The following is a 57050-nucleotide window of genomic DNA, read 5'->3' as shown; positions in this document are numbered from 1 at the left end:
TTGGACTCCCCCGAGTTTCGGGACGGCGTATTGGCGCGGATCCCGGCTGGCCGGATCGGCACCATAGACGATGTGGCCGGCGCCGTTATCTATTTGGCATCGCCGGCATCCGACCTCGTTACGGGCACCTTGCTGCTTGTGGATGGCGGCTGGACGGCACAATAGGGATGACGGAATAAGCCGGAGTGAGCAGAATCCGGCGGCCCGACAATTCTTTGATCGTTTGCCCTACAGCCAACCAGCGCCGCTTGGCGCTGTCGATTGAAGGCGCCAAGACGATGGAGGCGCGTCAGCGGCGATTCGATAAGACGATCACGATGCTGAACGAGGGACGTGCGCAGAAAGACGGGTGAATTCCTTCCGGTAAGCCGCCTTATAATGGTGGGATCAAGCAGTAATCGAGAAGCGCGCAGCATGATAACCGCCGTTGCCTGCTTAATCAGCGGGCTTTTTGAAGAAAAAATCAAAGAACCCGGTTCTGCCTTGGCAATACCGGGTTCTTTTTATGGCGGGTTATTTTAACGGAACCTGCTTGGACAATGCTTCGAATTGCTGCAGATGCGGAGCAATCTTGGCTTGAATGCTCTTGAAATATCGGAGCGCGGCTTCGTTCTGACGCTGCTCGGCCGCCGAATTGGCCGGGAAGATCGAGTAATGGTGGTTAACGGAACCATTCTTGTATTGAGCGCTGAACATCGTTCCGCTGGCCCAGTTTTTCTTCATGTTCTGATTGGTGCCCATAATCACGAGCAGTTCCTTGCCCTTCTTGTAGGTAAAGCTGTAGTCGGGATCGGCCACGGCATGAATGACATCGTATCCGCTTTGGAAGACGCCTGCCTTGAATGTCCCTTTCTGGATCTGATTCCATCGGACGGACCCGTCCGGCAATGTCACCTTATGGGTCAGGATGCCCTCGCCATCCATCTTGTCATGGTTCCAGCGGCCGCTGTACACCACCTTATGCGCTTCGCCGTCCAATTGGTATTCGTTAATGTATTTACCGCTCCCGGCACGCTTCCCGTCAATGAAATCGCCGGAATATTGTTTGCCGTTGCCCCACTTGATGGTGCCGCGTCCGTTAGGCTGGCCGTCAGCCGCTTCGCCGTAATAGGACGTCCGTTCGGAAATTTGTATCCATTCCTTGGCGGAGGCCGCGTCGGCAGAGGCCGGCTGCAGGGCTAGCGAAGAGACTGTAAGCGAAGCGGTGAGCGTTAAGGTTACTGATAATGCCGTTCGTTTTTCATGAACATGTAGGCTCCTTTGTTGATATGGTACTATTATACACTTATCTGGAAACTTCTTCATTCCCCAATATGTCCTATATAATGAAGTGAAGGAGGATGATGGGCTATTGTCCTAAAGCCTCCTTGTTTATATTATCGGCAATTGTTGAATGCGCCGCCTAATGGAAGGGGATATGATTAAACGGACGCGGATAGGGTGAAGTTTAGGATGGAAACGATAATGGGAGGGAACAGGATATGACATATGAAGATAACGCACCCGGCTGGGACGCGATTGACGATGCACTGCTGAAGCTATATGGAGAGCAGGAGCCGAAGCATTACGGAGCGCTGATTCCGTATGCGCTTGGAGGACCCGATCCGCTGAATGGAATCAGCGCTTATGCCTCTGATACGCCAATGCCGCATTGGCATATGGTTACCTATGGTTTTAGCGAGCTGTATGATAAAGAATCGGATCATCTGGAGGAGAGCGGTTACGGCTTCGAATTGACGTTCAGGCTGGCTAAGCCGAAGGATGAGGAAGAGCCGCCGGCGTGGGCGCTAAATCTGCTTCAGAATATGGGGAGATACGTGTTTAACAGCGGGAATATTTTTCGCTCGGGCGATTATTTGGATGCCAATGGACCGATCTGCCTGGGTGCCGATACGCAGCTGACCGCACTCGCCTTTATCGAGGATCCCGAGCTGCCGGCCATGGATACACCGAATGGGCGGGTCGAATTCCTGCAGATGATCGGCATTACCCGGGAAGAGCTTGAGGCGATGCAGACCTGGAATACGCTTGGCGTGCTGCAAGCCTGTGCAGAATATATGCCGCTTTACATAACGGATTTGAATCGGGATTCGTTTCTTAAGATACCTTCGATCTCGGAAACCGTGGATAGAGGAATGAAGGAGGAAGGCTCGAACACCGGATTTCTCTATGTGAGCCAGCTGGCTTTTGAACCGGGAAAAAAGGGCTGGTTAAGCAAAACCCCGGCTGCGCTCCAAATCGGCGCCAAGCAGGCGGGCATCATCGGCAAGCTGCTGCAGGGGCGAATTCTGAAGGAGAAGAGCTTGAGCCTTGTAGGTTCGGAGGTTCGGGTCATATTTGAGCCGGGGAACGAGAGCCGCTGGACCGCGGAGGATGGAGATGTAACGTTGATCCTGGACGATCGGACGGCGCGTGAATTCTCAAGCCATTTGGTTCCGCAGGTCAGCACCTTCGAGCTTTCCGGTTTACCTGGAATCCGAATTGAAATCGTGAAGACGGAAATCAAGGATCAGGAAGGAAACGTTGTTCAAGTTATCGGGTAGCAGGTGAAAATATGAATGATGCAGCTAGAAACAATTTCCTCTTCATATAAAATAGTTTACAATTAGTGTGATGTCTATATACTTATACTTTAAAGCAGTACATAAACATCATGTCAAAGCAAATGGACTGACAAAGGGAGGATAACATTGAACGCAACTATTAAAGTAGGGATCGTAGGTTATGGAAACTTGGGCAAGGGCGTGCAGAAAGCCATCGGGCAAAATCCGGATTTGGAGCTGGTAGCCATCTTCACGCGCAGAGACCCGCAGCAAATGCCGGCCAATTCCGGTGCACGTTTCGAGCATATTTCAGTGGCAGAGCAATATATCGGGAAGATTGACGTGATGATTCTGTGCGGCGGTTCGGCTACCGATTTGCCGGAACAAACGCCACAGCTTGCCAGCATGTTCAATACGGTAGACAGCTTTGACACGCACGCAAAAATTCCTGAGTTTTTCCAGGAGGTTAACAAAGCGGCGATGGGCGGCGGCCATATCAGCGTCATCTCGACAGGCTGGGATCCGGGCTTGTTCTCCATGAACCGTCTGCTTGCCGAAGCGATTTTGCCGGAAGGCAAAGATTATACGTTCTGGGGCAAAGGCGTGAGCCAAGGCCACTCCGATGCGATCCGTCGCGTACCCGGAGTGAAAGCAGGCGTTCAATACACGGTTCCTGTAGAAGAGGTTATTAACCAGATCCGTTCCGGCGAGACACCGGAGCTTGCCACTCGCGAGAAGCACCGGAGAGATTGTTTCGTCGTTGCGGAAGAAGGCGCGGACCAAGAGCAAATCCGTCAGACGATTGTGTCGATGCCGAACTATTTCTCCGATTACGATACAACCGTTACCTTCATTACGCAAGAAGAGCTTGAGGCTGAGCATGCCGGGATGCCTCACGGCGGATTTGTCATCCGCAGCGGGGTTACCGGAAACGGAAGCAAGCAAATTGTTGAATTTGGCCTGAAGCTGGACAGCAACCCTGAATTTACGGCAAGCGTGCTCGTGTCTTATGCAAGAGCTGCGCATCGCTTGAGCAGAGAGGGACAGCAGGGCGCCAAGACGGTGTTTGACATTCCGCTCGGGTACCTGTCGCCAAAAACGCCCGAACAGCTCCGCAGCGAGCTCCTATAAGCTGCAAAAAGCCCTGCCGCATATGCGACAGGGCTTTTTTTTTTGTGTGATTTATACGATTCCTTGCGCGATCATGGCATCGGCCACTTTGATAAAGCCTGCGATGTTGGCACCGGCCACAAGATTGCCGGCTACGCCATACTCTTCTGCAGCATCTACCGCACTGGTGTAAATGTTCTTCATGATTTGATGGAGCTTCGCATCCACCTCTTCAAACGTCCATGACATTCTCATGCTGTTTTGGCTCATCTCGAGAGCCGATACGGCAACTCCGCCTGCATTGGCGGCTTTAGCCGGCCCAAACAATACGCCCTTGCTGATGAACAGCTCAATCGCCTCCAACGTGGAAGGCATGTTCGCGCCTTCGCCGATGGCCTTCACTCCATTCGAGATGAGGGTTTTCGCAGCGTCGGCGTCGAGCTCATTCTGCGTGGCGCAAGGGAGTGCGATATCGCATGGAAGCGTCCAGATTCCCGTGCAGCCTTCGGTGTATACGGCATGCGGATGAATCTTCACGTATTCGCTGATCCGCAGACGATCCCGCTCCTTGAGCAGCTTGACGGTTTCAAGGTTAATTCCTTCCGGATCATACAGATATCCGTTAGAGTCGCTGCAAGCGATGACGTGCGCACCGAGCTGCTGTGCCTTTTCGATGGCGTAGATGGAGACGTTGCCCGAACCGGACACCACGACGCGGCTGTCCTGGAAGCTAAGGCCCTTCGCAGCCAGCATCTCCTGTACGAAGTAGACGCAGCCGTAACCGGTTGCTTCCGTACGTGCCAGGCTTCCGCCATAAATGACGCCTTTGCCTGTCAGCACGCCGGCCTCATGTCCTCCGCGGATGCGTTTGTATTGACCGAACATATAACCGATCTCGCGAGCGCCCACGCCGATATCGCCGGCAGGCACATCGGAATCAGGTCCGATATGACGGTACAGCTCGGTCATGAAGCTCTGGGTAAAACGCATGACTTCCTGATCGGATTTGCCCTTCGGATCGAAGTCCGAACCGCCTTTGCCGCCGCCGATGGGCTGGCCGGTGAGCGAGTTTTTGAAGATTTGCTCAAAACCGAGGAATTTGACGATGCCGGCATAAACCGACGGATGGAACCGGATGCCGCCTTTGTACGGACCAAGTGCGCTGTTAAACTGAACGCGGAATCCGCGGTTGACTTGCGTTTTGCCTTGATCATCCACCCAAGGTACGCGGAAGGTGACCATGCGCTCCGGCTCGACAAGGCGTTCCAGAATGCCGTGTTCCCGATATTTCGGGTGCTGGGCTAACACAGGGACGAGGGAATCCACAAATTCCCGGACGGCTTGGTGAAACTCGGACTCATGCGGATCGCGGGCTACAACTTGGTTATAGATGGATTCCACATATTCTTGCGCGGCAGTAAGGGGTGAAGTTACAGAAATATTCGTAGTCACTTTTGCGATGCACTCCTTCAAATCGTTAAAGTAGAATTGCGAGAAAAATCGTTGGTGTTTCAGAAAAGGGACGCCCGTCTTGAACCATTTGTACAAAACCATTAAAAGTTTGCACTCAGCATTTTTAAGTTAAAAAGAATTTTATAGAATCTTGCCTCGTATTACCAATAAAATGTTTTTTGCAAACTCATTAAATATTTCTATGAACCTGTCATTAGGTGTAAGTTAATCAGCCATTATCCCGTGTTTTATGTAGCGAAAATGCAAAAAATCATCCGATTTTGTCATGGAAAAATACAAATAAAAGGAACTTTGGCATCAACTTTTCCGGCCGTTTTTTCGTCTGAGGTTATGGAAGAGTTGGAATCTTATTACAGGAGCTGAAGGCATGAAAAAGATATGGGCAGCGCTGTTCATGACGGCCCTATGTACCTTGACCGCATGCGCGGATGCGGAGAACGGGAAGGTCGAACCCCCATCCGTTTCGAGTGTGGAGCCGGCCCCTGACGTAAAGGAGGACCCACCCTTGGTGATCCGGGATGTGGCTGCCTTACAGGAAGGGACCTTTGCATTTTCCGACGAAACGGGGCATAGGCTGCTCGTTAATCCGGATGCCGCGATTCAGGATGAAGAAGCCTCGCTGATTGCCATCGGCCAGGGCGGCGAGCCGCTTCCGGTCCAATATGCGGGTGAGCAGCAAGCGACGGAAGAAGATAACGGCAGGCAAACTTCGCAGAATTTCAGCCATCAGGCCGGGCAGCTGTACGAGGTGACGGAGGGGACGGCCGCCCCGAATGCAACGTACTTCATCATACCAAAGCGCCATATTCCGGAAGAGGCGCTGTTGACCATCCAGCCGGCCAAGCCGGAGCAGGCCGATGGACAAGTGCTGCAGGAGATCAAGAACAGCAAGGGGAGAGCGGTAGAGCAGGCATGGCCGCTTATTCAGCTTCCGGACGGAGAGTCCCTCTATCTGGTGCAGTTCGTCAGAGAAGGTGACGATATGCTGGCCAGCTTGGCGCTGAAACGCGAGAGCGGCTGGCTGTATTACGATTATCCGGCGAAGTACGATCCGAGCTCGACGTGGAGAGTGGATGACCAAGGAGAGGTGCGTCCGGCCATGTTCTCCTTTCTGTTTGCGGCAGAATCGGAGCTTGGTCTTGTGCTTGGCGTGCAGTGGATGGGCACGGAAGGTGAGAATGTTTCGCTTCTGTCCGTATCGGACGATGCGATTACGGATCTCGGGCTGGAATATGGAAGATATATGTCCACCTGATCCTTCGATGGAGCCGAGTTATTACGAAAAAAGATCGAAGCCCGCCTTTAGCGATGGTTTCGATCTTTTTTTATCTAACGATAAGTTCGGCTTTACTTGGAAATATCAATAAATCCTTCCCCGAACACGTCACGTACGTCGTGGATGGTAACAAAGGCGTTTTTATCCTCGGCACGGACGATTTTTTTGAGCATGGAAACTTCCTGTTTGCTGATGACGATGTAGAGTACGTCTTTGGTCTGACCGGTGTAATATCCGTACCCCCGGAGCACGGTTACCCCACGGTCCATAATCTCCGTCACCCGAATGGCAATGCGGTCATGATGTGTCGAGATGATGGTAACGGCTTTTTTGGGATTCAAGCCCTCAATGATGAATTCCATTGCCTTGGTGCCGATGTAGAGGATGACCACGGTGAACATCACCTTCTCGATCCCGATTACGAAGACGGACAGTCCGGCCACGATCAGGTCAAAGAACAGCAGGGCATAACTGATATTCCAATCCCAATATTTATTGGCCAGACGAGCCAGTATCACCGTGCCTGCCGTCGTTCCGCCCACCCGGACGATGAGTCCGATCCCGACGCCGGCAAACAGTCCGGCGAAAATGGCGTTGATCACCGGCTCATCCGACGCGATGCGCCAGTTCTCCGTCAAGTGTAGGAACAGGGAATGAAAGGCAACGGCGATGATGGTGTAAACCGTCGTTTTTTTATCCAGCAGCTTGTAGCCGATCATCAGCAATATCCCGTTAATCACAATGCCGACCAGCGCCGGCGACCATTTCAGCACATAAAACAGGATGATCGATATCCCGGTTACGCCGCCTTCGCCAAAATCGTTCGGAATGACGAATAAATTGACCGCCAGCGCAAAAATAAATGCCCCGATGAGCAGCATGATCATATCAAACGCTCTTTTTTTCATACGATATACCTCCATGACTTTCAACAAGCTCACAAAAAAAGCGATTAAAGGAAAAACTCATCCTTTAATCGCTTTATGCAAACATAGGTTGCGCAGCTCTTTTGATATACTCATTATAATAATCTTCACATGGAATGTAAATGATTTTTAATTTTCATAAGCTTGCAGGTCGCCGCTAATGCCCTGCACCCAGCCCCCCTATCCAGGAGGGGCTTTTTTATCATGTTTGAAATCGAGCGGAGGACGGGAATAGGAGCGCAACATTTCAAAATGGGGGCTGTGATAAAACTGAAAGGGAAAGAAGAAGAGGAGATGATGAGAACATGAAAACATGGAATGGAACAACGGCTTTGGTTACGGGCTCCAGCCGGGGCATCGGACGTGCCATCGCGAACCGATTGGCGAAGGAAGGAGCCGTGGTCGCCGTTCACTACGGCAAGAACCGGGCGGCTGCGGAAGAGGTCGTCCGCGAGATTGCGGAGGCCGGAGGGGAGGCTTTTGCGGTTGGGGCGGACCTCCGCTCCCTGGAGGGGGTAAATGCCCTGTTCGAGTCGCTGGATGAGGCGTTGAACGACCGGACGGGCAGCACGCAAATGGACATCCTGGTTAACAACGCAGGGATCGGCTTGGTGGAGACCATCGAGGAAACCACGGAGCAGAGCTTTGACGAAGTGATGCATATTAACGTGAAAACGCCGTTCTTTCTGATACAGCAAGCTCTTCCCCGCCTTCGGGACAATGGGCGCATCATCAATTTATCGTCTGCGGTCACCCGGATTTCCCTGCCCAATATTCCGGCGTACACGATGACGAAGGGGGCCATTAATGCGCTGACGCTCTCCTTGTCGAGCCAGCTGGCATCCCGCGGAATCACGATCAATGCTATACTGCCCGGATTCGTAGCTACCGACATGAATGCCGGAATGCTGCAGGATCCTGACTCGTATCGGTTCGGGGCCGGCTATTCGATGTTCGGAAGGTGGGGGGAGCCGGGGGATATCGCGGATATCGCGGCGTTTCTGGCTTCGCCGGACAGCCGCTGGATCACCGGTCAATGCATCGATGCCAGCGGAGGAACCCATCTGTGACCGCCGCCGTTGCCGCAAATCCATGAACATAGATAGCACCTGATTCCCGCGGCATGATTTCATTTTCCAGTATTTCCTTTATAATGTTTGAAGAAGTTGCGAGGAAGGAAGTATTGGGACGGAGGCAGGCGAAGATGTGGAATATCGATTTTGAGCACGCGTACGACATACGCGCGGGTGCCACCGAAGAACAAATTGCCCGTTTTGTTATGGAATGGAATACAGGGCTTTCCGTGCAGGAGATGGATGAAATCAAGGGGAGGCAAGTGAATCCTTTTCACAAAAGCTCCCCCTTCTACGATCAATATGTTCCGCTGGATCCTGCAGGCTGGAAGCTGCCTCGGCGAAACTTTCCCGCCAGCTATTTGGATTTATTGAAGTATTCCAACGGCGGGGAATTTCAACAGGGAGCACGTCTTTTCCAGTTCTTTGACACGGATGACCTGAGGGAGATGAACCTGGCCTACGAGCTGCCGGAGTATATGCCTGGTGCGGTGTCGTTTGCGATGGATGGAAGCGGAAACCATTATATGTTCGATATGAGGGAAGCGCCGACAAAGGGCGAATATGCAATTTTGTTCGCGCATTCCGGCAACCTGGGGTATGAAGACTGCGAGCGTGTTGCGGATTCTTTGCCTGCGTTATGCACGGAGACTTGGGAGCTGTATTGAGCGTACCATGAGAGCTGGCAGGGGATCGTATAGCCTTGGAGCAAGAGCCCACGCGTGACGCGTGGGCTCTTGCATTTTTCCCTGGGAGGTGAGAGTCAGGAGCCCATTTGCCTGCGATTCTGTTATAATGCTCGTTAGATAGATTACTACCCCCTTATTTTCAAACAAAAGGTGAACTTTCAATGCTTTCTTTTACTAGACTAACCAAATGCAAACCCCCGATCCCGTAATTCCTTTGCCGGCAAACTAGAGATTTTCTGAAACGATAAGGGGGAGTTTGGCTGTGCAAAGAAAAATCTCAAAACCGTCACTGCTGTTGTTTATTGTTCTTGTGGGTTTCCCGCAAATAAGCGAAACGATATATACGCCTTCATTACCGGATATCGCCTATCATTTAGGGGCGGGCAATAATGCGATCAAGCTTACGCTCAGCATTTACTTTTTGGGCTTTGCCTTTGGCGTGTATTGCTGGGGGAGGCTGTCCGATTCCATCGGACGGCGCCCCGCCATGCTGTGGGGCATCCTGGTTTATGGGTTGGGCAGCCTGGGCTGCTATCTGTCCGGTTCGGCCGAATGGTTATTGGTCAGCCGGTTCATACAGGCTTTTGGTGCCAGCACGGGCTCTGTCGTCACGCAAACGATTTTGCGCGAGACCGTAGACGGAGCCAAACGCCATGCGGTGTTTGCCCAGATTTCGGCGGTGCTGGCGTTTACTCCTGCGATAGGCCCGCTGATTGGCGGATGGGTAGATCAATCGCTCGGCTTCCGAGCGGTTTTCTTCACGCTGGTAATATTGAGCGCAGCCGTATTGACCTACACCTGGATCTCCCTGCCCGAGACCAGAGTGCAGGCCGCCTCGAGGATTAACACGTTCTCGGTGGTCAAGCGTCTGCTCTTTGATCGCAGAGTATGGGGATTCGGTTTTCTTATTGGAGCGACCAACGGCATTTTGTTCAGTTATTATGCGGAGGCGCCCTTTATTTTTATTGAATTTTTTCAGATGAAACCTGCTTCGTTCGGCTTCTTCGGAATCTTTGTGGCGATGTCCTCGATTTTAGGCGCGATGCTGTCGAAAAGGCTTCTGACCCGGCTTCAGGCGGAGCGCATTATCTTGCTCAGCACGTTCATTACGTCGGTGGGAGCCCTTTGCTTCACGGGTTTTGCCCTTAGCGGGATCAAAGCCACCGTGACGGATTTGGTGTTGATGGTATCCTGTATTTTTATTATTCTGCTCGGCATCGGAATGGCCATTCCCAACTGCCTCAGCCTGGCGCTGATCCATTACGGAGACGTGCTCGGGACGGCAGGGGCCATCTTCGGATTGGGTTATTACGTTGTCGTCAGCCTGATAACGAGCGGCATGAGCTTTCTTCACGACGGTTCGTTAGTCGCCATGCCTTTGTATTTTCTTGGGCTGGCCGCGGTCATGGTCTTCGTGAGCGGAATGCTCGCCCGTCAAGCACGAAGCAGTTCATAGAAAAGCATTAACTAAACAAGTCGCAGAGTGCCGGCGGTTATGCCGGTACCCTGCGACTGTTTGACGTTGTCCGATCGGGAAGTTTTAGTTCATTGCGCTGCCTCGTCGGCAGATGGACCGTAGATGCCCGGCACCGGAATATCGAGAAGCCGCAGATATACCCCTAACTGAGCCCGATGATGAACCATGTGGCTGAAGCCGAAGGTGCGGAGCGCAATCGCCCGCGGCGCGCGGAGGATGATATGGTCGCCGTGGCGCAGCGTCCATTCCTCGCCGAGCGTTTTCTCGTCGCATTCGGCGAGCAGCTGCTCCAACTTGCCGGTGTTCGCGTCGAATTCCTCCAGAACGTCGGTGCGTTTGTTCAAAGCCTCCCGTCGCAGCGGCACACTCGAAAGATCGAACTCCGGGTACTGAAAAATCGCGATTTGCCAGTTCAGCAGGTTAATCAGGTGCGTGGCCAGCCCGCCCAGTGACATCGATTTCTCGTGCGGCTTCCACGACATATGCTCCTCGGGCAAGCGTTCCAGAACGCGGCGCGTATGAGCCAGTTCCTGCGCTGCATCGCCGATGATCAGTTGTTTTACCATAATAATCCTCTCCCCTCATATGGCTTAGCATACTATATTTTCCGGTTGGGAGGAAAGCTCTCTTTGACGCTTACTTTCTAGTAGAGTTTTTAGAATTGCATTGAAGCTGTCCTCTTCGTCAACACGAAGAAGGACGGCTTCTTCTCTTCGGTTGAAGTGGAAGATTTGCCCATATTTTGGTACTATGTTAACTAGCTTTAAGGCGGAGTGGAGGCATGCATAGTGCCGTTAAACAGCTGAGAAACCGTGCAACCATCGGTTTTGTTGTCGGGGCAGACGATGCGGAAGATCTGCTGAAGCTGGACGAGCAGGTGTTTTCCAAGCGTCCGGACCTGATACTGCATATTTATCATGCAGAAGCGAACGGAAGATATACCGATGAATTTCTGAAGACGCTCGCGGGATTGAAGTTTGTTGCTGCTTTACATTTGGATCTGAAACAGCGGCAGGATTTAACTAGGCTGGGCGCGATGGATCGAATGGAGTTTCTTAAGTTACGCTCGCCCAAAACGCAAGGCATCGATTTTATCCGGAGCTACAAGTTTCTAAAATACCTGGAGCTCAGCGGTAAATTCGATGATCTAGCGCCGATTGCCGACTGCATTCGCCTGGATACGCTGGTCCTGAACTGCTCCATCGATCAAATGGATTTTGTCGTGGATTTGCCCTTGATGAAGTATCTGGCCTTATACAGCTGTACATTGAACGGTTCGCTTAACGTGTTGGCCGATTCGAATGTAAGCATGCTGAGGCTGTCCTCCGTCCGCAACCTTGTGCATATTGATGACCTGGCGGCATTGGATCATCTGGCCTTTCTGCACTTGTCGCTGCCGAAAGTCGAGCGCTTGTGCGATTTCTCGCATATGCGAAATCTTCGGCAGCTTGAACTGGATTATATGAAATCCTTGCAGGAGATCGGGAATCTGTGGACCGCGGACCGGTTGGAGGTTCTAATGCTGAAGGAGATCTCTACAAGGATCAAAGCGGAGGCCTTGGACGGCTTAACAAATATGGAGTGCCTGCGCCAGATCGACTTCCGGTTTATCGATTCCGGCAAAGGCCGAATTGCTGCACTCCGCAAGCGAATGGCGGAAGCGGGCAAAGAGTCTCTTCTCTACGAGAATATCCCTGAGGAGAACCGGATACGCTCAATGGCTCTTGAGCATTTCTCAGGAATTCTAATGTAGGAAAGAATGCAGATGATCAATAAAATAATGAAAAGCCCGCTACCATAGCGGGCTTTTCCCGATTTCAACCTAGTGATTCCTTCCCGGTCGCCACCGGGTTCTCCTCATAGCTGATCCAATCGCTCCAGCTTGCGATCATGGCAGAAAGTGCCTACACAACAGGCCATGCGAGTTACGTAGGGGCATTGGTCCCAGAGCCGGTCTTGGACCCAATCAGCCACATTGCTACGAGTGGTCTCCCTTTTGTAACCTCGCCAGAATACACCGCAAAGGGAGAGGACCTTCATGCAGCGTCAGTCACATCAGCTATCCAAACAAGATTATGTCGGGGAATACACCGTATAAGCTATACCTGACCCGACAGACGTATCGCGACAACAGCATCAACCTCTTGATATACACAGCATCACATCCACAATGTCCACATCTGCCCATGTACCTCCTGGCACTCTTCAGTTCCTCGCCAGCAAGCACCTCAGAAGACCATAAATATAAGAAAAGTAGATTTACGGTATAAAAAAAGATGTACATCTGTAAAGGCATAAGCAGATTTGGGTTCATCCCCTCGTCGGTAAGGACTTCGTGTCTGCCCAGAGGCTTTTGGAAAATAGGATAAAAGCGAGATCAGCACTGCCATGGGTATGACACGGGTACACAGTACCACGCCACATCTAGCAGTGTATGTAGGTGAGCGCGCGTGATTAACGTCTAGACAAAACGTGTGTAGGTGAAACTGATGTATCCACTATCGTTACCTCTTGTTTATACGGTGAGCGCAGGAATCTATGCCTCAAGGTTAGTTTCATTGGGACATGCTGTCCACTTGAACCCACTGTACCGGTAATTGCTTCGGTAATTCGATCTTCCACTTTGTCTAAGAAGTTTGGCGCTATGCGATCCGTGCACGCCTTACCATCATAAAGCAGCTTATTTTGAATTTAATGTTTATCATTAAATAGTTATTGTTTTTCATAAATGAATCATTTAGTATATATTGTAAGTTCACATGAAAAGGAGATTGCGCATGAACGGAATTGAATTCAAAGCCAAACCTGGCTTCAAAAGAATGCACACTGCGCTTAAGATCGGATACTGGGGAGGAATCGGGCTGCTCATTGCATACGTCTGTTTCAATCTATGGCTCGGATTGAAGCCCCAGGAGATGTTCTACGCAGAGAAGGGAATCGCGCACTGGTTCTTTTCAGTACCGTTATCGGATACGGTGACGAAGAGCGTCATGGTGCCTTTCACTTATTTTCAACCGATCAATCCCGACATGTTCGATGCCAAGAACGCTTATCTGGTCGTCAGCTTGACCAATGCCACACTTGTCTTCTGTGCCTACATCTACTCGATCGGCCAGATTCGCTATATAATAGGAAGCATACTTAGCGGAAACAGCCCGTTTAGTCTGGCGAATGCCGCCCGTCTGAAAAGGCTGGGAATCATCGTTATCCTGTATTCTTTGCTGGCGAAGCTCGTTCTCAATATTCTGATCTGCCTGTTCGTTACTCGCATCTTCTCAATCAATCTGGGCGGTATCGCTTTAATCGGAATTATCATCGGCATACTAGTGCTGTTCGTCTCCGAGATTTTCAAGTACGGTGCTCTTCTGCAGGAAGAGCATGATTCGACTTTATGAGAATGGAGACTGATGATAGTGCCGATTATTATACGTCTGGACCGAGTTCTGGCCGACAAAAAAATGAAATTGAATGATCTGGCCGACAAGGTAGGGATCTCGAACGTCAATCTGTCCAATCTGAAAACGGGGAAAGTGAAGGCGATTCGGTTCTCTACCTTGGAAGCGATCTGCGAAATTCTAGACTGTCAGCCGGGAGACATTCTGGAATTTGTTCCGGCCGATAGCGACAGCTGTGAAATTGATTGAAGGTGCCTATTCTCCCTTCAATTGTTTTTTTGGCAAGCTTATCATGGGACTTATTGTTGATCGAAAGTTGATTACTTTTATCTGTTGTTGACTCAGTGGGAGCCTTCGAGCTCTCTCTCTGCTATGTAAAGCATGCCAAGGCGACTACTTCATGGGAGGTATGCTCAAGACAAAGTACACATGGATCAACCCTTCTTGTTGACTCCTCGTTGACTCGGAATATCTCAGAGCACTGTGTACCGATACACCACCCTAGCCCCAACAAAAAGAACCCGCGCAGAGCGCGGGTTCTTGCAGGTTATTCTTCCCCCGTCGCCACGGGGTTCTCCTCATAGCTGATCCAATCGCTCCAGCTGCCCGCGTACAGCTTTACGTTGCCGTACCCGGCTTCCTCCAGGGCTAGCACGTTCGGACAAGCGGTGACGCCGGAGCCGCAGTATACAATGATCTCGGCATCTTGCGGGATGTCCGAGAAATGCTCGCGGATCGCTTCCGCATCCTTCCAATGTCCGGAATCATCCAGGACGCCTTTCCAGAAATAGTTCACAGCACCCGGAATATGCCCGGCTTTGGTGTCCATAGGCTCCTCCAATCCGGCATATCTGCGCGGCTCTCGGGAATCGATGAGCGTTTTGCTTCCCTGCTGCGAAGCCGTGCGTACTTCATCGACGCGGACCCGTTTATCGGGTTTAAGATTGATGTTATATGTAACCGGAATGACGACCGGCTGTTCGTCCGTTACCGGATACGAAGCGTTCTTCCAAGCCGTAAACCCTTCATCCAATACATAAGCCTGCTCGTGGCCGGTATATTTCAGCAGCCACCATAGTCGGCTCGCCATGGCTCCGCCCTGGTCATCGTAGATCACGACGCGGCTGCTGCCCTGAATGCCGGACTGGCCTAGACGTTGTGCAAGGCGATCCAGGTCCGGCAGGGGATGGCGACCGCCGTGCTCGGTAATGGGGGAGGAGAGGTCCTTCTCCAGGTCGAGGTAAACCGCCCGCGGAATATGCGATTCCTCGTATGTGGCTCGGCCGCTTTCCGGTTTGCCGAGGGCAAAACGGCAATCGACGATGACCAGATCCGGTTCATAGAGTCTTGCCAGCAGCCATTTCATTGTCACGATATTGTTCATATGCCAGGACACCGCCTTCTATTAATAAATGATGAGATTAAGTAACCGAATTATATCATATTGCTGCTAGCGAATACGTATATAACTAAAAAGTCGACCTGTCTCATCAAATGATGAGATCAGGTCGACGATATAAGAATGAATGATGGCAAGAATCAGGACAAACCGTTTATTTCTTGATGGCTTGAAGCAGCATGGACGTATAAGCCTCGGCGCCTTCCGGCTCCAGATGGACGCCGTCGGACCGGAAGTATTCCGGATGGTCCTTACTGGCTGAATACCAATCCACCAGCGTAACTTTCGGGTTCCGTTCGGCTGCTTTGGCGAGCATGCCGTTAACGTTCTGTTCCCAATCGCGCGGAACGCGCGTATTGATAAGCAGAATCTGTTTGGCCGAATCCAGAGGGCCCAGCAGGGAATCGAGATCCTTTTGCGAGAAGGCCCCGTTGGTTCCGAGCCCGATGATGACAATGCCGCCGTCAATCCGATTTTGGGATTTCAGGGCCGGAATCAGCTCATCGGCCTGACGCATTTGGCGGCCAATCACCGCATCGACGTGAATGCCGGGCAGCGATTTTTCCAGATAAGGAGAGACCCCGAGCATCACCGAATCCCCGATGGCCGTGATGGCGGACTTGGTTACCGGTGGCTGCTCCGGCTTCGTCGTCGGTTTGGCAGGATCGCTCTTGCCGTCGGAAGTTCCGCTTGCCGGGTCCTTGGATGGATCCGGCTTATCGACCTGATCTGCATTCGGCTTATCAGTCTTCCCCTTTTCCGTTTGATCCGGAATCGGTTTCCCGGAGTCAGCCTTATCCATAGGATCGCTTTCTCCGCCGGTTTGCTTGTCTTGGACGTCTTGGTTGTTCTCTGCCGCTGGGTCCGGCATCTCGTTCTCACCAGCACCAGCGTCGTTATCTCCAGAGTCCGCCGCTCCGTCCGAAAGCGGAGCCTTAGCCCCTTCATCCCTAGAATTCGGCTCCTTCACCGTATCCGGTTGATTCGTTGGCTCTACGGCAGGAGGCGCTGCGTTGTCTCCGTTCGTGTCGACCGGTTGCGGCGGTTCGACCGTAGCAGGTCCGGTGCTTGGAGTCTGCGCCGCTTCCTCTGGAGCAGGGTCATCGATGTTCAGCATGGCAGCGATATCGCCCACCGTTCTTGCAGAGGACACGCTGCTCATCATCCCCGAACAGAATATGGCGATCAGCATAAGAGAGCTCAGGGACACGATCCAGCCTCTTAACGAAATCGAAGCCGGGCGGCGGCGAAGCGAACGGGCTTTAAGCCATAATTTTTTAAGCCCGCCATGCCGTATCGGTTCTTCGACATACTTCCAGGATAGCGCGGCCAGCAGAACGCTTGCGGTGATTTGCAGCGCAGTCTGGAGCAAACTGAGATCGCTAGCGCCGGAATCAGGCGAGGTCAGGATCATGACCGGGTAATGCCATAAGTAGATGCCATAGGAACGAACGCCGATCCACAGCAGCGGCTTCCAGCTTAACAAGCGGCTGATGGAAGCCGCAGGGTGGGCCAGCACCGCTACGAGCACGGCAGCGGCCAAGGAAAAGAGGAACATGCCTCCTTGATACAGGAATGCATCGTAACGGTCCACCTGCCACATCATGTAGAGAATGATAAGCATTGCCGAGGCGCCCGTCATGTTGAGTTTATAGCGGATGCCTCTTGAGGCGCGGGAGGACAGCTTCCAGCTGGGCCATACAATGGCCAGCCCCGCTCCGATGAGCAGGCCGAACGCCCGGGTATCCGTACCGTAGTAGACCCGGCTTGGATCGTCGCCCGGCTGATAGATCACGGCCATGAGCAGCGCGGAAATCGCGGCACCGGCGGCAATGAACCCAAAAAGCTGCCCTCGGCGGGGAAACAGCTTGAGCGCCGCCAGCATGATAACCGGCCACAGCAGGTAGAATTGTTCTTCCACCGCTAGCGACCAGAAATGCCCCAGCGGAGAAGGCGGACCAAATGATTCAAAATAGGATTGCTGCTGAAAAATAAACTGCCAGTTGCTTATGTACGTAACCGCTCCGAGCACTTCACTTCGAAGCGTAGCCAATCTTGACCGGTCGAACAGCGTTACCCATACCACAAGGATGAACAGCATGAGCAGCATCGCCGGCAGGAGACGCCGGAATCTCCGTATCCAAAAATCTTTGAGATCAATCCGCCTATGATGATGCCATTGCGAAGCCAAAATATCCGTAATGAGGTAACCGGACAATACGAAGAATAAACTTACCCCGAGAAACCCGCCGCCTGCAAAGCCAAAATTCCAGTGGTAGCCCATCACTCCGATTAATGCGAGGGCCCGCAGTCCGTCAAGACCGGGCATGTAGCGTGAATGGGGTTTATCGGATATCGGCACGGAAGATCACTCCTCTCGAAGGATCTGCGCTCATGCCGCCCTGTAACAGCCGCTGCGATAATATGTAGGACATATTCTCAAACGTCTGGGTGCTGGATAGTCGATGTGTCATTTGGAACATGGTAAACCTTCCCTTTCCTTTATAGGAGGATATTTCATATGCAGGAGACGTTTATCGAATCCTGTAATATCCTGCAACAAGATGTCATAGCTAATACTACCATCCTTGGAAAAACAGAAGGTGACAAAAAAATGAACCTACGGCTACATTGTGATGTCAATAATAAGACAGATTTTTCATTTGAAATGACAAACCGTTATGCTTGACATATCCATTATTCGGCAACGGGCTGTTAGCCGTATCGCAGGAGGCCATAAGAAAGAGGAGGTCCCTGCCTCCTCCAGTGTCCAGGTCAACCGATATTTATTTTTTTCTTTCACTTATCGACTTTAGAATCAGGTAGCGGCTCCTTGCCGTTTCCGAAAAAAGGTCTTGAGCGCCTCGTACACTTCCCCTTTGTCCTTTATGACATGGTACATGAATTGGTCCAGCTTGATATTTTTATATGCCGACATCAGCGTGCTGCTGCGATTGTATTGATTGACCTCGCCGTAACCGAACATGTTGCTCACCTTCAGCAGCTCCCCGATGAGTTTGACGCAGCGTTCATTATCGGATGTGAGATTATCGCCGTCCGAGAAGTGGAAGGGATAGATGTTGTATTTGGAAGGAGGGTACCGGTGGTGAATGATATCCAGCGCCTTCTGATACGCGGATGAACATATCGTACCGCCGCTTTCGCCGCGCGTGAAGAACTCCTCTTCGGTCACTTCCTTCGCTTCGGTATGGTGGGCGATAAACACGATTTCCACCTTCTCGTACTGCTTGCGGAGGAAACGGGTCATCCAGAAGAAAAAGCTGCGAGCGCAGTATTTCTCGAAGGAACCCATGGAACCGGAAGTGTCCATCATGGCGATGATGACCGCATTGGATTCCGGTATGACGGTGTCGTCCCAGGTTTTGTAGCGCAGGTCGTCCGGACTGATGCCGTGAATGCCGGGCTTGCCGTCCCTCGCATTGCGGCGCAGATTCTCCAGGATGGTGCGTTTCTTATCGATGTTGGACATGATGCCTTTTTTGCGGATGTCGTTGAACACGATGGACTCCGTCTCGATCTGCTCTTTATCCTTGGGCTGCAGAAGCGGGAGCTCCAGCTCCTCAAACAGCATATTCTCCAGCTCTTCCAGGCTGACCTCGGTTTCCACAATATCCTGTCCCGCCTGGTCACCGGCCGATTCTCCTTTTCCGGGCTGGGCCGCTGAAGGGTCGCGTCCAAGGACGTCCCCAACCTGACTGTCACCGTCGCCTTGACCGACATGCTTTTGCTTCTGGTAATTGTAGATGAAACGGTATTCGTCAAGGCTTCGGATCGGAACTTTAATGATCTGCTTTCCGTCGGACAAAATAATGTTTTCCTCAGTAATAAGGTCGGGCAGGTTGCGTTTGATCACTTCGCGGATTTTATGCTGGTGACGTACCTGATCCTGATAGCCTTTGCGGTGCAGCGACCAGTCTTCACGGGATACGACAAACGACAGAGCGTCTTCATTTTGCACGGACAGTCACCTCCCAAGTGTAGCCTTGACACGGTTGCCGTCTTTTCGGCTGTAGTATCTCATTATATTCGGGAGAAAGAGCGATATGTGAGTGTGAATCCGTGTTTGCCATGAAAAAGACACTTAACCTGAAATGGATCAGGCAAGTGTCCCGGTACGTAATCCTTATGCGCTTAATACGAATAGGAAAAGGGCGCCGATGGTGACGATGACTACGCCGTTCACGATGGTGGCAATGACGGCGACGGCACGCTTGCGTGTCTTAGAGAAGCAGCCGACAATGCCAAGCGCCAGGCCGACGATATTGATGATCATCACGAGAATGAAAACGGCCGCCAGCGTGGTCATCGCTTCAAGCGTTTCCTGCGTCGGCTCCAGGATCGGCCCGTTTTCCGTCATGTAAGGTTCAATCATCGTGGTGCCGAGTGCGCCGAGCAGAATATAACCAAGCAGCGTCACGATCGACAGAATGAATGATGCGATGCCGAAGCGGGAGTTCTTTCTGTCCTCGGGAGGAATGAAGGTGGTTATAGGTCGCTTGGGCGAATCTTGCCCCTCGGATGGAGAGGAAGGTGATTGTTGATCCATGTACATAATCGCTCCTAACTTGAGATTCATTCTTAATGGGTCCATGCAGGGTTTCCAAATAAAAGACATCCTTATTAATCTTTCACAAAATGGCCCTGAAATCAAGTCCAAAGCGCTTACACGCCGGTGGAAAAGCGTACGCGAATCCGTTAAACTTAACATGATTACATATGGACACGGGTGTCCGCTGACAAAAAGGGGTTGAAAAAACATGAGTCGTGCTTTCATCGCATGGGGCTCGATCCTGATGGCATTGTCCGTCGCCATTGGAGCATTCGGCGCCCATATGCTGGAGGATATCATTACGCCGGACGAGCTTGCCACCTATGAGACGGGCGTCCACTATCATATGATTCACGGACTGGCGGTCCTGATTACGGGGATTGTGGCCAAGGTGCTGGGCGAATCCCGGAAGCTGTTTTGGGCGGGGGCTTTATTCATCGCGGGAACCGTTATTTTTTCCGGCAGTCTCTACGTGTTAAGTATATCCGGCATCAAATGGCTAGGGGCGATTACGCCGATCGGCGGCGTTTCCTTTATCGCAGGCTGGCTGATCCTGATGTCCTCGGCGCTGTCCCGTAAAAACTAGTACTCAAAAAAAAGAACGGCTTCACCGATCCCTGATAAAGGGCGGCGATGCCGTTTTTACATACCTATGGTATGCTGCCGACTCAGCTCACGCTGAACTCGTCGATTTCATTGAGTTTGAAGGTATATACCTGCTTCTCATCGACATGATAGACGTTGACCAGGAAATTGCTTTCGTCATAATTGAGTATTCGGCAGGGTAGGCTTGTCTGCTTACCGTGGCGGTTGGTTGTCAGGCGAACAAGGCGATTGTCCTTACTGTATACTTTAATCCATTCAAAGGGATCATTTCCGGCGAGTGGAGTTTGGACAGGAGGTGCGCTTGCAGCGATCTTTTTTTCCGGCGAGGATATCGCAGGCGGAGCAGGTTTCTCGTGCTGAGTCATGGAAGAAGCCATCTTCCGGGAGGCATTGCTAATAACGGAATCTTTCTTGGCTTGGACCAAGGTGTTGATAATTTCTCCAAGTTCCATTCCGGACTTAATCCGGAAATCGACGACTTCGGCCTTGTCGTTCAGCATTTCCAGCAAATATTGCAAAGCCAGTGCGTTGGAGTGACTCTTGACCAGAATATCAACGTTGAATAAAAAGCCGTTATCATCGGTGACAGGAATTGTGTTCATAGCTTTTATCATTCACCAGCTTTCACAGGTTTTCTTCTGAATCAAATATACCATAATTTTCGAATTTTCATAGTCCTAATGTCACGGATATTTCATTTTTATTCTAATAAATCGAGAGACGTTCGCACCATAAACATAAGGCGCCCTTGCGCAATGTCAGAGACATTCGCACCATGTCGGTTCAAAGAGAATAAATATAATTCTAAGCCGATGTGAGGGGAGGATTGTTTATATTGGTGACTTTACTGCCGATCGAGATTGAAGGACATACCGTTATGGGCGTCGAGGTCAAACTTCCGAAAACTACGCTGCTGGCTGTATACACTTCCCGTGGTTATATTATGTGCGGTGCCCTCGATGTGGGCCTTCTGAACGAACAGCTTGCAGACCGCAAGATTATTGCCGGGAGAGCCGTTGGGGTTCGCACATTGGAGCAGCTGCTGGAGGCACCGCTGGAATCGGTAACCTTGGAGGCGGAGAAGTGGGGCATTCATCCCGGCCTCGCCGGCAAGGATGCGATCCTGCGGATGATTTGAGCCCAGCAGGCTTAAGCGGTACAAGAGTGATTCCGGTGCGGATCGCTCTTTTTTTAATGAGATAAGCGATGCTTTTGTCAGCTTCACAGGGAAAAAAATGCGCCGAAACGCCATCAAAGAGAACAAACGGACAATCGGCGGGGGCCTTTTGTCCGTTTGTTCGTTGATGGTGAAAAATATTGGGGAATCCTGCAGCGGCTTATTCGAACAAGCTTTTCAAGCTCTCTTCGTAAGGTGCTTGCACGACGCCTTTTTCCGTAATGATCGCTGTCACGTATTCGTTCGGCGTAATGTCGAAGGCAGGATTGTACACTTTAACGCCTTGCGGAGCGGTGCGCTTGCCGAAACCTTCCGTGATCTCTTCCGCCGGCCGCTCCTCAATCGGAATATCGGCACCCGTCTTCGTATTCAGGTCGACCGTGGACAACGGGCACGCCACATAAAAAGGTATGCCATGGGCTTTCGCCAGAACCGCGACCCCATACGTACCGATTTTGTTGGCGACATCGCCGTTTGCGGCTACGCGATCCGTACCGACGATAACCGCTTGTATCCAACCTTTGGACATGACCATGGCGGCCATGTTGTCTGCCAGCAGCGTAACGTCGATGCCGGCCTGCTGGAGTTCAAAGGCGGTTAGGCGGGCACCTTGCAGAACGGGTCTCGTCTCATCCGCGAACACCTTGATGTTCAGGCCCTGCTCATGGGCCAGATACATTGGCGCCAGGGCGGTCCCGTATTTGGCGGTCGCCAATCCCCCCGCATTGCAGTGGGTGAGCACGCCCATCCCGTCCCGGAAGAACGGCAGGGCGTGCTCGCCGATGCGGCGGCATACATCCTCGTCCTCGGCCCGGATGGCCTCGGCTTCGGCGAGCAGCGCCGCGTTCAGACCAGCCGTGTCGAGATCCGAACCCGCCAGCTTCTCGGCTGCAAGCTTGATGCGGTCCAGCGCCCAGAACAGATTGACGGCCGTCGGTCTGGACGTTGCGAGATAAGCGCAGGTTTTTGCGATTTGCTGAAGCCACTCCTCGCGACGGTCGGCTTCCACCTGCATTCCGCCGAGTACGGCGCCGAATGCTGCCGCGATGCCGATCGCCGGTGCGCCGCGGACTTTCATGGAGTGAATCCCTTCCCAGACTTCCTCTGGCGTATAGAGCTTAAGATAGACGATCTCTTCCGGGAGCAAGCGCTGATCCAGAAGGACCAGATGGTCTCCTCCCCAGTAAACCGAGCTTAGCGGTTCATAGGTGCTGGTATTGCCGGTAGTCATACCGCTCATATCGATACCTCATTTCCTTTGGATGCTTGCTTGATCAAGGTCAGCATGTCCTCGAAGGACTTGATGCTGCGGTGATGGCGCACGAGATTTTTGCCGATGGCGAGCGCTTTGCGCTGTGCAGTCTCTCTGGCCTTATCATCTGCGATGGTATCGATGTCCGCAACATGGGACAATCCGACGATGCGCCGAATCATTTTGCAGCCCGCGAATCCTGCGGCATCCTTCAAAACCTGCGACACATAATGGTCCTGATAGCCTGGCGTGCGGGACATCTCGTCCAAGAGATCATCGTTCCACAGCGAGCGGAAGTTGTTCTCGAAGTGGGTCCAAACGCCGCTCGCCATCTCGAGGAGTCGGGCTTCCCTGGCGGCCAGCGTCTGCTCGTCCCCGCTCCAGCCCGGCTGTGCCGCGTAGTTCAGCAGGAGGTTGCCGATCACCGCGCCGATATCGAATCCCATCGGGCCGAAATAAGCGAATTCCGGATCGATCACCTTGGTGGATTCCGGCGTGACGAAGATGCTGCCCGTATGCAGATCCCCGTGGAGCAGAGCTTGCGCATGGGTCAGAAACTTATGGCGCAGCAGCGCGACTTCGAAGTGAAGCGGCAGGTCGGCGCGAAGGGCTTCCGCTTCATCGGCAATGCTCTGTTCATAGTTGTTGTTGGCGGATTCACGGTATGGATCCTCAAAGATTAAGTCCTCGGTAATTTTGCATAGATCCGGATTAACGAAACGGCCGGCAAGTTCCTTCTTCTTCTGCTGGTTCATGCCCAGATCCGACGTATAGAACAGGGTTCTGGCCAAAAACCGGCCGATATGCTCCGCGAACTTCGGATAGGCGATGCCTTCGATAAGGCCTTTGCGCATGATGGTGTACTCGCTCAAGTCTTCCATCACGGTGTAGGCGAGCTCATCCGAATAGCCGTATACTTTCGGAACGAGGTCAGGGCACAGGGAGTACTCCGTCTCCAGGGCGAGACGTTCGATGCGCGCGCGGTCGAGAGACAGCGGCCAGGATTCGCCTACGACTTTTGCATAAGGAACAGCTTGCTTGATAATGATACTATCAGCCGTATTTTTGGCGGTGACATGAAACACCAGATTGAGATTGCCGTCGCCGATTTCGCGGCATTCGAGTTCGGCATGCTCCGGGAACCGGCCGGGTATACTTTTAGCTAATTGTATCGCTTCGTCCGCGTTCAGCGGATGATATGCAGACATGGATGGTCACCCCCAAATATAATAGAAGAAAAACAAAGCCAACTTTTTTGCTTGGTATTACCTAGTATAACGTTTTTTCGCGAATTTTGTATAATTTTTTGGCAAGTCTCAAGGTTAGCTGAACCTGATTCGCTTCGCAGTCCTAAGGGTAAACTACAAATAGACGCCCAAGCACAGGATGTACTCATATATTAATGAAGGAATAGCATTAGCAGATGGTTCCAGTTACAATGGGGATACACCGATCTGCCGAATGCTCCTTTGACGCAGTACAGGGTGCATTTCATATAGAAAAGGAAGGGATAAACCATGGCAAAAACTACATCTGGCAAAGCTGCAGGAAAAACGAAAAACGCAAGTCTGGAGCAATTGCTCAATCAGCAGGTTGCGAACTTCAACGTGCTCTACGTCAAACTTCACAATTATCACTGGTATGTAACCGGAGAGCAGTTCTACTCCCTTCATGTTAAATTCGAAGAGCTGTATGACGAAATCACGCTTAAAATGGATGAGGTTGCGGAGCGCCTGCTTTCGATCAAAGGCAAGCCGGCTGCAACGATGAAAGAATATCTGGAGCTTGCGACCGTTCAGGAGGCATCCGGCAACGAGGATACCCGCGGCATGGTACAAGCCTTGGTCGAGGACTTCGCTACCGTATCCGAGGAATTGGCGGAAGGCATCGAAATGGCGGAGGAAGCCGGAGATGCGCCGACAGCCGACATGTTCACCGGGTTCAAGGCCGATCTCGAGAAGCATATGTGGATGCTGCGCTCATACCTTGGATAAAGCGTGATTCCAATAGAATGATATCCTAATTCATTCCGTATATTTGCTGCAGCTTGAGACTCGTTAACGAGTCCTTATAGCTCTTGGTGCCCCGACACCGTCTGACGACGCGCGGTTGACGCCGTTGCCTAGATGCCGTGGCGACATGGGGTGCCTCAGCATATACGGCGGATGAAAAGGGAAGAATGAAACAGGCTTGGCCGGTTAATCGGCCAAGCCTGTTTTTAATGGTTACAGTTGTCCGAATGTTGTCTCCAAAAGGCTTGTCCGGTTGAAATACGTCACTTTTTATTATAAAATGGCTTGAGAATCATTGATAATCAGTTTAGAATGATTATAAATAAAGAATTACTTTTTGTTTTATGAAATCAGGGCGTACAATCCTGTTATCATATGGGACAACAAATACACTACCTATTCAACGGAGGGAATCTAATATGTCAACCAAGTTTGTCATTGAAGGATTGAAAGCAACGATCGAAGGCAAGGAGATCCTGAAGGGGATCAACCTTGAGATGAAGGGCGGAGAAGTTCATGCCATCATGGGACCAAACGGAACGGGTAAAAGTACGTTGGCTTCCGCGTTGATGGGTCATCCTAAATATGAAGTTACGGAAGGCAAAGTATTGCTTAACGATGAAGACGTGCTGGAGATGGAAGTTGATGAGCGTGCTCGGGCAGGTATGTTCCTGGCCATGCAATATCCAAGTGAAATCGCTGGTGTAACAAATTCCGACTTCCTGCGCAGCTCCATCAATGCACGCCGCGGTGAAGGCAATGAGATTTCCCTGATCAAGTTCATTCGTCAAATGGAAGGCAAAATGAAAGAGCTCGAGATGAATCCCGAGTTCGCTCATCGTTATCTGAACGAAGGCTTCTCCGGTGGTGAGAAGAAGCGTAACGAAATCCTGCAGATGATGCTGCTGGATCCGAAACTCGTCATTCTTGACGAAGTAGACTCCGGTCTTGATATCGATGCATTAAGAATTGTAGCAAACGGTGTGAATAGCATGAAATCCGAAGAACGTGGTTTCTTGATTATTACCCACTACCAACGTTTGCTTAACTATATTACTCCAGATTTTGTGCATGTTATGATGCAAGGACGTATCGTGAAATCCGGCGGACCGGAACTGGCTGAGCGTTTGGAAGCAGAAGGCTATGACTGGATTAAGGAAGAGCTGGGCATTACGGATGAAACTGTAGGTCAAGACGCGTAAATTGACGGGAGGAGGAAACGATATGACTACACAAACCATACTTCCGGTCAACGCTGAGGCTTTGAAGGCTTTGTCCGAGAGTAGACAGGAACCAACTTGGCTGACAGACAGCCGTTTGGCTTCTTTGGAACTTGCCGGCCAATTGGAATTGCCTAAGCTGGAGAAACAACGCATTGAGCGTTGGAACATCCACAGCTACGGTGAATATAAAGAAAGCAAAAAACTCGCTTCCCTCGATGAACTGCCAGAGCGGGCAGCACAGCTTGTCGAAGGTTCAAGGGAAGGCGGACTGGTTATTCAACGCAACTCCGGAACGGTATATACAAGTCTGGCTTCGGAACTTGCTGCCAAAGGCGTGATTTTTACGGATTTGGAAACAGCCGTGAGAAAGCATGAGGATCTGGTTAAACCTTACCTGCATCAAGCGCTTAAGAATGACGAGCACGCACTGGCTGCTCTCCATGCTGCGGTTTGGAACGGCGGAGTCTTTCTTTATGTTCCTAAGAATGTTGAGGTTGATGTTCCGCTTCAAGCGGTTATGCTGACTGATGATGCCGAAGCGACTTTCGCTCCGCACGTGCTGATTGTAGCCGAAGCTAACAGCCAAATCACATATGTAGACAACTATGTATCGGATTCTCTGGCTGCGCCGGTAACACATAACGGAGCGGTAGAGATCTTTGCCAAAAATGGTGCGAAAGTTCGTTATGCTTCCGTTCACCAGTTGACTGTAGAAACAACGGATGTTACGTTCCGCCGTGCAGTACTCGACAATGATGCTTCGATCGAATGGATCGTTGGCGAGATGAACGATGGCGATACAGCCAGCGATACCATGAGTATTCTGAAGGGCAACGGTTCGACATCCGATGCGAAAGTCATTGCTGTAGGTTCCGGGTCCCAAAAGATCAACTACACAACGCAAGCGAAGCATTATGGTAAGAGCTCTGCTTCCCAGATGATTACGCGTGCAGTTATGCGTGAAGAAGCACAAGCCATCATCAACGGAATTACCAAGATCGAGAAGGGTGCCACGAAGGCGGACGGACAGCAAACTGAGCGCGTTCTGATGCTGAGCCCAAAAGCCCGCGGCGACGCGAACCCGATCCTGTTGATTGACGAGGATGATGTAACAGCAGGACACGCGGCGTCCGTAGGACAAGTGAACCGGGAGCAAATTTACTACCTGATGTCCCGCGGTATCTCCCGTTCCGTTGCAGAATCCCTGATTATTTACGGCTTCTTGGCTCCGGTTGTCAGCGAAATTCCGCTCGAGGGACTTCGCGACCAGCTGCAGGGGCTCGTTGAAAGGAAGCTGGGACAATGATCGCCTCCGTCCGTGAGCAATTTCCCATTCTTCACCAGGAGATCAACGGACATCCGCTGGTATATCTCGACAATGCCGCGACATCGCAAAAGCCGCAGGTGGTCATAGATGCCGTCAAGCGGTACTACGAATGGGAGAACTCCAATGTGCACCGCGGAGTTCATACGCTCGGCAGCCGTGCTACCGATGCTTATGAAGGAGCCAGGGAGAAGGTTGCCCGTTTCATAAATGCCGAGAGTTCGGAGCAGATTATATTCACCCGCGGAACGACGACGGCCCTGAATCTGGTGGCTTCATCCTACGCACGCTCCGTTTGTGGTCCTGGAGATGAAATCGTCCTGACGGAAATGGAGCATCACAGCAATCTCATTCCGTGGCAGCAGGCGGCCATCGCCGTCGGCGCTACGCTGAAATATATTCCTCTACAGCCTGACGGTACGATCCGTGTCGAAGATGTAGAGGAACTGGTTACCGAACGGACGAAAGTCGTAGCCATCGCATACGTGTCCAACGTTATGGGCGTCGTGCATCCCGTCAAACAAATCGCGGAAATCGCGCATCGGCACGGTGCCGTTATCGTGGTGGACGGGGCGCAAAGCACGCCGCACATGAAAGTGGACGTTCAGGACCTGGACTGCGATTTCTACGCTTTGTCCGGACACAAGATGTGTGCTCCGACAGGTATCGGCGCATTATACGGCAAGAAGGCGCTGCTGGAATCAATGGAGCCGATCGAATTCGGCGGAGAGATGATCAATGACGTCGGGTTGTACGAATCGAACTGGAAGGAGCTCCCTTGGAAGTTTGAGGGCGGCACGCCCATCATTGCAGGAGCTGTCGGACTTGGCGCCGCGATCGATTTCCTGGAGGAAATCGGAATGGATGCCATCGAACGGCATGAGGCTCAGCTTGCGAACTACGCCATGGACCGGATCTCCGAGATCGAAGGCATCTCCATTTACGGTCCCCGTAAGCGTAAAGTGGGCCTTATCACATTCAATCTTGGAGACGTTCATCCGCATGACGTGGCAACCGTTCTGGATGCCCAGGGGATTGCGATTCGTGCAGGACATCATTGCTGTCAACCGCTTATGCGTTGGTTAAAAGTATCTTCCACGGCACGCGCGAGCTTTTATCTGTATAATACAGAAGAGGACGTTGATCGATTAGTTAGCGCCTTAATCCAGACAAAGGAGTATTTTGGCGATGCAACTTGACGATTTGTACAGACGTGTCATCATGGATCATTATAAGAACCCCCGCAATCGCGGCAAGTTTGAAGAAGATGCGGTAACCATCGATTTGAACAATCCGACCTGCGGAGATCGCATTTCCTTGCAGCTTAAGGTAGAGAACGGCGTGGTCGCCGATGCCAAATATACGGGGGAAGGCTGCTCCATCAGCATGTCTTCCGCCTCGATGATGACAGACGCCGTAAAGGGCAGAACGCTGGACGAAGCGATCAGTCTGGCGGACCGCTTTTCTTCCCTTATGAAAGGCGATGAAGTGGAATTTGACGAGTACGAGGATATTGAAGCCCTATCCGGTGTTAACAAGTTTCCTGCCCGCATTAAATGCGCAACACTTGCGTGGAACGCACTCCGAAAAGGAATTGACGCGAAGTAAGCGAATGAACAGATCGATAGGGAGGTAAGTTAAATGGCTAAAAAAGCGCCAGAAATGGAAGAGTATAAATATGGTTTCCGTGACGAGCACAAGGCTATTTTCCAAACCGGTAAAGGTTTGACGCGTGAAGTCGTGACGGAAATATCCAAAATCAAGAACGAACCTGAGTGGATGCTGGAATTTCGTTTGAAATCACTGGAGCAGTTCGAGAAAATGCCGATGCCTCGCTGGGGCGGCGACCTCGATGAGCTGGATTTCAATGATATCCAGTACTATGTAAGACCATCCGAGAAACAAGGGAAGACTTGGGAGGAAGTACCTGCCGAGATTAAGGAAACCTTTGATAAATTGGGTATTCCGGAAGCCGAGCAGAAGTTTCTGGCGGGCGTATCCGCACAGTACGAATCCGAAGTGGTTTACCATAACATGCAGAAGGATCTTGAGGATCAAGGCGTTATCTTCATGGATACCGATACGGCTCTCAGAGAGCATCCGGAGATTCTGAAAGAATACTTTGCAACGGTTGTTCCTCCAGCCGATAATAAGTTTGCTGCGCTGAACAGTGCCGTATGGTCTGGCGGAAGCTTTATCTATGTTCCAAAAGGCGTAAAATGTGAAATTCCGCTTCAGGCATATTTCCGTATCAATTCCGAGAACATGGGCCAATTCGAACGCACATTGATCATTGCCGACGAGGACAGCTTCGTACATTACGTAGAAGGCTGTACAGCCCCCATCTACAGCACGAACTCGCTGCATAGTGCGGTAGTTGAGATCATCTGTAAGAAGAATGCTCGTGTTCGTTATACAACAATTCAGAACTGGGCACCAAACATCTACAACCTGGTAACGAAGCGTGCTGTTGCTGAAGAGAACGCCACGATGGAATGGGTGGACGGCAACATCGGCTCTAAGCTGACGATGAAATACCCTGCCGTTGTTCTGAAGGGTCGCGGTGCTAAAGGTTCCGTACTTTCCATCGCAGTAGCAGGCAAAGGCCAGCACCAGGATGCAGGTGCGAAGATGCTCCATCTGGCACCGGACACTACGTCTACAATCGTATCCAAATCCATCAGTAAGCATGGTGGTAAAGTAACATACCGGGGACTTGCTTCCTTTGGCCGCAATGCGGAGGGCGCAAAAGCCAATATCCAGTGTGATACGCTCATCCTCGACAATGAATCGACGTCCGATACGATTCCTTATAACGAGATCAAGAACGATAATATTACGCTGGAGCATGAGGCGACCGTATCTAAGGTTTCCGAGGAACAATTGTTCTACCTCATGAGCCGTGGACTCAGCGAATCCGAAGCTACGCAAATGATCGTTATGGGCTTTATCGAGCCGTTCACCAAAGAACTTCCGATGGAGTATGCCGTTGAAATGAACCGCCTGATCAAATTCGAAATGGAAGGTTCCATCGGCTAAATAGTTCATATGAACACAGGAGCGAATCACTCAGGGATGGGTGATTCGCTCTTTTTTTTGTGCTTGAACGTTTATGGGAATAGCACCGAGGCGTGGACGAGGAGGACATGTATAGATTGCACAGGCCGGTTGAACGCGTCTTCGATTTTGCCGAAATCCAATAAGATTAGATGTGAAAAACGTCACAAATAGACACTAAAAAACGCCAGCCTCAAGGCTGACGGTAATACTGGTTATTCAAGCAGGGAAGCAAGCAATTTAGCAGCTTCCGGATTATCTTTTGGAACACAGGTTACAACAGAATCTCTTGAATCTCGGTATGATATTCCTTGGAGAGGTCGATGAAACGATCATCGGTCTTTACAAGCGGACGGAAGTAGTCCGAAGGATGGTTCATGACGATGATGCCGGATTCGCCCGTCGTCAGCAGAACCTTTTTGCCGATGAAATTCGGCAGCATCTGCTGAATGAAAGCGTGCGTCGGCTTGCCGTTCAGCTTCCCGAAGCTGAGACTGTACAGCTCGCGCAAAACGGTTAGCAGCTGCTGCTTGGACTGATAGACCCGGTTCGTTGTCATGGCGCTGTAGACATCGGCTACCGCGCAAATATGAGAGTACGGATGAATCTGGTCTGCATGGAGCGCTCGCGGATAGCCCGAACGGTCATCCCGTTCATGGTGCTGAAGCGCGACCATGGCGGTCACCTTATCATCCATGGATTCGGCGATCATCTCGTAACCATAGATGGTGTGCAGCTTCACTTCCTCGAATTCCTCGGGGGTCAGCTTGCCGGGCTTGTCCAGGATATCCCTTGAAATCTTACTCTTGCCGATATCATGGAGGTAGCCCGCCTTGCCGATTTCATAGGCTTCCTTGCCGGAGTAACCCATCCAATCCGCGATGTAGTAGGATAGCATCCCTACTTGAATGGAATGCCTGTAGGTATAATCGTCTGTTCCGTTAAACAGCAGAAGCAGGGATACCACATCCGTATGCTCGTTCAGCGAGCCGACCAGTGGCTGGAAAACATCGTCTACAACGGATTCATTGAACTTTCCGGATTGGGATGCTTCCGTAAATAAGGCGGAGCATCCGTCAAACGCAAGGTTAAAGTGAGGTTTAACCTTGTTGAACGAGTCCGAAATTTCAGATAACGGATCGAGGGATACAGACAGCGCGCGCGGCTGTATTTCTATGTAATCGATACCGTGCTGCAATAGCTTGGATATATCCTCTGAACGAAGCAAAGCCCCTTTTTGCAGAACATGAACGCCGTTCGTATTGTAAGCATCCTGCTGTATTTGATCACCGGGTTTCAGGTCCGTGACATGTACTCTCAAATCATTGCACCTCTTGCCCTTATATTAAGTAAAAAGATCAAAACTATCTTAGCAAGAAAATTATGGTTTTACAATGATATAATCGCGACTTATTGCCTAGCCGTTGGGTCCCAGGGTCCGGCCTGCGCCCCTTTCCACTCCGAACCATCGTCCCATATCTCCTTCTTCCAGATCGGAACGGATCGCTTCAACTGATCGATGGCATATCGGCTTGCTTCGTAACATGTTTCCCGATGCGGTGAAGATACGGCGATAACGACGCTGGTTTCCCCGATTCCGACTGTGCCGATACGGTGGGAAATCGCGCATTTCGTGCCGGGCCATCGGCCGTGGATGTCCATGCAGATTTGCTGCATTTCTTTCAGGGCCATCGGAATGTAAGCTTCATACTCCAGCGTTACCGTTCGCATCTGGCCGGTTATCTCCCGCGTCGTGCCTACAAAGGAAAGCGTTGCGCCATGGTTATCATCATGCACTTTGGCGATGGTTTCTTCCACGGACAGCCGGTGGCAGGTGATGGTGCACGTTCCGTCTGACGAGGAACTGGAGCCTGTGTCCTGCAGGTTGGTTCCGTCCCCGCCGGACACAGGCGGAATCAGAGCCACTTCGTCCCCGCTCTGAATAAGCTGATCCGGCAGCGCATATTCTTGATTGACCGCAACGAAGGCCGTGGCAATCTGGGATTGGGCATCAGGATAAGCCTCGCTAAGAAGCAGCTTCAAATCCCCGGTCGTAAGGGGGAGGGCGGGTACGCCGAATGCAAGTGAAGCGGTGCCGATGCGATCGGCTAATCCGGCGAATAGCAGTATGGAAATGGTTGTCGACATTTTGATCACCTCGTAATTCTTATGGGCTACAATATACCATATTCTTCGCTAAAATGTTATGCTTGTAAGACCGGAAATTATCGTAAAAGTAACTTGGGAGGGGGCCGCCAGATGGGTCTTAAAAGCAATAAACAAAAGCTGACCATATTATATACCAACGATATACACAGCCATTTCGAGATGATGAGCAATGTGGCGGCACTTATTTCCCGGGAAAAGACGGCTGCCGGCGATAAGTCGATCGTGCTGGATATCGGCGACCATATGGATCGCGCATCGGTGGAAACCGAAGGCTCGATGGGGCAAGCGAATGTGGATGTCATTAATTTGACAGGATACGACGCGATTACAATCGGCAATAACGAAGGCCTGACCATTTCGTACGATGTTCTGGAGCATGTATATGCCGGACTGCAGTGCCCCGTCGTTTGCTGCAACATCAGGGAGACGGAGAGCGGCAGTCCTCCTTCATGGATGAAACGGCATGTGATCCTGGAACGGGATGGCATTTCGATCGGGCTCACCGGCGCAACGGCAGCTTTTGCAGGATTTTATCAATTGTTAGGCTGGGAAGCAGGAGACCCGGTGGAGGCCATCGCCGAACAGGTTCGAGCGCTTCAGGGCCAGTGTGATATCGTTATCGTTTTATCCCATTTAGGACTAACGATTGATAAAAGATTAGCAGAACATGTAGAAGGCATTGATGTCATACTTGGCGGCCATACCCATCACATCCTTGAAGAGCCGCTAATGATCGGGAAGACAGCCGTATGCGGCGCGGGCAAATTCGGACAATACGTAGGTCGCCTCGTTATGGAGCGAAACGACGTTGGTGAACGGTTTACCTGCGTAGAGGGAACCTTGCTGCCTGTGGATAAAAGTCTGATGGAGCCCATCGTGGAGCAGGCCATCCTGAAACATCATGAGCTGGCCAAGGAGAAGTTAACCGAAGCCGTGGCCGTGATCGACCGCAGCCTGCCGATCCATTATGAGGAGGAATCGCCGTTTGCGAACCTGTTGGCTCAGGCCGTGCTGCAGCACACGGGTGCGGAAATTGCGATCGTCAATTCCGGGCAGCTGCTGGGACCGCTGCCGGAGGGCGAAATCAGCACCGGGATGCTGCATGGTTTGTGCCCGTCACCGATTAATCCCTGTGTCGTGAAATTGCGGGGAGAACATATCTATCAGGCGCTTGAAGAGAGTCTGCTTCCGGAGTTTAGCGGGAAGAAGATCATGGGCTTCGGCTTCCGCGGGTATCTGTTAGGGGGCCTGGCCGTCGATGGATTAAAGATCCGATATGACAAGGATGGGGAGCCTTACCGGAAGATCACGCAAATCTCCTTCAAGGGACAACCGCTGGAATGGCAGCGGGAATATCATGTGGGAACGCTCGACATGTTTACTTTTAAAATCGGATACGAGACCCTGGCGCTTGGAACGGATACGGTTTATATGCTGCCCGAGTTTATTCGAGACCTGCTGCGGAGCGAGCTTTCGCGTCCCGGATCGCTTGAAGCGTCCATGATTCCACGCTGGATATCCTGACAACCCCCGACTAACTTCCTTTGGCCGAGCATACATATGAGGAGGACAAAGGTAAGGGAGGGGTAGGACATGGATTTTATCACATCCATCATACTGGGGATCGTGGAAGGACTAACCGAATTCATTCCGGTGTCTTCCACGGGCCACATGATTTTGACGGCCAAGGTGCTCGGTTACGACGACCAAACACCGATCATGAAGACGTTTGAGGTTGTCATTCAGCTAGGAGCCATTTTGGCGATCGCGATTGTTTATTGGAATCGGATTTTGAATCTGCTCGGGTGGAGCCGAAGCGAGCCGTTGACCCGGAAAGTGCCTCGGAGGCGATTGAACCTGATGCATATATTTTTGGGGATTGCTCCGGCCCTGCTGGTTGCGTTTTTTGCGAGGGATTTCATCAAAAGCCTGTTCCATGCGCAGACGGTGCTGTTTGCACTCGTTGCCGGCGGCATTTTTATGATTTTTGCGGAATGGTACAATAAGCATAAAGTCCAAGTGACCGCGCATGATATGGATGATTTGACATATAAGCAGGCCTTTCTGATTGGGATCTACCAGATCATATCCGTCCTATGGCCGGGCTTTTCCCGTTCGGGGTCTACGATCTCCGGGGGCATGCTTAGCGGTGTGAGTTATAAGGCATCGGCCGATTTCTCGTTTATTATCGCGATTCCCATCATGTGTGCCGCATCAGGATATGAATTGCTGGATTCTTACCGATATTTTACTTTAGATACGATCGGCGTATTTCTAGCCGGATTTATCGTTTCGTTTGTTGTCGCTTATTTTGTCGTCTTGGCCTTCATGAAACTCATACAGAAGATAAGGCTTACTCATTTTGCGATCTACCGTTTTGGTCTCGCCGCCGTTTTTTGGCTGTTCATCATGCATTAAGCAGGAGTAGACACAAGAAGGAGATCCGGCTTCTTCGTATCGTGATCCACTGAAGACTAGACGCTATATCCCACACAAGTTTCAGAATAGCAGAGGAAGTGACGGATTTTGCGTCTTATACCTATCAACGCGTTGAGGCCGGGCATGGTTCTTGGTAAGAAAATATACAATAGTGACGGTTTAATCCTGCTTGCCGAGGGCGTGGAACTGACAGCCGGGCTGATCCGCCGTCTGGGCACGCTGGAACTCGGGTATGTATACATCGAGGATCCGATGACGGAGGATATCGTGGTTCCGGAGTTGTTGACCGAAGAGACGCGGCTGCAGGCGATCCAATCGATTCGGACCAGCTTCAAGAACCTGGAGAGCCAGGCTGCTCTGAAAGGCAGCTTCCTTCATTTGGGCAAAACGTTCTCTGGGATGATGGAATCCATTATGGATGAAATTTCGGAACATGATGAGGGCATGGTGCTGCTGACCGATATGAATACGAACGATTACAACCTGTACCGTCATTCTCTGAACGTATGCGTCTACTCGACGGTTCTTGGCGTTTCTTACGGGTATAACCGGGAAGAGCTGAGGGTGCTCGGCCTGGGGGCCCTGCTGCACGATATCGGCAAAACGCGGATAAGCCAGAAGCTGCTGAATCATCCAGGACGGCTTAGCGAGGAGGAATTTCGCGAGGTCCAGAAGCACACCGAGATCGGCTTCAAAATATTGAAGGACGAGCCCAACATTCCGCTGTTATCGGCGCATTGCGCCCTGTCACATCATGAGCGCCTGGATGGCAGCGGTTATCCCCGGGCTTTGAAGGGACCTGACATCCATGAATACGCGAAATGGATCGCGATAACGGATTCTTACGATGCGATGACCACGCAGCGGGTGTACAAGCCTGCATTGCTGCCGCACGAAGCGGTGGAGGTCATGTACGCCGGATCGGGAACGCTGTATGAACAATCATTCCTGGCCATGTTTCGGGATCGGGTAGCGATATATCCTCCCGGGATCACCGTGAAATTGCATACGGGTGAGAATGGAGTGGTATCCAGGATCCACGCGCATGTGCCGCATCGACCCGTTGTCCGCGTATTGACGGATGCCGAGGGCACCCCGTTATCCGCGCCTTACGAACTGGATTTATCCGAGACGCTGGCCGTTATGATCGCCGGCATCGGACAGAGCACCATAGATCAAACTGGAGCATAAGGAGGTTGACTCGTGAGACGTAACGGCCATGCAACATTGCTGCATACATGGGGGCGACTGATTTACCGCTACCGTAAAGCCATTGTTGTAACCTGGCTTATTTTGTTTTGCGTGCTGCTTCCGTTTGCGTTCAAGCTGCCGTCCATATTGCAGCATAACGGGTTTACGCCGAAGGATAGCCCGGCCCAGATCGGAATCGAGAAGCTGGAGGAGGGTCTGGGATTGTCGGCAGCCTCGCTGGATATCGTCGTTGTCAGTCGACACGATGAGAACCTGACGGCGGGGACGGCGCAGAGGCGGATACTGACGGAGCTTGCGCCTTTGCGTGACCGCCCATATGTCAGGGATACGTATATGAATATGGCAGCTCATAAGGCTGGCCAGGATCATATCGTATCCGTGACGGTGCTGCTGGATCCGGATTCCTCGAAAGCCCTGCAGCAGTTTGAAGAGATCAGAGACTCGGTTCCCGACATCACGGGAGCGGATACGTACATAACGGGGAATACCGCCATCTTCGCCGATATGAATCAAGCCGTTAAGAGCGATATTATCCATGCGGAAATGATAGGCATTCCTGCAGCCTTGCTCATCCTGGCGGTCGTATTCGGCACATTGACTGCCGCGCTTCTTCCCTTAATCGCCGGAATTGTCAGCGTGGTGGTCACGATGGGCATTCTGTATTTTGTCGCTCTGGCCGACGGCACGATCAGCAATTTTCTTCCGAATGTCGTCACGATGCTTGGTTTGGCCGTAGGCATTGATTATGCCTTGCTGATCGTTAGCCGCTTCAAAGAAGAATTGCGAACACGGAGCGGGGATGTGGGATCCGCACTGGCTGTCACTTGCGCAACCGCCGGCAAAGCAGTGATGTTCTCGGGTGCTGCCGTGTTGATCGGTTTTGTGGCGATGAGTTTCATCGACCTGCCGATCTTCCGCTCTTTCAGCATAGGCGGCATTACCGTCGTGCTGTTCTCGGTGCTGGCCGGCAACACGCTTCTTCCGGCTTTATTGGGGATGCTGGGCCCCCGCATCGATGCGCTCCCTCTCTTTCCGGCCAAACTCCGGGCGCTTCGGGGCCGGCAGACCTTGGGCATGTGGAGAAGGATCTCCGGTTTTGTTATGGCCCATCCCGTGACCATCTCTGTAGCAGCGATCGGTTTGCTGCTGGTGGCGATCTATCCGGTCCGAAACATGAACATTGCCATCCCCGCTGCCGAAGTGCTGCCCCCCGCCTATGAATCCCGTTATGGCCACGACCTGCTTACGCAAGCTTATGACGAACGCGAATTGAATTCGATCGTTGTGGCGGTGGAGCTTCCGTCTTCCTATGCGGATCCGCACAGCATCGAGCTTATGAAAGCATACACGGATGAAATCAGGCTCATGCCAGGCGTGAAGCGGGTAGAGAGTTATCTAAGCGTTGGCAGGGGTTCGGTGGAGGAGGTATCAAACGTTCTGTCCCGCCAAGACATCCGCCAGCAGCTGGAGCAGCATCGTTTTGTCAGAGGAAATATGGCAGCCGTTGCCGTGACTCCGGAGCATGAGGAATCCCATGCACTCACGATGCAGCTTGTCCAAGCGCTGCGGACCATGGATACGAATGAACTGAAGACCTATGTCACCGGCAGCCCTGCGTATAAACTGGACATCATGGAAGCCATCCAGCAGAACATTTCCTACGTCCTGGTATTCGTATTTGCGGTGACTTATATCATCCTCCTCTTCGCATTCCGGTCGATCGTGCTCCCCTTAAAGGCCAGCGTCATGAACATGCTCAGCCTGGGCGCCGGACTCGGTATCGTGGTGTGGGTATTTCAGGAGGGCATTGGTGCGGAGTGGCTGGGCGTTTCTTCTACAGGGTCCATCTTCGCGCTCCTGCCGGTCCTGATATTCTGCGTGGTGTTCGGCATATCGATGGACTATGAAGTCATGATGCTCTCGCGGATCATGGAGAACTATGAACGGACGGGGGATAACGAATTCAGCACGGCCGAGGGCTTGGAGAGTACGGGCGGTCTGATTACCAGCGCGGCTCTGATTCTGGCCGTCGTTGTGGGTGCCTTCGTATTTACGGACAATGAAGTGATGAAAGCGATCGGTTTAGGCCTGACAGCAGCCATTCTGCTGGACGCGACCGTGATTCGGGTGCTGCTTGTGCCTGCATTCATGAAGATGCTGGGCAGAGCGAATTGGTGGAGTCCCGCATGGATGTTTCCGGCATCTAAGCTTGCTTCCAAGGAACGTTCGGACAAACGGGGGGAAGCCGGATGATTTCCAGCCGAACCAAGCAGAAGCCTTCTGTTTGGGTATGTTATAATCATATAATGGACATTATCAAAACCGTAGAGTACATCCAAGCAAGTTGTACTGACTGAATCGGTAATTCAAAGAAATAAGGTGAGTGAACCATGAGTAATACAGCACAGCCGTTTCCATCAGCCGTAAGGCCTATTTCGCCGAGTTATGATCCGTGGGATCCGATAACTTCCCTGCGCGAGCATGGCCGCCACGTGCTGACCAGCGTGGAAATGACAGTGACGCATCTGTGCAATATGCGCTGCGAGCATTGCGCTGTCGGTGATATGCTCGTCATGAAGGAAGCCCCGATGCTGCCCCTGGATACGATGCTGAAGCGGCTGGATGAGGTAGAGCATCTGCAGACGATCAGCCTGACGGGCGGTGAACCGGCGTTTCTGGGCAAAACGGTGGATAACGTGATTGTTCCCCTGCTCAAGTACGCCAAGGAACGGGGAATCCGGACTCAGATCAACTCCAATCTGACGCTGGATATCGGCAGGTACGAGAAGATGCTGCCCTATCTGGACGTTATGCATATTTCGTTCAATTACTTGAACGGGGACGACTTTTATGAGGTCGGATTTGCGAATAGCGCTCGCCCCGTCTCCAAGGAAACGGCATACAAGATGTACGACACGATGCTGGTCAATTCGGAGAAGCTGAGCGCGGCCGGCATGTACATATCCGCCGAATCCATGATTAACTACAGAACGCATACGAAACTGGGCGGCATTCATAAGCTGATCAAGGACATGGGCTGCAAGCGGCACGAGGTTCACCCGATGTATGCTTCGAACTTTGCATCCGCGCTGCCCGTCTTGTCCTTGGCCGATACGAAAGCCGCCATCCATCATTTGCTGGATGTCCGAGACAGGGACATGTGGATGCTGTTCGGAACGCTGCCGTTCTATGCCTGCAGCTCGGACGATCATGACCAGGAGATCATTCGCCGCTTGCGGCAAGAACCGAACGTAACGGTTCGGAACGATCCGGATGGCCGTAACCGGGTGAATGTGAATTTATTCTCGGGCGACGTGTACGTAACGGATTTTGCTGATATCCCGGCTTTTGGTAATATTAAGGAACAGAAGCTGGACGATATTTTTGACGCATGGTCTACAGGTCATCCGTTGAATCAAACGGTCAACTGCCACTGCGATGCAGTGAGCTGCTGCGGTCCGAACCTGTTGGTAGCCGACATGTACTATCGGGGTGTGGATTTCAAGTCGAGAAAAGCAAAGACAAACTAGAACCCTAGAAAGAAGGCGTGTCATCATGGCAGAGGAATTTGAGGTCGGGAAACTGATTTTGAATTTACTCTTGGTTTTCCTGCTCGTTTTGTTGAACGGCGTGTTTGTAGCCGCCGAATTTTCACTCGTGAAAATGCGCCAATCCCGGCTGACCCAGCTCGTTAGCGAAGGGAACCGGCTTGCCGGCATTGCGCTGAAAGTAAACCAAAAGCTGGATGCTTATTTATCCGCCACCCAACTCGGGATTACCCTGACTTCCCTGGGACTCGGCTGGATCGGGGAGCCCGCCATTTCCGAATTGCTGGTAGCTCCCATCATGCACAGCATCGGCTTTGCGGATGAGCGATTGATCAGCACGATATCGGTCGCGGTGGGCTTCTGTATTATCACCTTTTTGCATATTGTGTTAGGGGAGCTTGCACCGAAATCTTTGGCTATTCAGCGGACGGAGGGCACGGCACTGCTTCTGTCAGCCCCGCTGCTCTGGTTTTACCGCATTTTTCTGCCGGTGATCTGGGTGCTCAATGCTTCCGCTAACCGTATTCTGAAGCTGGTCGGCATCGAGCCCGCAAGCGAGGCCGAGGCGGCCCACTCCGAGGAAGAGATTCGGATTCTGATGACCGAGAGCGCACGGAGCGGTGTCATCGACGAGAACGAGATGAAATTGATGGACAACCTGTTCGATTTTTCCGATTTGAGAGCCAGGGAAATTATGCTGCCGAGGACGGATATGGACGTATTGTTCACCAATTTTACCTTGGAGGAGAATCTTCGGATCGTCAACGAGACGAAGCATTCCCGTTACCCGGTTGCAACGGACAACAAGGACCGCATCATCGGATTTGTCCACATTACGGATCTCCTTCTCGCAGAGCCGGAGAAACAGCGTGATCTGACATCCTTGGTGAGACCGATTATGGACGTATCGGAATCCATGGAAATCAGCCAGGTGCTGCGGAAGATGCAGGCAAGACATGAGCAGCTTGCGCTCGTGGTGGACGAATACGGAGGGACCGCCGGCATTCTCACGGCTGAGAAGATTCTGGAAGAGATTGTCGGGGACCTGTACGATGAGTTCGAAGACGAGCGGCCGGAAATCGAAGTGTATGATGAGTCCTTTTCGGTAGACGGGCGAATGCTCATCGAAGAAGTGAATGATTTGACCGGCTTGATGATTGATGAGCATGACGTCGATTCCATTGGCGGTTGGTTGTTCAAGGAGCTGGAAGGGAACCCGGCAGTCGGGAAGAAAACCGCCTTTGACGGGGTGGTCTTTGAAGTTGAGGAGTCTACCCGGTTACGCGTAACCCGCGTCATGATTCATCAGAAGCTGGAAAGCAGCCTCACCCAGAACTAGCAAGACTCTATTTGTTAGGAAGTGGATTATGTCGATTAAGCAGCTGATCTTTATCGGTCTGGGGCTCCTGTTGCTGTACGGAATGTTTACGGTCGGAGCTCCGTTCCTGTTGGCTATCGTGATTGCTATTGCACTGGAGCCGTTAAATCGGCTCTTGATGAAAAGGCTCCGGCTGAACCGCATTGCGGCCGCAACCGTGACCAGCACGCTATTTCTTCTCTTGATGCTGCTTCTGGCTTATCTGATCGGGCTTCAGGTGTTTAACCAGCTGGTCGAATACTGGAGCAGGGCTCCGCAATATTTTGCGGGAGCCAATGAATTCCTTCAGCATACGATTATTCAGGCTCAGGACATGCTGAACGGCGTTTCGCCGGGCCTTGCCGACAGTCTTACCGAATTTATGTCGAATATTTCTTCCTATGTGCAGTCGCTGGTCAATTCGGTATCTTCAACCTTCCTGTCCTTTGCCAAAACGCTGCCTAACCTGTTTGTCACGTTCATCGTATTCTGCGTGGCGGTATACTTGTTTGCGTTCAGCCTCGATACGATGCGCGAAAAGGTGTTGTCGCTGTTCGACGAGTCTTCCCAGTCGCAGGTGAATGAAGTGCTGCTCAGCCTGAAAAAATCGATATTCGGCTTTTTGCGGGCCCAGCTGATCCTCAGTTTGTTCACGTACGTGATCACGCTGCTCGGCTTGCTGGTATTAGGTATCAATTACCCGCTTGCCATCGCCCTGCTTGTCACGATTGTCGACATCCTGCCGATCCTTGGCGTAGGCTCCGTACTGATCCCCTGGTCCATTTACCTGCTCGCGGTAGGCGATATTTTTACAGGAATCGGCTTGATTTTCCTGTTCATCCTGATAACGGTGATCCGCCGCGTGCTGGAGCCGAAGGTCATTGGGGATGCCGTCGGCATCGGCGCATTACCGGCCCTGGTCAGCATGTATGTCGGATTTAAGCTGGTTGGCGTGATCGGATTTTTTATCGGCCCCTTGGTCGTCATTATCTATTCCGCCATGCGTAAAGCGGGCTTGTTCCAAATCAAGATCAAATTCTGAAGGACAACTTGATGTAACCCTTTTCCCGGAAATATTCCAGGGGAGAGGGTTTTTTTGTCATTTTAGAGTTCATTTTCTGGGCGGAAGACATATGTTAAATACGAAGAGCCCTTGATAACGACGGATAGTAACGATAAGGAGGAATACCCTTGAAGGAAAACCATGAGGTGCGCGTATACCCGGTATTTCATTCGCCATTTGATCCTTGCCCGCCTAAGCCCTACAGAACGTATGTGGTGCCTGTTAACCAGTTTATCGTGTTTCAACCGCCCGGCCTGCCGCAGTTTAGCCCTGCCGAGGCATTGAGGCACGGAACGTTATGGCCGTCCTTGTATAGCCCGTATACCTCGCGAAAATTTAAAGGAGAGTGATCGGCCGTGAACGAAGCCAGACCCCAGGTTGGAGATCGGAAGTATTACGAAATGCTGGAGCAGCTTCAGGCATTGGATTTTGTCCTGGTGGAGCTGAACCTGTATTTGGATACTCATCCAGATGATCTCAAGAGCATCGAGCAGTTCAACAAGCTAACACAGGAAAGGACGGTGCTTGCGAAGCAATTTCAAGAGCTGTATGGGCCGCTGCAAAATTTTGGTCGTGCTTTTTCCAAGTATCCGTTCGAATGGGCCCAAGGCCCGTGGCCTTGGCAGGTTTGACAGTGTTGACTAGCGGGCTGCAGCTTTCTCCATCACCAGCATGCAGCCCTCACGAAGAGGAAAAGCGAGAACAAGGAGGCGGAAGAGCCCATGTGGGTATATGAAAAAAAGCTTCAGTATCCGGTGCGCGTAAGTAAATGTGATCCGAGAATGGCCAAATTTCTGACGGAGCAATATGGAGGCGCTGACGGCGAACTGGCCGCTGCCCTGCGTTATCTGAACCAGCGGTATACGATTCCAGACAAAGTGATCGGATTGCTCAACGATATCGGAACCGAGGAATTCGCACATCTCGAGATGATTGCCACGATGGTGTACAAATTGACGAAGGATGCAAGCGTGTCTGAGCTGGAGGCAGCCGGATTGGGCGCGCACTATGCCAATCACGATCATGCGCTGTATTATGAGAACGCCGGCGGCGTACCTTGGACGGCAACCTATATTCAAGCTAAAGGCGATCCGATTGCCGATTTGTATGAGGACATTGCGGCAGAAGAGAAAGCGCGCGCTACATATCAATGGCTCATCGACATGACGGATGACGTGGATTTGCAGGACAGTCTCAAATTTTTGCGGGAACGTGAAATTATTCATTCCATCCGCTTCCGGGAGGCCGTTGAGATCATCAAGGAAGATCGGGAAACGAAAAAGATTTTCTAGGGTGCCGACATCGTTCCCATCTGCCAATAAATCGTTCATCATGACAGGCCCGGCCGATTGCGGCCGGGCCTGTTTATGGGGGATGGAAGTTATGGCGGCATTAGGTCGTGCAGTTCCTGGTCCGAATCATGATACGGCAGCCGGACCGTAAAGGTGGTACCCTGCCCCGGCTTGCTCTCTGCCTGAATCGTGCCTCCATGAGATACGATGAATTCCTTGGCAATCGCAAGACCTAGTCCCATGCCGCCTTGATGCCGCGCACGCGCTTCATCCGTGCGGTAGAAGCGGTTAAAGAGATAAGGAAGATGCTCTTCTTCAATCCCTGGACCCGTATCCCGAATATCAATCCGAAGCATGCCGGATGGGGACTCCTCTAACAGCGAAACGTGGACAAGCCCGCCATGGGGCGTATACCGGATCGCGTTGACGAACAGATTCAGGAACACCTGGGTGATTCGGCTCGGATCAACGGGTACGGAGGTGCGTTCCGTAGCGCTCGTCAGTCGCAGGGCCAAGTTCTTAGCCTCCGCCTCAGGCTCTAACCGTTCCCGGATTTGACTCAGCAGAACCAGCATATCGGTTGGTATTCGAACCAGCGGCAGCTGCTTCGCTTCGGCTAAAGATAATTGATGGAGGTCACCCACGAGCCGGGTTAAGCGAATCAATTCGTCCTGAATGGGAAGCAGCAGTTCGGGTTCGATCGGCTGCCGATTCTGTTGAAGCAGATCCAGCTTTCCCCTCACGATGGTCAGCGGTGTGCGAAGCTCATGGGCGACGTCAGCCACCAAATTGCGGCGGACCATTTCCGATTGTTCGAGCTTGGAAGACATTCCGTTAAAAGCGACGGCGACCCTCCCGTATTCGTCCTCCGAGGTGACGGGGGCCTGAATGCCGTACTCGCCTTGACCGAGGCGTTCGATGGCCGGGACGAGTTTCCGCAGGGGCGCCGTGAGCCTTCGCGATATCCAGTATGCCGCGCCGAGGGATAGCAGGACGAAGAGGATGGTGCCTCCGCCCAGCAGAATAATGATGGATGTGGGCGTGCCGATCCGAAGCTTGGTCAGGTTTGCCACATCCGTATCATAATAATACAGCTCTGCGACCGCTTTGCCTTCAACATGTAACGTCCGCTTTACCCCCAGACGTTTGATCAGCTGCTCTACAGCCTCCCCCTCATGCAAGAGGGCCGTTTGTTCCCCGGATACCAGCAGGATGCTCTCCTGGCGGTCAGCCGAACGGGGACTGTCCGCTAACCATGCCTGATCCTGAACGGCACGGAAAGTATGCCCATTCTTTACGTAGTAGCCGACCAGCCGGTCCTGGAGCTGATCCAGCTCTTCTTCGCGGGAGGTTTGCAGCATGACATCCATGGAATCGCGGATCACGATATAAGTAAGAAGGACGAAGACGGTGCTGAAACCGATAATGAACGACGAGAGGACGATGAAGATTTTGCGGCCCACGCTCATGGCTGCTGCTCAAACCGGTAACCGAATCCATACACCGTTTTGATAAAAACGGGCTCGGCCGGGTCCTCTTCGATTTTTTTGCGGATCCGGCTGATATGGGCGTCCGCGGTCCGTTCATCATTGTGGATATCATCCTCCATGGCCGCCTGAAGCAGCTGCAGACGGCTGTATACCACGCCAGGCCTGGAAGCAAGGGTCAGGAGGAGCTTGAATTCGGTAGGAGTAAGCAGGATCTCCCGGTCGTGTTTCCATACCCGGCATTGGGTTTCCGAGATCGTTAAATCGCCGCGCTTAAGCATTTCTTCAGTAACCGATTCGCCTTCTATTCTGCGAAGGACCGACCGAATGCGCGCAGCCAGCTCTCGCAGGGAGAAAGGCTTGGTCATGTAATCGTCGGCGCCTACCTCCAGTCCGATCAGCTTATCGGTTTCCTCAATCCGGGCGGTAACCATAATGATGCCGACACGGCTTGATTTTCTGAGCTCCCGGCATACTTCAATGCCGCTTAATTCCGGCAGCATCCAATCCAATACAACCAGCGCCGGCTTGGCGTCTCTCGCCTTGGCCAAAGCCTCCGTTCCGGTCGCAGCGGTAATGATGTGAAATCCCTCCTGACGGAGGAATGGCTCCATAAATTCAATGACTTTCCGTTCATCGTCCACAAGAAGCAAGGTATGTGCCATGCAAGCATCCTGCCTTTCCATTGATTCGTTAGGTTCAGCGGTAAATCCACCCCATTATATACGGTTTCCAGCCGCAATTGGAAAATTTCACGGAATCCGCAAGCCATCATCACAAGATCGCAACATTTCGATGATAGGATGATCTCGTAAAAATTTTAAAATCGAGAGAGGGATATCGATATGACGCAACAACCTGTAAGAAAAAAACCGCTGGCCGTATGGATTTCGTTAGGGCTGGCATGGTTATTTGTTGTTTGTATTGCCGTTCAGACGTTTATTGCCGGCATGGCGCTGTTTCACGACGGATCGATGTGGAGAAGCCACACCCTGTTTGTCCATTTTTTTGAAATCGTGCCGCTGCTCATGCTGATATTTGGTTTTACAGGCAAACTGCCCGCCCCGTATAAATGGAGATCACTGGCTCTGTTGTTATTGGTCTTCGGCCAATACCTCACGGCGAACCTGCCTGTCGCAGGGGCATGGCATCCGGTCATTGCCATCGGATTGTTCTGGCTTGCCGTGGATACGGCACGTGGTGTACTCCCATCCTATCGGCAGGAACAGAAGGGGTAATACGAACATGAGAAGCCTTGCCGTGCTGGTTATGGCTTTAATCGGAGGTTTTGCAGGCGGGATCGTTTTGAATGCAGTGATCGCCGTTACGTCGCACATGGTATTTGGAGGAGACGAGGACGGGTTGAAGGGTCTCAAATATCTGCCGTTTGTTACCTCGGCATGGTGCGCCGCTACTTTAATGATCTGGCGGCGCCCCGAATTTGAACAATAACGCTTCGTTCCGGCGTTACCCTTCAACCGCCAGCGAGATCCAAACGAACAGGATATAGAACAGGATCGGTATCACAATCCCCAGGGACAACAGGTACCATACAAGCGGTGTCCGAACCATCTCCTTCACCAGGGCGATCGGGCTTCGGACATATCGGCCCTTCTTAAGCCGGTTAACCATCCGCTTGAGAATGGCGGCTTGCTCACGGGGATCATACCGGTCCAGCTCTGCCAGCAGTTCGGCTTCCAGCAGCCCGATGGCCGATGCTTCACCAGACTCCCTTGTTTCCGGCAAGTTCATCCTCTCCTTTCTTCGAACTTATTGTATATATAACAACGTTAAAGCGGCCTTGGTTACGCATGATGATATAGACATAAAGCAACAGTAATGGGGGAATGGGATTTGCAGATGTGATATGGTTCCTATATGATGAGGGGAGATTAGACTAGAATCAGATTATATGGAGCGAAGGGAAGGACAAAATTGGAAAAAACAGCTACGTTAATCAAGCCGGAAGCAATGATATTTGACATGGATGGAACGCTGTTTCAGACGGAGACCCTGCTGCTGCCCGCCTATCACAAATTGTTCGACATTCTGCGCGAAGAGGGGCACTACGAAGGAGAAACGCCGGATGAGGAGCTCATGCTTGGATGTCTGGGGATGCTGCTCGAAGACATTTGGAAGAAGGTCATACCGGATGCGACGCCGGCAGCCCATAACCGTGCAAACGAGCTGCTGCTGCAGCTGGAGCTCGAAGGTTTAAGCGATGAAGCAGCCGTTTTGTATCCTGAGGTGAAGGAGACGCTGGAGGAGCTTCATCGGCGCGGCGTCCGACTGTTTGTTGCCAGCAACGGCCTGGAGGATTACGTGAAGGGCATCTCCCAAGCGAGGGGGCTTATGCCGCTTTTTGAAGGAGTCTACAGTGCCGGAGAGCACGGAACGGCTTCGAAGGTGGATTTGGTCAGATTGCTGCTGGATCAGCATGAAATCAAGGATGCCTGGATGGTAGGAGACCGATCATCGGATGTGGAGGCAGGCAAAGAGAACGGACAAACCGTCATTGGCTGCCGCTATGCAGGTTTTGGCGAGGATCAGGAGCTGAAGGGATCGGACGTTGTCATCCATTCTTTTTCACAGCTGCTGAAGCTTCATGACCAAGCCGAGTAGATTGGATAGGAGTCACAAAGGCTGTTTCCAAGGGTAGCATGCAACCCTCTTGGAAACAGCCTTTGTGCGTGTTTTCGGATTATAGTATTCGATTTTCCGGGGTTTGGCCTTAAGCATTCTTCGCGGATTTTTTTTGACTGTATACCCACATGGCATATTCTAAGGGCTTCACCATGGATTCGCGGTAGGCAGCCATATCGCCGATCTGCGAGAATACTTCCCTTGATGGCTTAGGATTCACCTCCAAGAGAAGAACCCTTCCGGTTTTATCCACTGCCAGATCCAGCGCAAGCTCGCACAAGCCTCCATATTGTCCGTCCAGAAATTGGGCTATGGCCACGCCGAGGGAATCGGCTTCCTCGCGGATGCTGGCGCGCTTTGCCGGATCTGCGATCCATTTGCTTAACAATTCTTCCATCATCGTTGCGCTTCCGCCGCCATGCAGGTTGGAGGTTACGCTCTTCGGCGCCCCGACGCGTCCCACGCAGCCGGTCACCTGCCATTGACCGGCACCGTCTTTCTGCACGAGCATTCGGTAGTCATGCACTCTTCCGTCCGGCAGCTCCAGCTGTATTCCCTCTTGGACGAGATATCGGTCTTTATTGCCCCAGCCCGATAAATATTGCGCCAAATGGCCCGATGGCACCCGTTTCGGTTTAATGATGCTCCGATTGGAATTGCGTCCCCTGATTTCATACGTGCCCGTAACGCCCGGCACTTTCGCAATCCGCAGGATTCCGCGTCCGCCCGTTCCGTTGATCGGTTTAAAATAAACGACAGGGTGAACATGGAGCATCCGGTGAATGTCACTGGTGCTCGTAACGATCCGGGTGTCCGGCAGATGCGGCCGGAAGCGTTTTTTGGTGGACAGTATTTGATGAATCGTCCATTTGTTGCGCAGCGGCCGGTTCAGAAACAGCAAGTACCGGTAGCGGGAACGAAAGCGCAGCAGCTGTTGAAAGCGCGGACTCTTTTGAATGCGGCAGCGGTCAAAGATCATGTCGGGAAACGACCGCCACCTCCGGCTCCATCTTTGGTGGTCAGGGTCGTATTCCATGGCGTTGATCAGCCCTTGGGCGCTGTTGACCTCGGCGGGGGTGAAGACGTAGACGTCCAGCCCCATTGCCTTTCCTTCCTTGATCATATGCTCGTAGATATGCCGTTCCTCCAGCTTTTTCCGTTCATCCAAGTAAAGCGTCATAATACCTAAGACGGGTTTCGACACAGAGGTTCACCTTCTTGAATAGAGTCAGCATTAAATGATTGGTGCAGGGGCAGGATTCCGCTCATAATGAGCGTAGGTTTTCCTGTCGGACCCTGCTCAAGAGCAATGGCCTGCATCCCTGCATGAAAGCACATTTGCAAACTTGCCGTATGATCTGCAGCCACTTTGCATCGCAGCCGCCCGAACCTGGATAATTGCGAGCGGATCAGGGAAGAACCGATTTGCCGGTTGCGGTATAGAGGGTGTACAGCAATCATACAGGCACTTTCTCCATAATCCGCCGCAAAGCAAATCCCCACCGGTATGCGCCCGATATCGCCCCGAACCGTTGCCGCCACGATCGAAGTGCCGGGCTGCAGCAGCTCCTCGTAGGATAACGATGCCAGACGCTGATAACCTTCGCGGGTTAGACGCTTGCTGCTGTAACGCCTGAAGAACTCGCTGCATTGCTGTCTGGCATGCGGCCATTCTTCCGGGCCTGCGAGAGAGAGACATGAGATTTCCACATGATCCCCTCCTTTCCGTGCATCTTTGACCGGTGCTTGAGACCGTGCAAGATTTACTTATGCTTGATCAGGTAGTCGGAATATTGAAAAATCCGCTCCAGTGATTTTTTGCGGATCGCCGGTTCGTCAAATTTCATCGGTCTTGAATTCGCCTCGAAGAACCAAAGGATGCCTTCGTTATCGATTCCGAGGTCCATGGACATTTCCCCATGGATCTGCCCGGAGCATTTCTCAATCTGCCGTGCCATATGCACGGCTGCCTTTCTAACCTCGCCCAGGATGGCATCGGAACGTTCCGGACCGAATACGATCGGCAGCAGCTTCTCCGGGTCCTCAATCGTTCCCCCGCGGGGAACATGCGTGGTTATGCTCTTGGCCCCTGCCATGCGTGCTCCGATTCCCGTGACCGCCCAGGAACCCGAATCGTTCTTTTGCACAAGAATGCGGAGATCAAAGGAACGGCCATGGACCTGAGCCAGCTCGATTCCCTGCTGAATAAGGTATGAGCTTCCTTTGGTTTCCTGATAAACCCGGTTCCAGAGCCTTTCCAAGGAAGCCGATTTGTACGTGGTACTGTTTTTGTTGTTCTGAATCTGGATGCGGTAGGGGAGCGATTTGTTTTTCTGGTACCGAATCCTCATAATTCCTTGACCGGCTTTGCCATCCTCCGGTTTTAGATACAGGTAGGGTTTCTGCTTCATCATCTCATATAAAGTCGGATACCCCTTCAAGCGCTTAGTCAGAGGAGTCCATTGCTTGGTTAACCGCGATTTGTTCAGCCAAGCGAAAAGTCTCCACTTATTAAAGAAATGTGGGTTGTAGAGGACGATATGGGGATGCCTTTGGCATTCCTTGATTTTGCGGCGAACCCACGGCAGGGCTTCATCCTCACGGTATGGAATCCGGTTATAGATAACCTGGGGCAGAGGACATAACCTCTGCTCCCAGGAATGGTCGCTCAACAGCATATAACCTTTGACAGCATCCGTATCAAGCTTCAGATCGCGTACCGTGACCACATAGACCAGAAACCCCATATCTTTTCCTGTCTTGATGATTTCCTGAAAGTTTTGCCGGTTGCCTCTGAACATGGTTTGAGTATCGTGCATGGTCAAGATTGCTACAACCGGTCTTCCATCACTCTCCACTCGGCTGATCACGAATCATTCCCCCCTGTGGAAGCCGCTCAGATACAAACTGTGATCAAAAATATGCTCGACTGATGCTCTTCCTTCCGCTTTAAGTGAAGGGTGGCTGAAAATCGATCTGCCCGGCTTCGAATTCGCTTCAAACATCCAGATTCTCTCGTTATCGTCTATGCCGATATCGAACCCGATTTCCCCTAGCAGATGAGGGTGGTGATTCTCGATCGCTTCCGACATCGCAATGGCGGCTTCCTTGGCGCGCTCCAGCACATCACGCGATCTGGTTCCAAAAGCGCGGGAGAGCGCCAGTTCCGGTGTCATCAGCGAGCCGCCGTTCTTGATATGCGTGGTGACGCTGCCGCGTCCGGCTTTTTTTGGCGCCGATGCCGACCACGGCCCAACGGTTTCTGCTGTTCTTATGCATATGGAACCTGAAGTCGATGGGACATCCGTCGATTTCAATGAGACGGATTCCTTGCTGGATGACGTAGCTCTTCAGCTTGGCACCGTGTTTTGCGTGAAGCATCCGCATCAGACTGTTAAAGTTCGGAAATTTGAGCAGCGTGTTGCCGCCGTTTCCGTGATAGCGGGCATAGTATCCTTTTTTGGGAAGATAGGTTAACCGGTAGATGCCCAGGCCTAAACTTCCGGCAGAAGGCTTATAATATACGAAATGATGGCGTTCCATCATATCCTTAATCCGCTCGGGACTAGGATTGTTGTAGGTTTCCGGCAAATATTTGCCCGCCTGCAGGTCACCGTCCAGCTGCGAGTAGACATCCGATTTATTGAAGAACGCCCAATTGAAGAATTTGATGTTGCGTTTGCCGAATCGGTCCCTCAGTTGGTTGGTAAAAGGGGAGAAGTCGGTTTTCCGGCTCGGTAGGCGGTTATAAACGACATCAGGAAGCGGAACGGTTTTACGAATGAAGCCGCCGCCGGAACCAAGCATATAGGCATGAACGGTTTCGCGCTGCCAGTTGATATCCCGTGGGGCAAAGGCATATACGAACATTTTTTTGTTGCCTTCGCGAAGCAGCTGCCGGATATACGAAGTGCGGGCTCCAAAAGGACTGGACGGATTCGGGGGGCCGTCGGACAGAACCCCGACCACGGGCCCCAGTTCAAGTTCTCCTTCCCGGGGGGAATGGATGTATACAGGACCCTGTCTGGGAACGTTGACGCTGTTTCGGACTCCGCTGCTTAAATAGATGTGCTTTCCCGACCGTTCGATCGGTTTCAGGGCAGCGGACACGGTATTGGTGCCAATGCGAAGCTTTATCGATTTCTTGCTTGATAGCCCCAGGCTCTTGAGAAGCGAACCGGATAAAAAGACGACTTTTTCGGGCTGCTGCGAGAAATGAATATTTCCGAAATTCAAACTCATGTATTTACCCTCCTAAGTTGTCGAAGCAATAAATAACGGGCGTATTGAATCGGATGTTCGACGGACAGCCGGGCTGCGTGACCATCTCCCGTTAGTGTAAATGCGCGTCGGCCAGGTTTGGAGTTGACCTCCAGGATCCAGACCCGTCCGCTGGTATCCACGCCAAAATCGATTCCCAGCTCGCCGAGCCGGCCGAATCCTTCCTCCAGCAGAGCTGGAAGCTGAGCGGACAAATCCCGGATGGTCCGCATGATCCCCGTGGCCTTTTCTTCTCCGAAATCGGTCGTTAGATAGGGGAGGGCGGGAAAAGCCGTGCCTCCGCCATGAAGGTTTGAGGTTAATCCTTGGTCGGCTCCTTGCCTAACAGCGATTCCTGTGACGGACCATATGCCGCGATCATTCTTTTGAACCAATGACCGGATATCGTACGGGTGCCCGTTACCGTTGCGAAGCTTCAGGAAGGGCTGAATGATAAACCGGCGGCGGCCGGTAAAACCTCTCACCCATTCGTTCATCTCTTGCACGGGAATGGTATGCAGGAACATGCGATTGCTCCGATCCCTTCCTTGCAGTCTGACACGCTGTTGATCTGTCAACGCGAGGTACAAGGTGTGACGGCCCTGAGAGCCTCCGCTTGGCTTCATGAAGAGGCGTCCGCCAAAGGCGAGCAAAGCCCGGCTGAGGGATTCGGCTCCCGTATAACTTAAGGTTGCCGGCAAATAAGGCTTGATGGCTGAGGAGCGCTTTAACAGCTGATGAACCTTTTGCTTGCCCGGCAGACCGCGTGACCACAGCTTAACGCCAAGCTGCGACATTCGGTTCAGAAGTTCACCGGCTGCGGCCGTTTCCTCGCCGCTTCGGTGCAGGCAACGGTCATAGACGATGTCAGGAAGCGGGAAGGTGCCGGTGCTCCAGCCCTCTTCCGGATTGAAGCGATATCCTTTTATCCTGTCCGCGGCGCTGTCCTCACCTGAAGCAGGTGAGGCATCATCCGGACAAAAAACAAATACCTGCATGCCGAGTCCCTTGGACTTCAAGCTTAGCTCGCGGAGAAATTGCTTCTCGGCAAACGGCGGGAAGCCCGGTTTGCGGCATGCCATGACACCCAGGGTGCCTATTATCTTTGAGGACATAAGGTTCTCCTTTTTTACAAACCCGTCAAGTATTGACAGTATTGAACGAGTCGTACGGCAGACGGCCTTACTTTGGAGTCGGCATTCAATGGCGCGTTTTCGCCTTTGGAAGGCTTGGAGTTGACCTCCAGAAGCCAAATGCGTCCCGAGGTATCAATCGCCAAGTCGATGCCCAGTTCTCCGAAGTGATAAGGAATGGCAGCCTCCAATCCATGAGCGATATCGAGCGCCGCTTGGTTCATTCGGGCGGGAGCCGTTTGCTTGGAGGATAACGGAATGCTGCTCATGGCCAGCGCGTCCTTGACGGAAGATAGCGTACCGCCTCTGGCGAGATTGGAAACAAAGTGGTTTCCGCCGGCAATTCGGGCTACGACCGAGGTCACTGCCCATTTGCCGTTTTTGTCTTTATGAACAAGCGCGCGAAAATCGACGTTTCGCCGGTTGATGCGGATTAAATCCAATCCTTGCTGAATTTGGTAACGCGTTTTTTTATTTTTCCGGATAAGCTGCTGAACAGCTTTGGAAGCGAGGAGTAGGTGCTCTTCTTGGATCCTTCAAGAGATGTCGTCATCGTTTGGTAATGGCCGTTCTCTTGCCGGGAAATCCGGATGATTCCCTTTCCCAGACTTCCCCGCACCGGTTTCAGGAAGACCGTCCGATACGTGGTGCACATTTTTTTGAGAGTCGGATAACCGCTGAGCAAATAGGATTCCGGCAAGTATTTTTGGAGCTTCGTATCGGGTCCGAGCGCCTCGAAGACATCGGATTTATCGAGGAATTTTTCGTTAAAGATGTGGGTGCCGAATCGTGATTTTACTTCTCTCATAAAATGCTGTACGCTAGGACTATTCTCCAGTTTGCGGGTAGACAGCCGGTTATTAATGACGTCCGGAGCTGGAACGCTGCGCTTTTTCCAGCCCGCGTCATAGATAATTGCTTCAAGTGTTGACGGGTTCGAACCGATCATGTCAGGGGTGAAAAAGTACACATATGCGCCTTGTTTCTTGGCCGCGTTTACCATTTCCAAACAGAAAGCCGAAATCGACCCGAAAGGTTTATCAGGTTCATCCGGTAAAAAGCGGCTGACCATGACACCGATGAGCGGACCGAGCTTCAGCATTTTTTCCGTTGGATAATATCTGACATTCATCGTGCTGCGAGGAAGCAGTTCCGAACTGCTGAATATGGTGGGGCTTAGGGCCAGCGTGTTCGATTTTCCTCCTGAAGTAACGCGGATTTCCTGCTTGAAGGAGCCAAAGGCAAGCTGTATCGGTGAATCTGTCGGGATACGGAGCTGTCTTATGAGCCGGTCACCAAGCTTGATATCGTTATCCGGAAGCTGGGCTGAGCGGATTAATTGAACCGATATCTTGGATTTGGTGTTGGATTTGATCTTGGATTTGCGCATGATGGATCTCCTTCCGACAACAACTGGATACTTAAGTGAACAGACGAAGACTTCATCTGATCATTGCATGTAATGCATCATATGAGGACATATATCCCTTGGTGATTGTACTGCTCGGGAAAAAGGAGTGCTGAAAATGCAGAACTGGCTGTTTATTTTGGTGAACGTGTGCGTTGCTGCTTTTGTTGGCGGCGTAACGAACCACTTTGCGATAAAAATGCTGTTTCATCCCCGCGAAGAAAAAATCATCCTGGGCCGCCGCGTACCCTTTACCCCGGGGCTCATCCCCAAGCGCAAGGACGAGATTGCCGAGTCGCTGGGGCATGTGGTTTCGGATTACCTGGTGACAAGCGAGGGCCTGCAGGATCTGATTCGCAGGCCGGTGTTCCGCAGCAAGATGGAGGAAAGCCTCCGGCGGAAGCTGGAGGAATGGAGCGAATCGGAGCTGAGCTTCGGCGACTTGGCGCTGAAAGTATGGAGCCCCGAACAGTGGGAGCAGATGAAGGTCCGGGCGGAACAATTGGCGCGCGAGCTTACGGCCCGAGGTGCCGCTGCCATATGGCACGGGTATGGGCTTGAGGCGAAACCGCTGAAGGAGCTCGTTCCCGGCTGGTCGGAGGAAACGATTCAGGGCTGGAGCGCGGCCGCAGCCGATACCGTGCTGAAGGAGCTGAAGCATACGCTCTTGTCGGCAAAGGGGCAGCTCATGCTGTCGGACGTAGCTTCTTCACTTATCGATAAGGCGGGCGGATTTCTCGGTACGATGGCTTCAATCTTTGTGGATGAGGATAAACTGGTACAGAAGATGACCCCTGTGCTGATCCAGCAGCTGGAGGGAGAGAAGGTCCGCAAGACCATCACGGACATCATCTCCGGAAAGCTGTCCCATTACGGGGAGATGCCGATTGGGGATATCATCGAACATGCATCGGATGAGCCGGGGCTTGCGTGGCTGACCCGGACACTGGATGGCAAGCTTCCTTGGTCCACATGGATTCAGCGGATCGAGCTTCTTCGCGTTGGCGAAGCGATCGGCCCGCGCATGCCGGCTATCGAGGCAGCCCTGCCAGGAATGCTCGATAAGGGGCTGGGCTTTTTGGAGCGAAGCATCCCGGGGGCGATGAAGGCCGTTAACTTGCCTCAGCTCGTTCAGGAGCAGGTGGAGAAATTTCCGATCGAGCGGCTGGAAGAGGTCATATTGAGCGTATCCGGCCGCGAATTCAGGGCTATTACCTGGCTCGGGGTTCTCCTGGGCGGGATCATCGGATTACTCCAATCGCTGCTGACGATACTGTGGAGATGAGATGTTAAGAGTTAAGATGTGGCAAAGCGAACGAACAAAACGGCTTCTTGGCCGAATATAGGGGAGGAACCAAGAATGAACATTTATGACAAAGCACATGATCTGGCAAAAGCAATGAAGGAGAGCCAGGAGGTAGAAGAGATTACCTCCGCGATGAAACTCGTGGATGCGGATCCGGAGAGCAGACGCATGCTGGACGATTTCCGCCAGCGCCAGATGGAGCTTCAACAGCGCATGATGTCTGGAGACATGCCGGCCCAAGAGGAAATGGAGAAGATGGAGAAGCAGTTCGAGGTGCTGAGCCTGAACCTGAACATCCGCCGTCTGTTTGACGCCGAGCGGCGTCTGAGCGTCATTATCGAAGACGTGAACAAGATTATATCGGACAGCCTGCAGCATCTGTACGGACCGGCCCAATCCTAAGCGATCTCGTTTGTGACCATGGTGCGGAGGTTAACTTCGAAGACAATTCGAACAAATTTTTATAAACTTGTCTCATAAATTGCGCAAGCTCCTCATAGAGTAGAAATATAGATTTCAGAGAGTAGAGGAGCTGCGTTTACAATGAAAAAAAAGAAAAACAAGTTTAAACACACCGCATATTTATTGGTTGCACTCGGCATGCTGATATACGCCCTTCCGAGCATTTCTTTCTCCGGCGGGTTCTCTTGGGTTTCGCTGTTCGGTGCTGTCTGGGCAGGCTTTGCCCTGCTCGTGATCGGTTCGCATCTCTATTATCTTATCGGAGTAGACGAGGCGAAGCAGAAAGCGCTGGACGCAATCCGCAAGGAGAAATTGAACCAGTGGGAACTGAAATGGCCTGAGGAACAGAAGAGCCAGGAAGCCAATTAAGTGCCGGATCACAGCGAGAGCTGCGATAAACAAAAAACCTCCCTTGAAGCCGATGCGGCTGGATTATCCATCCGCCATCCTTGAGGGGAGGTTTTTTTGGATTTGACGGGTATGGGAGCGTCAGCGGACGTGATATAATAGATACAGTATAGTACAGATAGTGTTATGGGGGTGTAACAGTTGGACGTTCGGGATGATACGATTACAAAACACGAGCAGCTGGTTCAGTATATTGAAAGTTTGAAGGTGGGAAGCAAAATATCGGTGCGGCGGCTGGCCAAGGAGATGGGCGTCAGCGAGGGGACCGCTTACCGGGCGGT

57 protein-coding genes and 2 pseudogenes (1 of these 59 running past the window's edge) are annotated in these 57050 nt (G+C 52.0%); 36 read left to right on the top strand and 23 right to left on the bottom strand.

Going from position 1 to position 57050, the window contains the following annotated elements; translation table 11 throughout:
• Together HMPREF9412_RS30405 and HMPREF9412_RS33525 are read left to right on the top strand one after the other, a co-directional pair.
• On the top strand, window positions 1–165 hold the 3' end of the coding sequence (locus HMPREF9412_RS30405) for an SDR family NAD(P)-dependent oxidoreductase (RefSeq protein WP_009595827.1). Its footprint begins 597 nt before the window's first position; 165 of the gene's 762 nt are visible here — the last part of the coding sequence; its start codon lies off the left edge, out of view; its stop codon occupies window positions 163–165.
• A 20-nt stretch (window positions 166–185) separates the two neighbouring features.
• On the top strand, window positions 186–353 hold the full coding sequence (locus HMPREF9412_RS33525) for a YdeI/OmpD-associated family protein (RefSeq protein WP_083830022.1): 168 nt from the start codon (window positions 186–188) through the stop codon (window positions 351–353).
• Between the two features lie 160 nt (window positions 354–513).
• On the opposite strand, the gene HMPREF9412_RS30400 is transcribed toward HMPREF9412_RS33525, so the two are convergent.
• Window positions 514–1305 (bottom strand): hypothetical protein, encoded by a 792-nt coding sequence (locus HMPREF9412_RS30400; protein WP_009595826.1) that lies wholly within the window; start codon window positions 1303–1305, stop codon window positions 514–516.
• Between the two features lie 176 nt (window positions 1306–1481).
• Here HMPREF9412_RS30400 and HMPREF9412_RS30395 point away from each other — a divergent pair, with 176 nt between their 5' ends.
• Window positions 1482–2543: a suppressor of fused domain protein gene (locus tag HMPREF9412_RS30395; protein ID WP_009595717.1), complete on the top strand. Its 1062-nt coding sequence runs from the start codon at window positions 1482–1484 to the stop codon at window positions 2541–2543.
• A 147-nt stretch (window positions 2544–2690) separates the two neighbouring features.
• Entirely contained in the window at window positions 2691–3674 is a 984-nt protein-coding gene (locus HMPREF9412_RS30390; RefSeq protein WP_009595789.1) for a diaminopimelate dehydrogenase, read from the top strand.
• A gap of 51 nt (window positions 3675–3725) precedes the next feature.
• Here HMPREF9412_RS30390 and gdhA read toward each other — a convergent pair whose 3' ends face one another.
• Window positions 3726–5105 (bottom strand): NADP-specific glutamate dehydrogenase, encoded by a 1380-nt coding sequence (gdhA, locus tag HMPREF9412_RS30385; RefSeq protein WP_036674176.1) that lies wholly within the window; start codon window positions 5103–5105, stop codon window positions 3726–3728.
• A 388-nt stretch (window positions 5106–5493) separates the two neighbouring features.
• On the opposite strand from gdhA, the gene HMPREF9412_RS30380 reads away from it, so the two are divergent.
• Complete coding sequence (locus HMPREF9412_RS30380; protein ID WP_009595737.1) at window positions 5494–6381, top strand: hypothetical protein; 888 nt, start codon at window positions 5494–5496, stop codon at window positions 6379–6381.
• Window positions 6382–6473: 92 nt separating this feature from the next.
• On the opposite strand, the gene HMPREF9412_RS30375 is transcribed toward HMPREF9412_RS30380, so the two are convergent.
• Window positions 6474–7310, bottom strand: a complete 837-nt coding sequence (locus HMPREF9412_RS30375; protein WP_009595825.1) for a YitT family protein — start codon at window positions 7308–7310, stop codon at window positions 6474–6476.
• A 323-nt stretch (window positions 7311–7633) separates the two neighbouring features.
• On the opposite strand from HMPREF9412_RS30375, the gene HMPREF9412_RS30370 reads away from it, so the two are divergent.
• The 3 genes from HMPREF9412_RS30370 (at window position 7634) to HMPREF9412_RS30360 (ending at window position 10546) form a co-directional block, all read left to right on the top strand.
• Window positions 7634–8398 carry an SDR family oxidoreductase gene (locus HMPREF9412_RS30370; protein WP_009595744.1) on the top strand — a complete coding sequence of 255 codons (765 nt, stop codon included), beginning with the start codon at window positions 7634–7636 and terminating at the stop codon, window positions 8396–8398.
• A 134-nt stretch (window positions 8399–8532) separates the two neighbouring features.
• The gene (locus HMPREF9412_RS30365) at window positions 8533–9069 is read left to right on the top strand and encodes an SMI1/KNR4 family protein (protein WP_009595770.1); all 537 of its coding nucleotides are present in this window, start codon (window positions 8533–8535) and stop codon (window positions 9067–9069) included.
• Between the two features lie 283 nt (window positions 9070–9352).
• On the top strand, window positions 9353–10546 hold the full coding sequence (locus HMPREF9412_RS30360; protein ID WP_009595832.1) for a multidrug effflux MFS transporter: 1194 nt from the start codon (window positions 9353–9355) through the stop codon (window positions 10544–10546).
• 89 nt (window positions 10547–10635) lie between these two features.
• Here HMPREF9412_RS30360 and HMPREF9412_RS30355 read toward each other — a convergent pair whose 3' ends face one another.
• Window positions 10636–11133: a DinB family protein gene (locus tag HMPREF9412_RS30355; RefSeq protein ID WP_009595742.1), complete on the bottom strand. Its 498-nt coding sequence runs from the start codon at window positions 11131–11133 to the stop codon at window positions 10636–10638.
• A gap of 215 nt (window positions 11134–11348) precedes the next feature.
• Between HMPREF9412_RS30355 and HMPREF9412_RS30350 the strand changes: the two genes are divergently transcribed.
• From HMPREF9412_RS30350 to HMPREF9412_RS30340, 3 genes are all read left to right on the top strand, one after another.
• Window positions 11349–12320 (top strand): hypothetical protein, encoded by a 972-nt coding sequence (locus HMPREF9412_RS30350; protein WP_009595761.1) that lies wholly within the window; start codon window positions 11349–11351, stop codon window positions 12318–12320.
• Between the two features lie 1024 nt (window positions 12321–13344).
• Entirely contained in the window at window positions 13345–13962 is a 618-nt protein-coding gene (locus HMPREF9412_RS30345; RefSeq protein WP_009595736.1) for a DUF2975 domain-containing protein, read from the top strand.
• An 18-nt stretch (window positions 13963–13980) separates the two neighbouring features.
• Entirely contained in the window at window positions 13981–14211 is a 231-nt protein-coding gene (locus tag HMPREF9412_RS30340) for a helix-turn-helix domain-containing protein (protein ID WP_009595835.1), read from the top strand.
• Window positions 14212–14509: 298 nt separating this feature from the next.
• On the opposite strand, the gene HMPREF9412_RS30335 is transcribed toward HMPREF9412_RS30340, so the two are convergent.
• The 3 genes from HMPREF9412_RS30335 to HMPREF9412_RS33065 all read right to left on the bottom strand — a co-directional run bounded on the left by HMPREF9412_RS30335 (window position 14510) and on the right by HMPREF9412_RS33065 (window position 17844).
• Entirely contained in the window at window positions 14510–15346 is an 837-nt protein-coding gene (locus HMPREF9412_RS30335; protein WP_036674158.1) for a sulfurtransferase, read from the bottom strand.
• Window positions 15347–15515: 169 nt separating this feature from the next.
• On the bottom strand, window positions 15516–17723 hold the full coding sequence (locus HMPREF9412_RS30330; protein ID WP_009595849.1) for an acyltransferase family protein: 2208 nt from the start codon (window positions 17721–17723) through the stop codon (window positions 15516–15518).
• A complete protein-coding gene (locus HMPREF9412_RS33065; protein WP_009595812.1) occupies window positions 17707–17844 on the bottom strand; it encodes a hypothetical protein in 138 nt (45 codons plus the stop codon). Before HMPREF9412_RS33065 ends, HMPREF9412_RS30330 begins: the two co-directional genes overlap by 17 nt.
• A gap of 38 nt (window positions 17845–17882) precedes the next feature.
• On the opposite strand from HMPREF9412_RS33065, the gene HMPREF9412_RS33060 reads away from it, so the two are divergent.
• Window positions 17883–18050 (top strand): hypothetical protein, encoded by a 168-nt coding sequence (locus tag HMPREF9412_RS33060; RefSeq protein ID WP_175320829.1) that lies wholly within the window; start codon window positions 17883–17885, stop codon window positions 18048–18050.
• A 129-nt stretch (window positions 18051–18179) separates the two neighbouring features.
• Here HMPREF9412_RS33060 and yhbH read toward each other — a convergent pair whose 3' ends face one another.
• A complete protein-coding gene (yhbH, locus tag HMPREF9412_RS30325) occupies window positions 18180–19340 on the bottom strand; it encodes a sporulation protein YhbH (RefSeq protein ID WP_009595852.1) in 1161 nt (386 codons plus the stop codon).
• Window positions 19341–19505: 165 nt separating this feature from the next.
• Complete coding sequence (locus HMPREF9412_RS30320) at window positions 19506–19928, bottom strand: hypothetical protein (RefSeq protein ID WP_254664141.1); 423 nt, start codon at window positions 19926–19928, stop codon at window positions 19506–19508.
• 211 nt (window positions 19929–20139) lie between these two features.
• Here HMPREF9412_RS30320 and HMPREF9412_RS30315 point away from each other — a divergent pair, with 211 nt between their 5' ends.
• The gene (locus HMPREF9412_RS30315; protein WP_009595784.1) at window positions 20140–20517 is read left to right on the top strand and encodes a DUF423 domain-containing protein; all 378 of its coding nucleotides are present in this window, start codon (window positions 20140–20142) and stop codon (window positions 20515–20517) included.
• Window positions 20518–20599: 82 nt separating this feature from the next.
• On the opposite strand, the gene HMPREF9412_RS30310 is transcribed toward HMPREF9412_RS30315, so the two are convergent.
• The gene (locus tag HMPREF9412_RS30310) at window positions 20600–21139 is read right to left on the bottom strand and encodes a hypothetical protein (protein WP_254664140.1); all 540 of its coding nucleotides are present in this window, start codon (window positions 21137–21139) and stop codon (window positions 20600–20602) included.
• A 233-nt stretch (window positions 21140–21372) separates the two neighbouring features.
• Here HMPREF9412_RS30310 and HMPREF9412_RS30305 point away from each other — a divergent pair, with 233 nt between their 5' ends.
• Window positions 21373–21675, top strand: coding sequence for a YunC family protein (locus tag HMPREF9412_RS30305; protein ID WP_009595810.1), 303 nt, complete (start codon window positions 21373–21375; stop codon window positions 21673–21675).
• A 199-nt stretch (window positions 21676–21874) separates the two neighbouring features.
• Here HMPREF9412_RS30305 and mtnA read toward each other — a convergent pair whose 3' ends face one another.
• Window positions 21875–22954 carry an S-methyl-5-thioribose-1-phosphate isomerase gene (gene mtnA, locus HMPREF9412_RS30300; RefSeq protein WP_009595836.1) on the bottom strand — a complete coding sequence of 360 codons (1080 nt, stop codon included), beginning with the start codon at window positions 22952–22954 and terminating at the stop codon, window positions 21875–21877.
• Window positions 22951–24174 (bottom strand): S-methyl-5-thioribose kinase, encoded by a 1224-nt coding sequence (gene mtnK / locus HMPREF9412_RS30295; RefSeq protein WP_009595845.1) that lies wholly within the window; start codon window positions 24172–24174, stop codon window positions 22951–22953. Before mtnK ends, mtnA begins: the two co-directional genes overlap by 4 nt.
• A gap of 309 nt (window positions 24175–24483) precedes the next feature.
• Here mtnK and HMPREF9412_RS30290 point away from each other — a divergent pair, with 309 nt between their 5' ends.
• From HMPREF9412_RS30290 to sufB, 6 genes are all read left to right on the top strand, one after another.
• Window positions 24484–24960, top strand: a complete 477-nt coding sequence (locus HMPREF9412_RS30290) for a Dps family protein (protein WP_009595811.1) — start codon at window positions 24484–24486, stop codon at window positions 24958–24960.
• 437 nt (window positions 24961–25397) lie between these two features.
• Window positions 25398–26180 (top strand): Fe-S cluster assembly ATPase SufC, encoded by a 783-nt coding sequence (sufC, locus tag HMPREF9412_RS30285; RefSeq protein WP_009595714.1) that lies wholly within the window; start codon window positions 25398–25400, stop codon window positions 26178–26180.
• A 22-nt stretch (window positions 26181–26202) separates the two neighbouring features.
• On the top strand, window positions 26203–27507 hold the full coding sequence (gene sufD / locus HMPREF9412_RS30280; protein WP_009595741.1) for a Fe-S cluster assembly protein SufD: 1305 nt from the start codon (window positions 26203–26205) through the stop codon (window positions 27505–27507).
• Window positions 27504–28724: a cysteine desulfurase gene (locus HMPREF9412_RS30275; protein WP_009595771.1), complete on the top strand. Its 1221-nt coding sequence runs from the start codon at window positions 27504–27506 to the stop codon at window positions 28722–28724. Before sufD ends, HMPREF9412_RS30275 begins: the two co-directional genes overlap by 4 nt.
• Window positions 28714–29133 carry a Fe-S cluster assembly sulfur transfer protein SufU gene (sufU, locus tag HMPREF9412_RS30270; protein WP_009595801.1) on the top strand — a complete coding sequence of 140 codons (420 nt, stop codon included), beginning with the start codon at window positions 28714–28716 and terminating at the stop codon, window positions 29131–29133. Before HMPREF9412_RS30275 ends, sufU begins: the two co-directional genes overlap by 11 nt.
• Before the next feature lie 33 nt (window positions 29134–29166).
• Entirely contained in the window at window positions 29167–30564 is a 1398-nt protein-coding gene (gene sufB / locus HMPREF9412_RS30265; RefSeq protein WP_009595766.1) for a Fe-S cluster assembly protein SufB, read from the top strand.
• Window positions 30565–30856: 292 nt separating this feature from the next.
• On the opposite strand, the gene HMPREF9412_RS30260 is transcribed toward sufB, so the two are convergent.
• Together HMPREF9412_RS30260 and moaD are read right to left on the bottom strand one after the other, a co-directional pair.
• Window positions 30857–31903, bottom strand: a complete 1047-nt coding sequence (locus HMPREF9412_RS30260; RefSeq protein WP_009595790.1) for an HD-GYP domain-containing protein — start codon at window positions 31901–31903, stop codon at window positions 30857–30859.
• Between the two features lie 89 nt (window positions 31904–31992).
• The gene (gene moaD, locus HMPREF9412_RS30255) at window positions 31993–32730 is read right to left on the bottom strand and encodes a molybdopterin converting factor subunit 1 (RefSeq protein WP_009595711.1); all 738 of its coding nucleotides are present in this window, start codon (window positions 32728–32730) and stop codon (window positions 31993–31995) included.
• 111 nt (window positions 32731–32841) lie between these two features.
• On the opposite strand from moaD, the gene HMPREF9412_RS30250 reads away from it, so the two are divergent.
• The 10 genes from HMPREF9412_RS30250 to HMPREF9412_RS30205 all read left to right on the top strand — a co-directional run bounded on the left by HMPREF9412_RS30250 (window position 32842) and on the right by HMPREF9412_RS30205 (window position 43662).
• Window positions 32842–34275: a bifunctional metallophosphatase/5'-nucleotidase gene (locus tag HMPREF9412_RS30250; RefSeq protein WP_009595809.1), complete on the top strand. Its 1434-nt coding sequence runs from the start codon at window positions 32842–32844 to the stop codon at window positions 34273–34275.
• Window positions 34276–34344: 69 nt separating this feature from the next.
• The gene (locus HMPREF9412_RS30245) at window positions 34345–35169 is read left to right on the top strand and encodes an undecaprenyl-diphosphate phosphatase (protein ID WP_009595695.1); all 825 of its coding nucleotides are present in this window, start codon (window positions 34345–34347) and stop codon (window positions 35167–35169) included.
• Window positions 35170–35277: 108 nt separating this feature from the next.
• Complete coding sequence (locus HMPREF9412_RS30240; protein ID WP_009595803.1) at window positions 35278–36381, top strand: HD-GYP domain-containing protein; 1104 nt, start codon at window positions 35278–35280, stop codon at window positions 36379–36381.
• Window positions 36382–36393: 12 nt separating this feature from the next.
• Window positions 36394–38655 (top strand): MMPL family transporter, encoded by a 2262-nt coding sequence (locus HMPREF9412_RS30235; protein ID WP_009595831.1) that lies wholly within the window; start codon window positions 36394–36396, stop codon window positions 38653–38655.
• Window positions 38656–38792: 137 nt separating this feature from the next.
• Window positions 38793–39932, top strand: coding sequence for a radical SAM/CxCxxxxC motif protein YfkAB (yfkAB, locus tag HMPREF9412_RS30230; RefSeq protein ID WP_009595820.1), 1140 nt, complete (start codon window positions 38793–38795; stop codon window positions 39930–39932).
• Window positions 39933–39957: 25 nt separating this feature from the next.
• The gene (locus HMPREF9412_RS30225; protein ID WP_009595846.1) at window positions 39958–41289 is read left to right on the top strand and encodes a hemolysin family protein; all 1332 of its coding nucleotides are present in this window, start codon (window positions 39958–39960) and stop codon (window positions 41287–41289) included.
• Between the two features lie 28 nt (window positions 41290–41317).
• The gene (gene ytvI / locus HMPREF9412_RS30220; protein ID WP_009595724.1) at window positions 41318–42349 is read left to right on the top strand and encodes a sporulation integral membrane protein YtvI; all 1032 of its coding nucleotides are present in this window, start codon (window positions 41318–41320) and stop codon (window positions 42347–42349) included.
• 149 nt (window positions 42350–42498) lie between these two features.
• Window positions 42499–42720, top strand: coding sequence for a spore coat associated protein CotJA (locus HMPREF9412_RS30215; RefSeq protein ID WP_036674153.1), 222 nt, complete (start codon window positions 42499–42501; stop codon window positions 42718–42720).
• Between the two features lie 6 nt (window positions 42721–42726).
• Window positions 42727–43002, top strand: a complete 276-nt coding sequence (locus HMPREF9412_RS30210) for a spore coat protein CotJB (RefSeq protein WP_009595735.1) — start codon at window positions 42727–42729, stop codon at window positions 43000–43002.
• A gap of 90 nt (window positions 43003–43092) precedes the next feature.
• Window positions 43093–43662, top strand: a complete 570-nt coding sequence (locus tag HMPREF9412_RS30205; protein ID WP_009595797.1) for a manganese catalase family protein — start codon at window positions 43093–43095, stop codon at window positions 43660–43662.
• Window positions 43663–43751: 89 nt separating this feature from the next.
• On the opposite strand, the gene HMPREF9412_RS30200 is transcribed toward HMPREF9412_RS30205, so the two are convergent.
• Together HMPREF9412_RS30200 and HMPREF9412_RS30195 are read right to left on the bottom strand one after the other, a co-directional pair.
• Window positions 43752–45131, bottom strand: coding sequence for a sensor histidine kinase (locus HMPREF9412_RS30200; RefSeq protein WP_009595778.1), 1380 nt, complete (start codon window positions 45129–45131; stop codon window positions 43752–43754).
• Window positions 45128–45814, bottom strand: coding sequence for a response regulator (locus HMPREF9412_RS30195; RefSeq protein ID WP_009595718.1), 687 nt, complete (start codon window positions 45812–45814; stop codon window positions 45128–45130). Before HMPREF9412_RS30195 ends, HMPREF9412_RS30200 begins: the two co-directional genes overlap by 4 nt.
• 180 nt (window positions 45815–45994) lie before the next feature.
• Between HMPREF9412_RS30195 and HMPREF9412_RS30190 the strand changes: the two genes are divergently transcribed.
• Window positions 45995–46387: a DUF6220 domain-containing protein gene (locus HMPREF9412_RS30190; RefSeq protein ID WP_009595821.1), complete on the top strand. Its 393-nt coding sequence runs from the start codon at window positions 45995–45997 to the stop codon at window positions 46385–46387.
• 7 nt (window positions 46388–46394) lie between these two features.
• Window positions 46395–46601: a DUF5957 family protein gene (locus tag HMPREF9412_RS30185; RefSeq protein WP_009595746.1), complete on the top strand. Its 207-nt coding sequence runs from the start codon at window positions 46395–46397 to the stop codon at window positions 46599–46601.
• A gap of 15 nt (window positions 46602–46616) precedes the next feature.
• Here the strand turns inward: HMPREF9412_RS30185 and HMPREF9412_RS30180 are convergent, their stop codons facing one another.
• On the bottom strand, window positions 46617–46901 hold the full coding sequence (locus HMPREF9412_RS30180; RefSeq protein ID WP_254664139.1) for a hypothetical protein: 285 nt from the start codon (window positions 46899–46901) through the stop codon (window positions 46617–46619).
• A gap of 183 nt (window positions 46902–47084) precedes the next feature.
• Between HMPREF9412_RS30180 and HMPREF9412_RS30175 the strand changes: the two genes are divergently transcribed.
• Window positions 47085–47771: an HAD family hydrolase gene (locus tag HMPREF9412_RS30175; protein WP_009595725.1), complete on the top strand. Its 687-nt coding sequence runs from the start codon at window positions 47085–47087 to the stop codon at window positions 47769–47771.
• Between the two features lie 109 nt (window positions 47772–47880).
• Here the strand turns inward: HMPREF9412_RS30175 and HMPREF9412_RS30170 are convergent, their stop codons facing one another.
• From HMPREF9412_RS30170 to HMPREF9412_RS33790, 6 genes and pseudogenes are all read right to left on the bottom strand, one after another.
• Window positions 47881–48996, bottom strand: coding sequence for a YheC/YheD family endospore coat-associated protein (locus HMPREF9412_RS30170; protein WP_009595838.1), 1116 nt, complete (start codon window positions 48994–48996; stop codon window positions 47881–47883).
• Window positions 48978–49502, bottom strand: a complete 525-nt coding sequence (locus tag HMPREF9412_RS30165; RefSeq protein ID WP_009595794.1) for a GNAT family N-acetyltransferase — start codon at window positions 49500–49502, stop codon at window positions 48978–48980. The genes HMPREF9412_RS30170 and HMPREF9412_RS30165 overlap by 19 nt, the downstream gene beginning before the upstream one ends.
• Before the next feature lie 53 nt (window positions 49503–49555).
• Window positions 49556–50662 carry a YheC/YheD family endospore coat-associated protein gene (locus tag HMPREF9412_RS30160; RefSeq protein ID WP_009595707.1) on the bottom strand — a complete coding sequence of 369 codons (1107 nt, stop codon included), beginning with the start codon at window positions 50660–50662 and terminating at the stop codon, window positions 49556–49558.
• 3 nt (window positions 50663–50665) lie between these two features.
• Window positions 50666–52034: pseudogene (locus tag HMPREF9412_RS30155) on the bottom strand (YheC/YheD family endospore coat-associated protein).
• Complete coding sequence (locus HMPREF9412_RS30150; protein ID WP_009595783.1) at window positions 52031–53167, bottom strand: YheC/YheD family endospore coat-associated protein; 1137 nt, start codon at window positions 53165–53167, stop codon at window positions 52031–52033. The pseudogene HMPREF9412_RS30155 and the gene HMPREF9412_RS30150 overlap by 4 nt, the downstream one beginning before the upstream one ends.
• Before the next feature lie 14 nt (window positions 53168–53181).
• Window positions 53182–54575: pseudogene (locus HMPREF9412_RS33790) on the bottom strand (YheC/YheD family endospore coat-associated protein).
• A 136-nt stretch (window positions 54576–54711) separates the two neighbouring features.
• Here HMPREF9412_RS33790 and HMPREF9412_RS30140 point away from each other — a divergent pair.
• From HMPREF9412_RS30140 to HMPREF9412_RS30130, 3 genes are all read left to right on the top strand, one after another.
• The gene (locus HMPREF9412_RS30140) at window positions 54712–55878 is read left to right on the top strand and encodes a DUF445 domain-containing protein (protein ID WP_009595813.1); all 1167 of its coding nucleotides are present in this window, start codon (window positions 54712–54714) and stop codon (window positions 55876–55878) included.
• Between the two features lie 75 nt (window positions 55879–55953).
• Window positions 55954–56301, top strand: coding sequence for a YlbF family regulator (locus HMPREF9412_RS30135; RefSeq protein WP_009595776.1), 348 nt, complete (start codon window positions 55954–55956; stop codon window positions 56299–56301).
• A 141-nt stretch (window positions 56302–56442) separates the two neighbouring features.
• On the top strand, window positions 56443–56730 hold the full coding sequence (locus tag HMPREF9412_RS30130) for a hypothetical protein (RefSeq protein ID WP_009595729.1): 288 nt from the start codon (window positions 56443–56445) through the stop codon (window positions 56728–56730).
• Window positions 56731–57050 lie beyond the last annotated feature (320 nt).

Origin of the sequence: Paenibacillus sp. HGF5 (genome assembly GCF_000204455.1) — a bacterium.
Lineage (GTDB): Bacteria > Bacillota > Bacilli > Paenibacillales > Paenibacillaceae > Paenibacillus_AQ > Paenibacillus_AQ lautus_A.
This window is presented reverse-complemented; position numbering and strand designations above follow the sequence as displayed.

What these genes read in the sequence shown, in the direction of transcription:
- HMPREF9412_RS30400 (WP_009595826.1), bottom strand. Translation starts at nt 1,305, where the DNA reads ATGAAGAAGTTTCCAGATAAGTGTATAATAGTACCATATCAACAAAGG.
- HMPREF9412_RS30395 (WP_009595717.1), top strand. Translation starts at nt 1,482, where the DNA reads ATGACATATGAAGATAACGCACCCGGCTGGGACGCGATTGACGATGCA.
- HMPREF9412_RS30380 (WP_009595737.1), top strand. Translation starts at nt 5,494, where the DNA reads ATGAAAAAGATATGGGCAGCGCTGTTCATGACGGCCCTATGTACCTTG.
- HMPREF9412_RS30375 (WP_009595825.1), bottom strand. Translation starts at nt 7,310, where the DNA reads ATGAAAAAAAGAGCGTTTGATATGATCATGCTGCTCATCGGGGCATTT.
- HMPREF9412_RS30370 (WP_009595744.1), top strand. Translation starts at nt 7,634, where the DNA reads ATGAAAACATGGAATGGAACAACGGCTTTGGTTACGGGCTCCAGCCGG.
- HMPREF9412_RS30365 (WP_009595770.1), top strand. Translation starts at nt 8,533, where the DNA reads ATGTGGAATATCGATTTTGAGCACGCGTACGACATACGCGCGGGTGCC.
- HMPREF9412_RS30355 (WP_009595742.1), bottom strand. Translation starts at nt 11,133, where the DNA reads ATGGTAAAACAACTGATCATCGGCGATGCAGCGCAGGAACTGGCTCAT.
- HMPREF9412_RS30350 (WP_009595761.1), top strand. Translation starts at nt 11,349, where the DNA reads ATGCATAGTGCCGTTAAACAGCTGAGAAACCGTGCAACCATCGGTTTT.
- HMPREF9412_RS30345 (WP_009595736.1), top strand. Translation starts at nt 13,345, where the DNA reads ATGAACGGAATTGAATTCAAAGCCAAACCTGGCTTCAAAAGAATGCAC.
- HMPREF9412_RS30335 (WP_036674158.1), bottom strand. Translation starts at nt 15,346, where the DNA reads ATGAACAATATCGTGACAATGAAATGGCTGCTGGCAAGACTCTATGAA.
- HMPREF9412_RS33065 (WP_009595812.1), bottom strand. Translation starts at nt 17,844, where the DNA reads ATGTTCCAAATGACACATCGACTATCCAGCACCCAGACGTTTGAGAAT.
- HMPREF9412_RS33060 (WP_175320829.1), top strand. Translation starts at nt 17,883, where the DNA reads ATGCAGGAGACGTTTATCGAATCCTGTAATATCCTGCAACAAGATGTC.
- HMPREF9412_RS30320 (WP_254664141.1), bottom strand. Translation starts at nt 19,928, where the DNA reads ATGGATCAACAATCACCTTCCTCTCCATCCGAGGGGCAAGATTCGCCC.
- HMPREF9412_RS30315 (WP_009595784.1), top strand. Translation starts at nt 20,140, where the DNA reads ATGAGTCGTGCTTTCATCGCATGGGGCTCGATCCTGATGGCATTGTCC.
- HMPREF9412_RS30310 (WP_254664140.1), bottom strand. Translation starts at nt 21,139, where the DNA reads ATGAACACAATTCCTGTCACCGATGATAACGGCTTTTTATTCAACGTT.
- mtnA (WP_009595836.1), bottom strand. Translation starts at nt 22,954, where the DNA reads ATGAGCGGTATGACTACCGGCAATACCAGCACCTATGAACCGCTAAGC.
- mtnK (WP_009595845.1), bottom strand. Translation starts at nt 24,174, where the DNA reads ATGTCTGCATATCATCCGCTGAACGCGGACGAAGCGATACAATTAGCT.
- HMPREF9412_RS30290 (WP_009595811.1), top strand. Translation starts at nt 24,484, where the DNA reads ATGGCAAAAACTACATCTGGCAAAGCTGCAGGAAAAACGAAAAACGCA.
- sufC (WP_009595714.1), top strand. Translation starts at nt 25,398, where the DNA reads ATGTCAACCAAGTTTGTCATTGAAGGATTGAAAGCAACGATCGAAGGC.
- sufD (WP_009595741.1), top strand. Translation starts at nt 26,203, where the DNA reads ATGACTACACAAACCATACTTCCGGTCAACGCTGAGGCTTTGAAGGCT.
- HMPREF9412_RS30275 (WP_009595771.1), top strand. Translation starts at nt 27,504, where the DNA reads ATGATCGCCTCCGTCCGTGAGCAATTTCCCATTCTTCACCAGGAGATC.
- sufU (WP_009595801.1), top strand. Translation starts at nt 28,714, where the DNA reads ATGCAACTTGACGATTTGTACAGACGTGTCATCATGGATCATTATAAG.
- sufB (WP_009595766.1), top strand. Translation starts at nt 29,167, where the DNA reads ATGGCTAAAAAAGCGCCAGAAATGGAAGAGTATAAATATGGTTTCCGT.
- moaD (WP_009595711.1), bottom strand. Translation starts at nt 32,730, where the DNA reads ATGTCGACAACCATTTCCATACTGCTATTCGCCGGATTAGCCGATCGC.
- HMPREF9412_RS30250 (WP_009595809.1), top strand. Translation starts at nt 32,842, where the DNA reads ATGGGTCTTAAAAGCAATAAACAAAAGCTGACCATATTATATACCAAC.
- HMPREF9412_RS30245 (WP_009595695.1), top strand. Translation starts at nt 34,345, where the DNA reads ATGGATTTTATCACATCCATCATACTGGGGATCGTGGAAGGACTAACC.
- yfkAB (WP_009595820.1), top strand. Translation starts at nt 38,793, where the DNA reads ATGAGTAATACAGCACAGCCGTTTCCATCAGCCGTAAGGCCTATTTCG.
- HMPREF9412_RS30225 (WP_009595846.1), top strand. Translation starts at nt 39,958, where the DNA reads ATGGCAGAGGAATTTGAGGTCGGGAAACTGATTTTGAATTTACTCTTG.
- ytvI (WP_009595724.1), top strand. Translation starts at nt 41,318, where the DNA reads ATGTCGATTAAGCAGCTGATCTTTATCGGTCTGGGGCTCCTGTTGCTG.
- HMPREF9412_RS30205 (WP_009595797.1), top strand. Translation starts at nt 43,093, where the DNA reads ATGTGGGTATATGAAAAAAAGCTTCAGTATCCGGTGCGCGTAAGTAAA.
- HMPREF9412_RS30200 (WP_009595778.1), bottom strand. Translation starts at nt 45,131, where the DNA reads ATGAGCGTGGGCCGCAAAATCTTCATCGTCCTCTCGTCGTTCATTATC.
- HMPREF9412_RS30195 (WP_009595718.1), bottom strand. Translation starts at nt 45,814, where the DNA reads ATGGCACATACCTTGCTTCTTGTGGACGATGAACGGAAAGTCATTGAA.
- HMPREF9412_RS30190 (WP_009595821.1), top strand. Translation starts at nt 45,995, where the DNA reads ATGACGCAACAACCTGTAAGAAAAAAACCGCTGGCCGTATGGATTTCG.
- HMPREF9412_RS30185 (WP_009595746.1), top strand. Translation starts at nt 46,395, where the DNA reads ATGAGAAGCCTTGCCGTGCTGGTTATGGCTTTAATCGGAGGTTTTGCA.
- HMPREF9412_RS30180 (WP_254664139.1), bottom strand. Translation starts at nt 46,901, where the DNA reads ATGAACTTGCCGGAAACAAGGGAGTCTGGTGAAGCATCGGCCATCGGG.
- HMPREF9412_RS30150 (WP_009595783.1), bottom strand. Translation starts at nt 53,167, where the DNA reads ATGTCCTCAAAGATAATAGGCACCCTGGGTGTCATGGCATGCCGCAAA.
- HMPREF9412_RS30140 (WP_009595813.1), top strand. Translation starts at nt 54,712, where the DNA reads ATGCAGAACTGGCTGTTTATTTTGGTGAACGTGTGCGTTGCTGCTTTT.
- HMPREF9412_RS30135 (WP_009595776.1), top strand. Translation starts at nt 55,954, where the DNA reads ATGAACATTTATGACAAAGCACATGATCTGGCAAAAGCAATGAAGGAG.
- HMPREF9412_RS30130 (WP_009595729.1), top strand. Translation starts at nt 56,443, where the DNA reads ATGAAAAAAAAGAAAAACAAGTTTAAACACACCGCATATTTATTGGTT.